The following is a 57671-nucleotide window of genomic DNA, read 5'->3' as shown; positions in this document are numbered from 1 at the left end:
AAGATGTGGCTTTGATGCGCAAAACGGTAGGACCTGAGATTGGTGTTAAGGCTTCAGGCGGTGTACGCAGTCTGGAAGACGTGCAAAAATTAGTAGAAGCTGGCGCAAGTCGGATCGGTGCAAGTTCCGGTGTGAAGATCATCGAGGGCGAGCAGTCTACATCTTCCTACTAAGTTTATTTTAAAGTCATGGAGGGATTCGCGATGAAGGATCAATTGATTCAGAAAGCGCTTGAGGCGCGTAAACAGGCATACGTTCCGTATTCGAATTTTCAGGTGGGTGCTGCGGTTCTCGGAAGCGATGGCACGATTTATCACGGATGTAATGTGGAAAATGCCTCCTACGGTTTATGCAATTGTGCAGAGCGGACAGCGATTTTCAAAATGGTATCCGAAGGCTGCCGTCAAATTGATTCGATTGCGATAGTAGCTGATACGGAAGGGCCTGTGTCTCCATGTGGAGCCTGTCGTCAGGTTATTTCCGAATTTGCTCATCAAGATACCAAAATTTATCTGACAAACCTTCATGGCAACACGGAAGAGTGGACGGTGGATCAATTACTGCCGGGTGCTTTTCGACCTGCGGATCTGGGGAAATAAAAAAAAGAATGCCTCTTTGGAGCGCATTCTTTTTACGGGGAATGTAAGCGCTTAATGTAATGAGGGGGAAATTAAATGAAATATGTAATCGCTCTGGTGGGACTGCTCGTTGTATTTGCACTTACTTACGTTGCCAGCAGTGACAAGCGTAAAATCAGGTATCGTCCGCTGATAGTTATGGTTGTTCTGCAAGCAGCGCTTGCTTTCGTATTGCTGAATACAGGAATTGGCGAATTTCTGGTCAAAGGCTTTGCAAAAGGTTTTAATAGTCTTTTGGCATATGCAACTGAAGGGATTAACTTTGTTTTTGGCGGAATTGCGAATGAAGGAGCAGCACCGTTCTTTATCGGTGTACTGCTGCCAATCGTGTTCATATCTGCGCTGATTGGTATATTGCAATATGTAAAAGTGTTACCTTTTATTATTAAATATATCGGGCTTGTCTTGAGCAAAGTAAACGGAATGGGTAAACTGGAATCCTACAACGCTGTAGCTTCGGCTATCTTGGGTCAATCCGAGGTGTTTATTTCCGTTAAGAAGCAAATTGGTCTGCTGCCAAAACATCGGTTGTATACACTGTGTGCGTCTGCGATGTCTACGGTGTCCATGTCGATTGTGGGAGCTTACATGCAAATGTTAAATCCCAAATATGTGGTCACAGCTTTGGTATTGAACCTATTCGGCGGCTTTATTATCGCTTCCATTATTAATCCGTACAAGATTGAGAAGGAAGACGATTTACTGGAGGTTCAGGAGGAAGAGAAGCAGTCCTTCTTCGAAATGCTCGGGGAATATATTATGGACGGTTTCAAGGTTGCTATTACGGTAGCTGCAATGCTGATCGGTTTTGTGGCGTTGATTGCCATGGTTAACGGGATTTTCTCTTGGTTGTTTGGAATCAGCTTTCAGGCGCTGCTTGGATATGTGTTTGCGCCTTTCGCTTTTGTCATGGGTATTCCGTGGAACGAAGCCGTTCAGGCGGGCAGCATTATGGCTACCAAACTCGTGTCCAACGAATTCGTGGCCATGCTTGATCTGACCAAGCAAACAGGCTTGTCGGAGCGCACGGTCGGGATCGTATCGGTATTCCTCGTATCCTTTGCTAACTTCTCATCCATCGGTATCATTTCCGGGGCTGTGAAGGGTTTGCATGAAAAACAAGGAAATGTGGTGGCCCGCTTTGGTCTGAAGCTGTTGTACGGGGCAACGCTGGTTAGCGTGCTGTCGGCAACGATTGCAGGGTTGTTTTTGTAAAAAAAACAGCGAGTTAGGAAAGGATTTTTATGATGTCTAAATTCAAACGAATTCACTTGGTGGTTATGGACTCGGTTGGTATCGGCGAAGCGCCGGATGCTGCCCAGTTTGATGATTACGATGTAGATACACTCGGTCATATTGCCCGCGAACGCGGTGGTCTAAAGATGCCGAATATGGGTAAGCTCGGTCTATCCAATATTCGTTCCATAGAAGGTGTGGAAGCGGCCGACAAGCCGCTTGCGTATTACACTAAGATGCAGGAAGCGTCCAATGGCAAGGATACGATGACGGGTCATTGGGAAATCATGGGCTTGAATATTGCTGTTCCTTTCCGTGTATTTCCTGATGGGTTCCCGGATGAGCTGATTCAGCGCATTGAGGAGCACACAGGCCGCAAAGTTATTGGCAATAAGCCGGCCAGTGGAACGGAAATCATGGATGAGCTGGGCGAAGAACACGTGAAAACTGGAGCGCTCATCATCTATACCTCGGCGGACTCTGTGCTGCAAATTGCGGCGCATGAGGAAGTTGTACCTTTGAAAGAGCTCTATGAGATTTGCGAGTTCTGCCGTAAAATCACGCTGGAAGATCCGTACATGCTGGGTCGCATTATTGCACGTCCGTTCGTAGGCGAGGCAGGGAACTTCTCTCGTACCTCCAACCGACATGATTATGCGCTCAAACCGTTTGGTCGCACCACCATGAACGAGCTGAAGGATGCAGGTCTAGATGTGATCGCCTTGGGTAAAATCTCCGACATTTATGACGGTGAGGGTGTGACGAAGGCGGTGCGTACGGTGTCCAATATGGACGGCATGGATAAGCTGGTGGCTACGCTCGATGAGGATTTCACCGGATTAAGTTTTCTGAATTTGGTGGACTTTGACGCTGTATACGGTCACCGTCGTGATCCGCAGGGGTATGGTCAAGCCTTGGACGATTACGATGCGCGTCTGCCAGAGGTTTTTGCCAAAATGACCGATGACGATCTGCTAATCATCACTGCGGACCATGGGAATGACCCGACGTATCGGGGAACGGATCACACCCGCGAATATGTACCTTTGCTGGCATATTCCCCGCGTTTTACAGCTGGGGGCAAGGAGCTTGCGGTTCGTAAAACCTTTGCTGATATTGGAGCGACCGTGGCGGATAACTTTGGTGTGAAACTGCCTGAACACGGAACGAGCTTTTTGGCAGACCTTCAGTAATCAAGGACCAGCAAGAGTACAAGCAAGATTACTAGTAACGATATAAATAACGATACAAGCATGGACAAATGGGACGGAGGAATAAAAAAACATGAGTGTACACATTGGAGCCAAACCCGGAGAAATTGCAGAAACGATTTTGCTGCCAGGAGACCCGTTACGGGCTAAGTTTATTGCTGAAACGTATCTGGAGGACGTGACCTGCTACAACGAGGTACGCGGAATGCTCGGATTCACGGGTACGTACCAAGGCAAACGCCTATCTGTACAGGGAACTGGGATGGGGCTGCCTTCCATCAGTATTTATGTCAACGAACTGATTAGCGAATATGGTGTGAAAAACCTGTTCCGCGTGGGTACATGCGGCGGAATGAAGGAGCATGTGCACGTTCGTGACGTCATTTTGGCACAGGCATCCTGTACGGATTCCGGCATGAACCGCCATATCTTTGGCGGCTACGATTACTCGCCGATTGCCAGCTTCAATCTATTGAAGGGCGCTTATGATCGCGGTGTTGCCAAAGGCTTGAACATGCATGTCGGCAATGTATTCAGCTCAGACAGCTTCTACCGTGATGATAAATCAGTGGTACAAAAGCTGATGGAATACGGCGTGCTGGGTGTAGAGATGGAAACTTCGGCTTTGTACACGCTGGCAGCCAAGTTTGGCGTAAACGCACTGACGATTCTGACGGTAAGCGATCATTTGCTGACGGGGGAAGAAACGACCGCAGAAGAACGGCAAACAACTTTTAAAGAAATGATGGAAGTTGCACTGGATACAGCAGTATCTCTGTAAACGATCATACGCACAGTGAGGAGAAATGACATATGAGAATGGTAGACTTGATTGAGAAAAAACGTGACGGAAAAGAACTGAGTACGGAGGAAATTAATTTTATTATCCAAGGCTACACTCAGGGTGAAATTCCTGATTATCAAGTCAGTGCATTGGCGATGTCCATTTTCTTCAAAGATATGACTGAACGCGAACGCGCTGATCTGACGATGGCGATGGTTCATTCGGGTGATACCATTGATCTGTCCGCGATTGAAGGTGTAAAGGTCGATAAGCATTCCACTGGCGGTGTGGGTGATACGACAACGCTGGTACTGGCTCCGCTCGTAGCGGCCTTGGACATTCCGGTAGCCAAAATGTCAGGCCGCGGCCTCGGACATACCGGAGGAACGATCGACAAGCTGGAAGCTATTGCAGGCTTCCACGTCGAAATCAGCAAGGACGAATTTGTGGATTTGGTGAATCGCAGCAAAATTGCGGTCATCGGGCAAAGCGGCAACCTGACACCTGCGGACAAAAAGCTGTATGCCTTGCGTGACGTTACAGCGACGGTCAACTCGATTCCGCTGATTGCCAGCTCGATTATGAGTAAGAAAATCGCTGCTGGCTCCGATGCCATCGTGCTTGATGTAAAAACAGGTGCAGGCGCATTTATGAAAACCGTAGATGATGCCAAAGCACTGGCACATGCCATGGTGAGCATCGGTAACAATGTGGGTCGAAAAACGATGGCAGTCATTTCCGATATGAGTCAACCGCTGGGTCTGGCCATCGGTAACTCTCTGGAAGTGAAAGAAGCGATTGATACGCTGCGTGGCGAAGGACCAAAAGATCTGGAAGAGCTGTGTATGGCTTTGGGCAGTCAGATGGTGTTTTTGGCAGGGAAAGCAGAATCCCTCGAAAACGCCGAAGAGAAGCTCAAAGAAGTCATTCGCAATGGCAAAGCACTTGAGAAATTCAAAGAGTTTATTGCGAATCAGGGCGGTGACGCTTCTGTAGTGGATCATCCTGAACGCTTGCCGCAAGCACAGTATCTTATTGAGGTGCCTGCGAAGCAGGACGGTGTGGTAGCTGAAATCGTGGCTGACGAAATCGGTACCGCAGCGATGTTGCTTGGAGCAGGACGTGCGACCAAAGAATCCGAGATTGATCTGGCTGTCGGCTTGATGCTGAACAAAAAGGTCGGGGATGCTGTTCAAAAAGGCGATTCACTGGTTACTATTCATGCGAACCGTGAAGATGTAGCCCAAGTGCTGGAGAAAATCTACGCGAACATCCGTATTGCGGATCACGCGGAAGCGCCAGTGCTAATCTACGGAACAGTGACAGAGTAAGCGATAAGCCATATTTATAAAGTCGTGTTGAGTGTCTTTGATCAAGTTTGAAAAATATGACAGCCGGACTCATAATAGATATGAGTTCGGCTTTTTTTATTGTAAGGCCGAGGGTTGCACAGAGGGGGAGAGACATGTTCAGATTATACAGCGATGTCCGGGGAGCAGCCTATGAAAGACTGATTGATTATGCTATGGAACGGGCAGACACGTTTATGCTGGGCATACATAAATGGGCGACAGAGGATGAGAATGGGGTGATCGACCAGGATGTCCTGTTCAAGGAATTGTTACAGCAATTGAATCCTTTTATGCTGTCCACACACTCTTATGAGGAAATTAGGGGCATCCATTCCATTGCCTACACACAAGGAACATTTTACCGATACCAGTGTGCGCCCGAGGCAGGGGGATTATTAAAGCAGGCGGCGTCTAGTTTGTTTTCCTGGGTACATCCCCAATTACCTGAGGATTTGTGCTTCCAGAATGCGGAGGGAAGGGATTGGATCATTAACATAGCTCACGAACGAATAGGTGGACTAAACATGGCTACAGAAGAAGCGGATGAATTGGAGAAGCTTATACCTGGTGTGTTTATTCACAAACCTGAATATCATCAGGATATAGATGTTTTTCTGGACGATGCTATTCGGCATCAACCGGATCGAGTAGAGCTTATGCGGTTTGGCTTGAGGGAGATACCGGAACGGATTAGAGAATTGTATTCCCTGAAGCATCTGACTATTTTCGAGCAGGATATACGAACACTACCGCACGCTTTGTTCGAATTGGAATCGTTGGAGTCACTGACGATACAAGTAGCGGATTTGGAAGAGCTACCCGCTGACATTGCCAAGCTGACCCATCTCAAAAACCTGAGGATCAGCTGTGGATGCTATGATCGTACGGCCCCAGATTTCAAAGTGATTCCCAAGGCGGAGCTGGTATTTCGGCATTTGCCTCCTGAAATCGGAGAGCTGCAACAACTGGAGTATCTGGATATCCAGTATAGCGGAATCCGTACGTTGCCTCCTGAATTACAAAACCTGAAAAATCTACGCTCCTTGGACATTGTGAATGGATTCATCGAATCGGCACCTGATTTTATATATAAAATGACCTGGCTGAATCGCTTCCTTATAGAAGATAAGCCGTTCCATCTGTGCAATCACGGTGACGACTGAAGGAAAGATAAGAAGAGGAGGAAATCAAATGGTGGAGAAATGGGTTTGGATTGGGGCTGCCGGAGCCATATTGGGTTATGTCACTTTTGCTAGTTTTCCAACGAACACGTATACTACATCATCGGCGATTGTGACGCACCAGGCAACTCCGCTGAGCAAGCAGATTGAGCAAGGAGGCGCAGCGAAGCGAATCGTACATGACCAAAGAATGCAATTTGGAGGACAAGGACAAACGAGCTTTAGATTTGAAGAGGGGCGCAAGCTGTACATCAGTATCAAGAATACAGGTAAGCAACCCGTACAATACAAGCTCAATAGTGCGAATGGATTAGACTTGCAAGGGTCAACGAGCGGGTTTTCCAGCCGAACGTTGCAGCCGGGAGAACGCCACGATCTGGTGTTTGTAAAGCCAGAGGGACAGGATGAAGCTGCAAATGACTCCTTAAAAGAGATGATTTTAAAAGTAAGTACGGACGATGGATCGCAAGGAAACGTTAAAACCTTCGCATATATTACACTGTAAGCTCCTTCCAGAAAGGGCACGACATGCGGTCATTAGTCTACTTATGTTACAATAGAACGGTTGAAGACTTAATGAACAGAATAGGTCAGAGCAGAAAGCAGAAAGGATGACCCGTTGTGCCCAAAAACCATGAATTCGGTAATCAAAAGATGTCACGGAGGCTGTCACTCACAGCCATTTTACTTACACTTACCTTTGTAGCACTTACTGGCTGTGGTCAGGATCTGAATGCTGAAACCATTGATACTGGAAGCAGTACAAGCGTGATCGAGAACGGAGCCGGTGGTAGTCGTAGCGGTTCAGCCCAAAGTGACAAAACAGCGAAAGAGAGCAAGAGTGCAGAAAACAGCGGTACTGATGCACAAAAATCAACTCCTTCGGCTCCATCTGCTTCATCGGATACATCTTCTTCTCCGGCAACCTCCAATCCATCGCAAAATCCATTTGAGGTAGCAGGTATTCAAGATCCTAAAGCGTTTTTGAACACGTTCAAAGCGCTGCAGAAGGCAGTTGCCGACAATGACAAGGAAAAAGTGGCCAATTATATTTTGTACCCTCTGCGTGTTAATGATAGTGAAAAGTCGCTAACGATTCCGAATAAGAAAGATTTTATGGCCAAGTATGATCAGATTTTTACGGACGCAATTCGCGAGGCGCTGGTGAATCAAAAGACAGATGATTTGTTTGTTAATTATCAGGGAGTCATGGTGGGATCGGGTGAACTGTGGTTGAGAAGAGCTACGGACAATCCGAAGCTTTTTGGAGTCTTTTCGATTAATCTTGAAACGGTTGCCAACTAAGTCGTACTTCGTGTGTAAATGACCTCTAAACGGTCGGAAACATATATAATGTTTCTGACTGCCCCCCCTTAAAGAAAGAAAAGTCCAGATGATACATACCAAAAAAAGGTTTGACATCACTCCTAAACTCTCGTATCATATCCATATAACTCATTAAACAGGTAGGAATTAAAGAATTAATGTATGATCTCGCCATTTTGGCGGAGAACCTCTAGGAACAGCAGGCAGACACTGTCCACGTGACAGGTTTGACCTATCAGGGCTGCATCAGGGAATTCTCCGCTCTTTTTTTGATTATGTCTGTCAATAACAGGCGTAAATGAATACAAATTACATAGAATTCGGGGTGTCTTGATGAAGAGGCAATGGAAAAGTGGACTTATTCTCGGACTATCTTTGGTTTTAACGATTATGCTAAGCGCTTGCGGGGCAAGCAAGGGAGGGACGCAGGCGGATGGTAGCTCTGCTGCCGGTTCCAAGGACGTGGAGTTACTCAATGTTTCTTATGATCCGACCCGTGAGCTGTATGAGGCATATAATAAAGCATTTGCCGCCCATTGGGAGAAGGAGAAAGGGCAGAAGGTTACGATCAAGCAATCTCACGGAGGATCTGGCAAGCAAAGTCGTTCTGTGCAGGACGGACTGGACGCGGACGTGGTAACTCTGGCCCTGGGTTATGATATTGATGCGCTACAGGAAAAAGGACTCGTTAAAGAGGGGTGGCAAAGTAAATATGAGCATAACAGCGCCCCGTACACTTCAACCATCGTGTTACTGGTACGCAAAGGGAACCCGAAAGGGATTAAGGACTGGGACGATTTAATCCGTGGCGATGTGCAAGTTATTACACCGAATCCTAAAACTTCGGGTGGAGCACGTTGGAACTATCTTGCAGCCTGGGCCTATGCGCTCAAGAAGAACAATAACGATGAAGCCAAGGCCCAGCAGTTTGTACAGGAGCTGTATAAGCATGTGCCGGTACTGGATAGCGGAGCACGTGGAGCGACAACGACTTTCGTAGAGCGTGGAATTGGCGATGTACTGATCGCTTGGGAAAATGAAGCACTGCTCTCGGTGAAGGAGCTGGGTGCGGACAAATTCGATATCGTGTATCCGTCGATCAGTATTTTGGCGGAACCACCGGTAGCGGTAGTTGATAAGGTGGTAGATAAAAAAGGTACACGCGAGGTGGCGGACGCATACCTGAAATATTTGTACAGTGAAGAAGGGCAGACCATTGCTGCCGAAAATTATTATCGCCCAACACTGGAGAGCGTGACGGCAAAGTTCAAGGATCAATTTCCTAAATTGGAGCTCGTGACCTTGAAGGATGTATTCGGGACATGGAAGGAGACGCAGCAGAAGCATTTCAGCGACAAGGGCATTTTTGACCAGATTTATGTACCCGGCAGTTCATAAAATAGGTGGACTGTGTAGGGATTGGGTCGGTAGCCGCAAGTGTCATAGTGAATGGATTCAGAGAGGGATGGACAGAACATGAGTCAAGTGCAAGCCACTCGAAAACGCGTACTTCCCGGGTTCGGGTTAACAATGGGTTATAGTGTGCTGTATCTCAGTCTGGTGGTGCTGGTGCCTTTATCGGCACTGCTTCTGAATTCAACTGGACTGACGTGGGAGAAATTTTGGGACGTGGCGACTGATGTCAGGGTGCTGGCTTCCTACAAGGTAAGCTTTTTGTGTGCTGCGGCTGCGGCGCTGATCGACCTGTTTCTCGGTTTATTGATAGCTTGGGTGCTGGTGCGTTATGACTTTCCGGGAAAACGACTTTTTGATGCGGTGATTGATCTGCCCTTTGCTTTGCCTACTGCGGTAGCAGGGGTTGCTTTGACTGCTCTGTATGCGCAGAACGGCTGGATCGGTTCATTGTTTGAACCGCTTGGATGGAGGATGGCGTACTCACAGACGGGGATTACGCTAGCATTGATGTTTATTGGCATTCCGTTCGTTGTACGGACAGTGCAGCCGGTGCTGGAGGAGCTGGACAAGGATGAGGAGGAGGTCGCTGCTACGCTGGGAGCTGGCAGATGGCGTATCTTCTGCAGCGTTATTGTGCCGGAGCTGGTGCCACCGCTGCTGACGGGTTTTGCGCTCGCCTTTGCCCGTGGCATTGGCGAGTATGGTTCTGTCGTCTTCATCTCTGGCAATATGCCGATGAAGACGGAAATTGCTCCACTGCTCATAATGTCCAAGCTGGAGCAAAATGACTATGCAGGAGCTACGGCAGTAGCGTTGATGCTGTTGGTAATTTCATTCTTGCTGTTACTCATGATTAACAGCATTCAGCGCTGGTCACGACGGCGTACTGCCTAAACGCAACTGTCTAATGTGACTATCTAATGTTAACATGCAGGGCTGCGCATGATATCCACGTTCTAAGGAGGGATAGATTATGTCACAAGCGATAACTGGGCAGGAGCTTGCTTCTGCACCAGTGCCTTCATCTGCACCGCCCAACAGGGTCACGACCGAGGCCGCTTGGGTGAAGTGGACGCTGATTGGTGCTGCTTTTTTAGCTTTGCTCTGGGTGCTGGTATTGCCGCTAATCGTCGTGCTTACCGAAGCACTCAAGCAAGGATGGGGCGTATACGTCGAAGCGTTACGGGACCCGGATGCCATGTCCGCATTGCGGTTGACGCTGCTGGTGGCAGCGATAACGGTACCGCTGAATACGGTATTTGGTGTAGCTGCCGCTTGGCTGATCACGAAATTTCAATTTCGCGGCAAAGGCTTGCTGGTCACCTTAATTGATTTACCCTTTGCCATCTCTCCTGTCGTCGGAGGGCTGATGTATGTATTAGTGTTCGGCGCACAGGGCTGGCTTGGACCGTGGTTGGACGAGCATGATATTAAAATTATATTTGCTTTGCCTGGTATTATTTTAGCGACGCTGTTCATCACCTTTCCATTTGTGGCGCGAGAACTCATTCCAATGATGGAAGATCAGGGACAGCAGGAGGAAGAAGCGGCGGTCATGCTGGGCGCGCGCGGCTGGCGCATTTTCTGGAAAGTGACGCTGCCAAACATCAAGTGGGGTCTGCTGTATGGCATCATTTTGTGTAATGCGCGAGCCATGGGTGAGTTCGGTGCAGTGTCCGTCGTTTCTGGACATATCCGTGGAGAGACGAATACACTGCCGCTGCATGTAGAAATTTTGTATAACGAATATCAGTTCTCGGCATCTTTTGCGGTGGCCTCGTTGTTGTTGTTACTTGCTCTGGCAACCTTGGTACTTAAAAGCTGGTTTGGACGCAAACGCGTGCATTAATTTATGATTTTGTATATGATCCCTCAGGACCTCTCTTTGCGTCTATCGTCTGTTAACGGCGAGAAGATGGGAAGAGAGGCCCTTGTTCTAAGGTGGCTTATATGGATAATAAAATGATCATATCAAGGCACGTTGGTGTGCCCAGGAGGAGCGAAGGGAAAAATGAAACATCCGTTTCAGTCCTACCGTCAGCTGTTTCCAGTGCTATCCTCACATATCCATGTAGGAAGCTGTTCCCAGGGGGCCGTATCGAGGCCGGTTTCCGCTGCCATTGAGGAATATCATCGAAGTTTGCTGCAACACGGTCATAACGGCGATCTATCTATGGCACGTTTGGAGGAGGCCAGAGGGCATTTTGCCAAGCTCATCGGGGCGGAGTCTGACGAAATTGCGGTCCTGTCCTCAGCCTCTGAGGCGATTGCTGGGGTGGCTACAGCCCTTCCTTATGTACCGGGAAAAGAAGGCATTGTGTATGCGGACACCGACTTTCCGACGGTGGGACACATCTGGCAGGCACAGGAGATGTTCCATGATCACATCTGCTGTATCCCCTCCATCGAGGGAGAAGTGACGATAGAGCAGTATGAGGAGCATGTTACGGAGAAAACTGCGCTCGTTATGGTGTCACAAGTGAACTATACCAACGGATTTCAGCAGGATTTAAAATCCATTGCAGATATAGCTCACCGAAATCAGGCGTTGCTGTTTGTGGATGCTTATCAGTCTGCAGGGATCGTTCCAGTGGACGTTAAGGCAATGGGCGTAGATATTTTGGTCGCGGGAGCCCGCAAATATATGCTGGGAATTCCGGGCGTGGCTTTTCTTTATGTAAGCAAGGACCGAATAGACCGCTTCAAGCCCCGTCTTACAGGCTGGCTTGGGCAGGAGCCTGCTTCCCGGTTTGATATTGCTCACCCGTTTCCGGCGGCGGGAGCCCGACGCTTTGAGACGGGATTGCCTTCTTTTATTAGCATTTTTGCCGCCAATGCGGCTTTAAAGCTGCTGCTAGAGATTGGAGTCACGAATATTCAGACCTATATGAGTGAGTTGTTGGATTTTTCCGTTGAATATGGACGGCGCAAAGGGCTACACATACGTGTACCTTACAGGGGAGGCACATTACCAAGCTTGCTCGCTGTTGAAGTAGCCGACGTGTCGGCTGTGGAGAGGAATTTGAGAAGCCAAAATATGATCGTTTCAGCACGAAAGGATGTTATCCGTGTGGCTCCTCATTTTTACAATACGGCTGAGGAAGTCCGACGGGTCATAGATGAATTGGCAGGGAGACGTTGAACGACAAAAGCCTCTTCCGAGTGAATGGGAGCATGACATGTCCCTTTTTACACAGGAGAGGCTTTTTGGGCGTTTAGAGTTCTAATTATACGATCCGTTTGCGCAGCCAGCCGGAAATCAGATCCGTCAAAATGATCAGAACCACAATGCCTAGCAAAATAACGCCTACACGGTTCCAGTTGCGCATTTGGAGTGCAAATAGTAGCGGAGTACCGATACCACCTGCACCGACCAGACCGAGCGTGGTAGCAGAACGGATATTAATTTCAAAACGGTAAAGCGAATACGAAAGAAACTGTGGAATCACCTGTGGTAGCACGGCGAAGAAGATCACCTGCCAACGATTGGCACCGCACGCGATCAAAGCTTCCTGTGGCCCGTGATCGACACTTTCGATCGTTTCCGAGAAAAGCTTCGCCAGCATGCCGATGGAGTGAATGCCGAGGGCAAGCACACCCGCAAACGAGCCGGGTCCAACGGCTTTGATAAACAAGATGGCGACGATCATTTCGGGAAATACCCGGATGACACTAAGCACAAATTTCCCGCTACCCGATAAGGGACGCAGACGGGTCATATTGCTGGACGCCCAAAAGGCGAACGGAAGGCAGACAAATGCGGATACGAAGGTTCCGAGCACTGAAATGACCAGCGTATCCAGCAACCCGCGCAGCAAATCCTCTCCCTCAGGGATGTAGACGAACGACCAGTCGGGATGAAGGAAGCCGTCCAATATAGCGACAGAGACGCTTTTAGCCGTCCCCTGTAATCCTTCAAACTGCATCCCGCGAAAAGCCCAAATATAAATGATGATTAGCAGAATAGCTATCGCCCATAGGCGCAGGCGGGAGCCAATAGGTCTGCGAAGCGTAGGATCATTCATAATAATTTCCTCCGTAGCAGGTTACTGCCGTAATCAATCGCAAGGACGATGACGAGGGTCAGTAGAATAATGATGCTTGCCCGATCATATCGGAACAGCCCCAGAGAACGGTCAAGCAACAGACCGATACCCCCAGCGCCGACCAGGCCCAGAACGGAAGCCGCGCGCACATTAACCTCAAAGGTATACAGCAAGTACGACACAAAATAAGGAAGAGCCTGCGGAACCACACCAAAGGCGATGACTTGAATGCGGCTCGCGCCAACAGCGGTCATGGCTTCCAGCGGCCCGGGATCAATGGCTTCAATCGCCTCAAAGGTCAGCTTGGCTATGATGCCAAAGGAGAAGAAGAGCAGGGCGAGCATCCCTGCAAACGGCCCGATGCCGAACACCGCCACAAAGATCGAAGCAAACAGCAAATCGGGAATCGTCCGTACTAGATTCAGGATCGTGCGCATCGGCAGCGAAATCAGCTTGCGCGGCATCACATTATAGGCACACAGCAACGCGACAGGGATCGCCAATATGGCTCCCAGTGTCGTGCCGACAATGGCGATCTGGATCGTTTCCAGCATCGGTTTCCAGATGGTAGGCAGATAGCTCCAGTCGGGTGGAAACATTTCCCCCAACAATTTGCCCATCTCCGGCAAGCCGACGATCAACTGGTACGGTGTGGCATCCGTATGAATGGAGCAGGCTACCAGCACCACGATAAAAATCATCCAGGTGGCATAACGCTTGTAACGTCCTGGCAAAGGTGGCCCTGCGGGCGTCTTGCCAGGTTGCGGCGGTCCAGCATGCGGTGACGGTTGCGTCGAAGAGAGCGGCTGGGCAGTAGAGTCGGGCTTCATGATCCCACTCCCAGCAGCTCATCATGCTTGATGGCCCGGCCGTAGATCTCCGCAAAGGCCTCATCCGTAGCCTCCTCTGGTGTGCCGTCAAAGACCACTTCCCCGGCGCGCAATCCGATGATCCGCGTTGCATATTCGCGCGCGAGATCAATGAAATGCAGATTGACGATGGTCGTAATCTGCATTTCACGGTTGATCCGCTGAAGGTCATCCATGACCTGGCGGGTGGTCAGCGGATCCAGCGATGCGACAGGCTCGTCCGCCAGAATGATTTTAGCCTCCTGCGCCAGAGCACGGGCGATGGATACGCGCTGCTGTTGGCCACCAGACAGCTCATCTGCCCGGCTGTAGGCCTTTTCGCGGATGTTCACGCGCTCCAGCGCTGTTAGTGCCAGTTCGATATCTTCCTTCGGAAAGAGGCCGAGAATGGTTCGCAGCGTTGAATGATAGCCGACGCGGCCGGAAAGTACATTGCGGAGCACCGTCGAACGCTTAACCAGATTGAAGCTTTGAAAGATCATGCCAATATCACGGCGAATGCGCCGCAGCTCGCTGCTTCCAGCAGACGTGACGGACCTGCCACCCACGACAATGTCGCCGGACGTAATGTCATGCAGTCGGTTAATGGAACGCAGCAGGGTAGACTTACCTGCACCGGATAAGCCGACGATGACGACCATTTCTCCCTCCTGAATCGTCAAATTAATATTGTTTAACCCTTTGGTGCCGTTCGGGTATGTTTTCGATACGTTACGAAATTCGATCATATGCTCCCAACTTTCTCCCCCGATGGGGTGGAATGAAAACAACACCGCCATGAATACATGGACGGTGTTGCCCTGTCATTCGTAAAGCCTGTTTCGTAGCTGTTACTTCATTACAGTACCTTGTTTGTTCCGATTACTTAACCGCTTGACCAACGGCTTTGGCGTATTCACGCACGGAGTCGAAGTTTTTATCGTCGCCCTTTTCATAACCTACATGGGTGTAAATCTCTTTAATGATTTCGCCGCCTGCAGGATCTTTAGCGATGTCAATAAAGGCTTGGCTGATCTTGTCTCTCCACGCTTGATCCATATCAGAACGTACGCTGACGGTATCATTTGGAATTTTAGCTGTGTAATGAATGACGCGAGTTTTTTCAAATACATCCGGAATTTCCTTCTTCACCGTGTTACGTGCATCCTGGAAAACAGCTACCGCATCAACTTGACCGTTCAGCAACGCCAGAATAGCAGCATCGTGGCCTTTGATTGTCACACCCTGCACATCCGTATCCGGGTCCACGCCAGCTTTTTTCAGCTCTGCTGCAGGGTACACGTAGCCTGCGGAGGAGGTTACATTTTGCCAGCCAACCTTCTTGCCTTTCAGATCAGCTAGACTTTGAATCGGAGAATCCTTTTTCACCACGATCATTGCTTTATAAAAGTTTACTTTTTCAGTCGTGTCCTTGCCTGTAGCATCTTCAATTCCGTAGCGTTGAGCTTGCAACAGCAAGTCGGCTGCTTTACGGTTATCGTGGGCCAGTACATAAGCATTCGGCGGAAGGAATCCTACATCTACCTGTTTGGAAGACATGGCTTCCACAATCGTATTGTAGTCAGGAGATACAGTTACTTTCACCGGGATTCCAAGCTTGTCACCCAGTAGATTTTCGAGCGGTTTGGCTTTGGCTTCGAGCGTATCTGCATTTTGAGAAGGAACGAACTGTACCTTTAACTCCTTAGGAACATAGGCTGTGCTTTCGTTTTTAGAGCCATCTGTACCCGGAGTGGACGCGCTGTTATTATTGCTTGCATTGGAGCCACAAGCGGCTAGACCCGCTGCCAGTGTGAAGGTCATGCACAAGGTCAGTGCTTTTTTGAACAAAATAATTTCCCCCTAAACATAGTGATAACGATAATAAAAAACCTGTAAATGCTGTGACAAACCAAATCTTAACAGCTAGTCCCGTAGCTAGGGTAAAAACCACTCCTGACTTTGGTAAAAATGATGTAAAATTTATCGTATGCTTAAAACCATTTTCTGGATTTATGCAAAATGCTTGTTTTAACATTCTCTTAACAGTGCTCTGTTAGACTTGTTCAAGCTCTATGACCGAAGCTGAGGGAGAGAACAAGATTGGATATTTTGGATATTAACGAAAAGGCAGACCAGGACAATGTAAGCCTTGTGAGAGTGAAATTCCGCATTATGGTTACAACCGATTTGCATGTCAGCTTGTGGAATTACGATTATTATACGGATCAGGAGACGCTGCATTACGGTCTGGCGCAAACAGCCAGCTTGATTCAAATAGCCCGGGCGGAGGTACCCAATCACCTGCTGCTGGATAACGGAGATGTGATTCAGGGGAATCCGATGGGAGATTATGCTGTACAGCGAATCCAACAGGACCCAAGCGCGGTGCATCCCGCCTATAAAGCTATGAATCTGCTTGGGTATGAGGCAGGCAATATCGGGAATCATGAATTTAACTATGGACTGGAATACTTGCAGACTTGCCTTCGAGGAGCGCAATTTCCTTATGTGAATGCCAACATTTATATAGCGGGAGAACAAGAACGAAATTACTTTACACCTTATCTATTGCTGGATAAGACGGTAGAGGATGAAGCAGGTGGTAAGCATCTGTTGAAGGTGGGAGTCATCGGCTTTGTCCCTCCGCAAATTATGCAATGGGACAAGGCGTGGCTGGAGGGGAAAATCATCGTCAAAGATATGCTGGAAACGGCAAGACGGTTTATTCCACAAATGAAGGCGGCGGGAGCCGATCTCATCATTGCTATGCCCCATGCAGGCTTTGAGGATATTCCCGAAACGCTTGATATGGAAAATGGGGTGCTGCATCTGAGCAGGGTGGAAGGGATCGATGCCATTGTGTTTGGTCATGCACATAAAGTATTTCCCGGACCTTCGTTTATGGGGAAAACAGGTGTTGATGTAGAGCGAGGTACCATCCACGATATCCCAGCAGTGGAGCCGGGCTTTTGGGGGGATCATCTGGGTTTCATTGATCTGGAGCTGACCTTTAGTGGAGAGAAGTGGCAAGTGGCTACATCTGCTGCCGAGGTACGCCCGGTGTATGATCCGATACGCAAGGAAGCGCTGGTACAACCGGATACTGCCATTCAGCTGGCGGTAGCAGAAGAGCACGCCGGAACACTGGAGTATATTCGTGCACCTGTAGGTCAGACGACGGTGGCGGTGAACAGCTTTTTTGCTCAGGTGATGGATGATGCTTCGGTTCAGCTGGTGAATGATGCGCAAATGTGGTATGTGAAGCAGCAGATGCAAGGGAGCGAGCACGAAGGATTGCCCGTTCTGTCGGCAGCAGCTCCTTTTAAAACAGGTGGCAGATATGGCCCATCGTACTATACCCATATTCCGGCGGGGACGTTGGCGATCAAGCATATCGCCGATCTGTACAATTTTCCGAATACGTTGCATGTCGTTCGGCTGACCGGAACGGAAATTCGGGAATGGTTGGAGTGGTCTGCTGGACAATTCCAGCAAATTGATCCTTCAGCAGAACAAGAGCAAGAGCTGATTAATTCTGATTTTCCAAGCTTTAATTTCGATATCATCGACGGCATCAGGTATCAGATTGATGTAACACAGCCAGCCAGATATGATGCTGACGGGGGCCTAAAGGACCCAGATGCACACAGAATCATTCAGATGTCTTTTGATGACGAACCGATGGATATGCAGCGAAATTATCTGGTTGTTACGAATAACTATCGCGCGTTTTCCTCTCCGCTGGTCAATCCGGGTGGAGAGCGAATTATACTTGCTTCACCGGATGAGAACCGTCATGTGCTGACTGAATACGTGCGGCATATGAAGACGTTGACGCCAAAAGCTGATGGCCATTGGTCCCTCGCCCCATGGTCAGGGCGTCCGCATGTGACCTTCCTGACCTCACCGCAAGCAACGGATGCCGCTAATGCCTATTCGGAGTTGCTTTATGAAGGGTTAACGGTAGAGGGATACGCTAAGTTTGCCCTCGATTTCGGACGTTCACGGTAAAACTGCTAACTTGTTTTTGTCCTATAAGTCCACAGCATCAAAATAATAGAAAAAGACTGTCCCACAGAGGACGGTCTTTTTTCATAAAACAGTTTTAAAATCGTACAAAATTCGTGATTTTATATGTCCTGAGTCGTATTTAAAGTTATTGACCTCTCGTATAAATAGACATATACTTTGATTAAACAAATTTTGGTTTAAAAGGTAATGAAAAAGTCACCATCATTCGTTTGAGGGGGTGTCCCTTTGGAAAAAAACACCACGATCCGCGCAGAAATAGAAAAGTATATTCAAAGTGAAGGCATTTCAATGCAATGTTTTGCAGATGCTTCCAAGGTAAATCCGGGTACACTTAGCGGTATACTTAACCGGAACCCACCACGGCCGATCTCAGTCAATCAGCTGGATTTGATTACCGAGGCCATGGGATTGGAAGAAGGATCTTTGTTCGAGATGTATGTTGATGAATGTTTTATTCATTCCTTACCACACTGGAGAAGGTTGCGTCCGTTTCTCCTGCGTTGCTCAGAGTTGAACAAGCTGGAGTGTATACGCAGTGTACTTGGCTATTTGATGGACGATTTATCGAACGTTCCTGCTATTTTTGAGACCGCAGAAGCGATGTTTGAGGATGGCAGACATGAAGCTTCCATGCTTCTGTATGATTGTGTCATCGAGAGTGAAAAGTATACCCACTCTGAACGATTGGCGATCAGCTATTTCCGTATATTCCAGATTCAGATTAAGGATAACCAACGGAACTTGAAGGCTGCTGTACAATTCCATTTGTACCGTAGTCGTCTACCGGAAATTTACGCACTGGAAGGCTTACATATGCTATCTCAAGTGTTTGCTTTAAAAATGCAATGGTCCGAGATGGAAATGTATGCGGACGAGCTGAGAGAGCTGGCGCAGGCATTGTATCGCAATCGGAACCGTTTTGGAGATGAGCACCTGGAGCTGCTTAAGCCGCTCGTTTATTACTATGCTCAGGGGCATCTGCTCAAGGCCAGTTGCTATGAGTTTCAGGGTAGATATGAGGAATCCAAGCAATGGATTGAAGGTTATGCAGATTTGAGCTGGTTTGAGGGTTTAGACGAGGAAGGCTGGAAAGTGGTCAACCTACATCGTGTATATGCACAGGGCAACCGACTTTGTATTGAAATTAAAATGGGCAATACTTCTGCAATCTATGATTATATTACTTACCTGCGTGAGCATCCGGATGAGACACTGGAGGGCTTGAACACCTTGCTCGAATCAGCGAACCGGTTTGGTTATTTCGTGGATGCCGAACTGGGACTATTTAGTCAGCAACTCAAAAGCTTTTGGCAGCTTGCACCGGAACGATGGGACACTCATTATCGCAAGCACTTTAACGCATTTCGCTTTGCATCCTTTTGTAAGGTGTATGCGGAATACTATTTCCGAAAAGGCGATTACCCCGAGGGAGTGGGACAAACACTGCATTGCTTGCAACTGTCTGTCGATAATAGCTATACCGAACATATCATTGGTTGTATGGCTTTATTTGAGCAGCATCGGAATTTTGCTACACTGGAACAGCAGCAGTTGTATCAGAGTCTGTGCTTAGGCGTACGTGCAAATGAAAAGAATCATGCCTATGATCATAGTACCGGTGGGTATTTATAATTCTAAATTTCATTCGAATTCTTCATATAACACGTTATTGCGAGGATGTTCCTGTTTCAAAAGGGGATGTTCTCGTTTTTTAGCTACTGTCGTCGCCTGTGACTTTTAGCATAGAGAGGACCGTTTTGCGCGTTGACAAGTTTCGCGAGCGGGATTAGGATAAATGCAGCACAGAAAGTGAAGGAGAGCATGTACAAATGACGATTCCCAAAACATTAACGATAGCCGGCTCCGACACAAGCGGTGGAGCGGGTATTCAGGCAGACCTGAAAACCTTTCAGGAGCTTGGCGTATATGGCATGACCGTATTGACAACCGTAGTAGCGATGGGTCCTAAAACCTGGGATCATCTTGTATATCCTGTTGCGTTGGATGTGGTAGAAGCGCAGCTGCGTACTGTATTGGAAGGTATCGGTTTTGATGCGATGAAAACAGGTATGCTTGGTTCCGTTGAAATTATCGAGCTGGTAGCCAGTCATTTGAAAAAGCATGATCTGAAGCGGATCGTAATTGACCCGGTCATGGTCTGCAAAGGCACGGATGAAGTGCTCCAGCCGGAAAATACAGAGGCGATGCTGGAATTGTTGATTCCTGGCGCTGACCTGGTAACACCGAACTTGTTCGAGGCTTCGCAACTGGCGAAGAATGGACCGATCACGACACTGGAGCAGATGCAGGAAGCAGCTGCGATTATCCATGAGCGTGGAGCTAAGCATGTACTGATCAAGGACCGTGGCAAAATTCGCGCAGGTAAAGCGATGGATCTGCTATATGACGGAATCACTTTTGACTGGTTTGAAGCCGATGTTGTAAAAACAAACTTTACCCACGGTGCAGGCTGCACCACTTCGGCAGCGGTAACGGCTGGTTTGGCTCAAGGGCTGACTGTACGTGAAGCAGTGGATCAGGCCAAGAGATTCATTACACAGGCCATTGAAGGTAGCTTCAAGCTGAATGAATTCGTCGGTCCGACTTTGCATGCGGCACATCGTTTGCAAAATCAATAAAGCATAAAGGTCTGCGATCTTAGAAAGACTTATAAATCTCCATCAGGCTGAATATATATTAGATTGTTTTAGACCATGACTTTTTTGATATATAGAGTTAGATGAGGCTCAAGAGCCGCAATACATGGTATTGCGGCTCTTGAGGTTGTATTTTATTGGAATTATGGCTTCCAGTTTGGTCTAAGCGTACTGTATAATAGGCATCAGATTTATTATATTTAAGGAGGAACCGAAGCAATGACATTATTCAGCCAAATGGCTTACAGCCGACCAGAGCAACCTGAAATTGAACAGCGGTTTAAAACGCTGTTGCAGCAGTTTCGTGAAGCGGACAGCGTAGAACGTCAAAATGAAGTGATTCATGCGATTAACAAGCTGCGCAGTAACGTGGAAACGCAATTGCAATTGGTGGAAGTTCGGCACTCCATTAATACGGAGGACGCCTTTTACAAAGCGGAGCAAGAGTACGCTGATGATTTCATGCCGGTTATTCAGGAGTATGTAACCGATTACTACCGTGCATTGGTGGATTCTCCATTCCGAACCGAGTTGGAGAGTCAATGGGGCAGTCAGCTTTTCAGTATTGCCGAGGTAGCACTCAAGTCGTTCCATCCGGATATTATTGAGGATTTACAGCAGGAGAATAAGCTGACCTCGGAATATGCTCAATTGATTGCTTCAGCAAAGATCCCGTTTGAGGGAGAAGAACGCACATTGTCGCAGCTCCTGCCTTTCGAAATGGCTACCAACCGGGAGACACGCAAACAGGCCTCCGAGGCTAAATATCAATTTATGAGTGAGCATGAGGACGAGCTGGACCGGATTTATGATGAACTGGTGAAGGTGCGCACGCGCATGGCACACAAGCTGGGCTATGACAACTTCGTAGAATTGGGCTATGCTCGCTTGGGACGTACAGATTACAATGCCAAAATGGTAGCCAATTTCCGCGAGCAGGTGCTGAAGCACATCGTTCCTCTGGCAACCAGGCTGAAGGAACGCCAGCGCGAACGGATCGGAGTAGATCAGCTTCGCTATTATGACGAGGGCTTCAACTTCCTGTCAGGCAATCCTACGCCTAAAGGTGACCCGGAGTGGATCATTCGCAATGGAGCACGTATGTATGAGGAACTTTCAGCGGAAACACATGAATTTTTCAGCTTTATGATTGAACGTGGATTGATGGATTTGATCAGCAAAAAAGGCAAGCAAAGCGGAGGCTATTGTACATTTTTGAGCGAATATGGCACGCCGTTTATTTTCTCAAATTTCAATGGTACATCCGGTGATATCGACGTATTGACGCATGAAGCAGGTCATGCCTTCCAGGTCTATGAAAGCCGACATTTTGAAATTCCTGAGTACCATTGGCCAACTATGGAGGCGGCTGAGATCCACTCTATGAGCATGGAGTTTTTCGCATGGCCTTGGATGAATCTGTTCTTCGAGGAAGATACGGACAAATATCACTTTGAACATCTATCCTCATCGTTGCTGTTCGTGCCTTACGGCGTAGCCGTGGACGAATTCCAGCATGCCGTATACGAACATCCAGACTGGACCCCAGCCGAACGTAAAAGCGCATGGCGCTCCATTGAACGTAAGTATAAACCGCATCTGGATTATGAAGGCAACGAGTATCTGGAGCAGGGCGGGTTTTGGCACAAACAGGGTCATATTTTTCAATCCCCGTTCTACTATATTGACTATACACTCGCGCAACTGTGCGCGTTCCAATTCTGGAAACGCATGAGTATCGACCGGACAGCTGCGTGGGAAGATTATTTGAAGCTATGCGGTGCCGGGGGAAGTCGCTCTTTTACCGGATTGGTTGAGTTGGCTGGACTAATCTCGCCGTTCCAAGATGGCTGTATCGCCTCTGTAATCGGAGAAATCGAAGCATGGCTGAACAGTGTGGATGATAAAAAGCTGTAAGCATAACTAAAAAGGGCATTTCGCTTACCTGTCAAAGCTGAAAAGCTTGCAGATGAGATCCTTTTTAGAATGAAAATAGAACAGTTGCACGAAAAAAGCCGGGAACCTCTTACATGATGTAGAAGTCCCGGCTTTGCGTGATTTTAGAGCAAATATAACTCTATTCATGTTTGGTGTTAAGCGGTTTGAGATTGGCTTCAATAGAGGCACGGCGCGATTCCAAAAATGGCGGTAACGCCAGCGATTCACCCAGAAACTCCAGTTCTTCATCCGTATCAAAGCCGGGCCCATCGGTTGCCAATTCAAACAGAATGCCGTTCGGCTCACGGAAATACAATGAACGGAAGTAAAAGCGATCTACAAAGCCTGAGTTGGAAATTTGCAGCTGCCCAATACGGTCTACCCACTGTTTGAGCTCTTCCTCAGTTTCAACACGGAAGGCTACGTGATGCACACTGCCACGTCCTGGTCGTTCTTGTGGCAGATCGTTACGCTCTTCCAGATGCACTTCAGTTCCTGTACCGCCTTCACCCGTTTCATAGATGACCACATCCGGTTGTCCGGCAACGGGGGAAGGGTAAGAGCCTTTTTTGCGGAAGCCCATAACCTGTTCAAGAATGAGAATGGTATTCTCCGCTTTAGGAATGGTCAGATGAACCGGCCCAAGTCCTACAATGCCGTACTCGGCAGGGACAGGGCTTTTCTCCCAAGGCGTGCCGCCGCGCATTCCGTTATCATGTTCATCTGAAACGAGGAAGAAGCGTTGTCCTTCAAAATCCTCAAACGAAAGCGCCAAGCGTCCTGCTTGATCCGTAATTTCACCATGCTTTACATCCAGCTGCTCGAAGCGGTTTTTCCAGTAATCCAGTGCCTTGTCATTCGGTACCCGTAGGGAGAGCGCTGAAATGCTGTTATTCCCTGTACGAGTTTGTCCAGCATGTGGAATTTCAAAGAATGTGACTTCCGTACCCGCAGTTCCACGCTCATCTCCGTAAAAAAGGTGATACACACTAACATCGTCCTGGTTCACCGTTTTCTTGATCAACCGAAGTCCCAATACCTGAGTATAAAAATCAACATTTTTAGCCGCCGCCGCTGTAATCGCCGAAACGTGATGCAATCCTAATAGTTTCATGTCATTATCCTCCTTGGTTTTTATATGATTAGGTTTTTCTAAACAAAATAAACAGTCGAAAAACTTTTCTTTATATTTATTATCTTTATATTAAGATATATTATTTTTGATTGTTTGTCAACTTAAATTACGATCTTGCTTGGAAGACGGACAAAACTAGAAATTCGAAATAATGCAAAAGCAGATACAATAAAGCTCAATATAACCCAAAGTAGATAGAATGAATTTTATTATTAAAGGAGTGTACTCGATGTATACGGATAAGGATTTAACGATTAGGCCTGTTAGAGAAGAAGACCTACATGCCCTTTGGAAGCTAACTTACAAGGAAGAAGCACCGGAATGGAAGTAGTGGGATGCACCCTACTATGAACATAAGCCACTTTCTTTTGATGATTATTTAAAAGAGAAGGAAAAACGAATTGGACAAGATGACTTTTGGATCATTGAAGTGGAAGGCAAGGTCATTGGATCAGTGAGCTATTATTGGGAGCATCAGCCTTCGCAATGGCTTGAAATGGGAATAGCTATCTATGATTCGGGGTATTGGAGCGGTGGGTATGGTACGAGGGCGCTTCGACTGTGGATCACGCATTTGTTTAATACATTGCCTTTAGTAAGAGTAGGTTTTACAACCTGGTCAGGAAACCATCGGATGATGAAGGTGGGGGAGAAGCTGGGCATGACCCTAGAAGCCAGGCTTCGAAAGTGCAGATATTATAATGGAGAGTATTATGATTCGATCCGAATGGGGCTTTTACGGGAAGAGTGGGAACTGTAGTTGTTCATACAAAGTACCTTTCTAAGCATAAAAAGATGACCTCTGAATTGATCGAGGCCACTGAAAAACTGTTGATTTCCGAAAATACAAAGATTTTAGGGGTACAAATATGTCTCCCTCAACGCGAAACGAGCCTTAGAAGCGATTCTAGAGGCTCGTTTTTCTTTGGATATTCTCTTACTCTCAACAATGGGGGACTTTTTCAGTACCTCGATATCCCCGGGATTGTCTTTATGCTCTCTTAGGTCCAAAAATCATAAAACTGATAGCGGCTAGAACCCAGACACCAATACCGCCGTAGAGCATTATCAAGCCAAAGCCGTGCATAAGCGCCGCATGGACGACGGCTCCAGACGCATCCAGAGAGGAGAGTTCTGGCAAACTCTGCCTGAGAGATACAGTATTTCCGGCGGCTACTTTTTCGGCTACAGACCGCAATTGCACTGCACTGAGAGTCCCGGAAAGGGCACTCTTCAAATAAGACAAAATACCTGCCTGCAAGATGAATCCCATCACAGCGATATTGATGGCTAGACTGATCAATCTAGCACTCATATCTATACCGGAAGCCATGCCTGCACGGGCACTTGGAACAGAGCCAGTGGTCGTGTTGGTCACAGGCGTGTTCGTTAAGCCAAGCCCAATACCAGCCAACAAGGAGCCAGGGAGCATGGTCAACCAACTGGCGTGATCGCTGCCGCTGCCATATTTCATCAAAATGAAGCCCATACCGAGGATGAACAGACCTGATGGAATGACTATGCGCGGCTGGTAGCGGAGCGAAAAACGCTCTGCCAGAGGTGGAATTACCAAGGTGGGCAGCGCATAAGCCAAGAGAGACAGCCCGGCGGCTACGATGTCGTAACCCAGGCCACTCTGGAAATAGATCGGCAGATAGATCATGAACGGCCAGAAACTGAAGTTCATGCCGATGGAGCCAAGGAGAGCGCCGGAGAAATTACGTATCTTGAATACGGAAAAGTCAAACATCGGATGGGCGCTGAGCTTTTCCGCAAATAGAAAAATAATGAAACTTATTGCTACTGCAACAAGGATGCTGATGGATGCTCTGCTGGTAAAGCCGAGTTCCGGCCCTTGCGTGATAAAGTATGCAAGGCCAAAAACTGTCAATGAAAGCGTGACGATGCCGATAATGTCCAGCTTTTTCACCTGCGGATCTCTGGACTCCTCTATGCCACCAAAAACAAGAATCAAAGTGAGGATGGTCAACGGAACGTGGACCAGGAAAACCCAATGCCAGTTCAACACGGCCACGATTATGCCGCCGATGATAGGTCCAAAACCGAGGCCGATACCGAACACAATCCCCCATATGCCAAAGGCTTTGCTGCGTTCTTGTCCTTCCTGAAACCGATGTGAAAGAATTGCTATCTGGCAAATCTGCATCGCACCAGCACCCACCCCTTGAAGAAACCGACTGATGATCAGAACCGATGTGCTTTGCGCCAAGCCACAAATCAAGGATGTAACACCGAACAAGACGAGGCTGATAATAAAAATACGCCTCCTTCCATACCGGTCAGCCAGCGTTCCAACAGCCATCAGAACTGTGGCACATGCAATGGTATAAGCGTTCATAATCCACTGCATATCCTTAAGATCGCCATGCAATACTTTCTCCAGAATTGGCAGTATCACTGGCACACTGGAAATTTCGAGGCCGAACATCAATGCGGACAAACATATAGCAGCCAATGCAATTATATTTTTGCGGGAGAGGGAGAGGCTCACTGAGAGGTCCCTCCAGACTTTTGTTCACGGTCTGGACATCCGGCAGCGCAACTATAATATTGCGCCTCATTAAGCGTAACTCGTATACCAGCACCAACCAGCCTTTTTTCGACAATTGTACGATCAATAGCCTCTTCAATATGTACTTCTAAATCTGCTACTGTTCCTACCTTATTAAAAACGTATTTGCTCAAGGGCAGCCATCCTCTCTATCTTTTCATGTTTGGTTCACCTTATCGATATGAGTTTTATTATATAATCTAAATCATTCATTTTACATAACGCAATCAATCCATTATGATAATTATACAAAGTAATTAAATGAATTTCTCATAAAAACGTTAAATTTAAAGGAGGGAATTCAAAGTGGATCCTGTAGACAAACAAATCCTCTTTTATCTTCAAAGTCAGGCGAGAATTTCAATGACAGAGCTAGGGAAATGCGTGGGTTTATCCCAACCTGCTGTAACAGAACGAGTTAAAAGAATGGAAGAAAAAGGGATTATCAAGGGGTATCGCACTATCATCTCTCCTGAAAAAATAGGAAAGGATACGGCAGCCTATATATTGTTTCGGACTAGAGATTGCCATGCATTTCTTGATTTTGTTCATACATCTCCACATGTTGCCGAGTGCCATCGTATAAGCGGAGAACACAGTTATTTATTAAAAGTAGTGACCAGCTCGACGCGCACCCTCGAAGAGTTTAGCAACCAGTGCGATAAGTATGGAACCTACACGAGCCTGCTTGTCATGTCGTCACCGATCGATCATAGACTTCTCATTCATTCTCTGGAAGAAGCAAGTGGAGCTGCTCATTCAGAAAAAGATTAAGGATGAAAAAAAGACAACCCCGGATATCCCGAGGCCACTGAAAAAGTCCTAAACTCTAAAGCGAGACAGTTCCTCCATAACAGAGGTTACTGTCTCGCTTTTTCGGTATAATTAAAATATCCAAATAAAGGCGGGTGGTTCCGGTGCTTCCGAAACAGCAAAGCATGGTCCTAAGTCCATATATTGAACTATACAATCTGTTGATTCCCAAAGACCATCTGTTACGAAAGAATGGACGAATTGGTGGACTTTAGCTTTATTTATGAGGAACTGAACGAAACCTATTGTCACGACAAGACGAGTTCGAGTTTAACAAAGATGCGGGAATGTACGTATGCAAAGCTGGACATCTGGCGATCCGCAGAGCGCGTGAAGTCAAAAAAGTATAAAAAGCCATGAGCATTTGAAGAAGTTACGTTTCAAGAAAGCGAAAGCTTTAAAGCCAAGGCCAAAGAACGATACAAAATTGAGGCGAAGAATAGTGAACTGAAGCACAGACACGGGTACGATGTAGCGTCCTCCTCGGGTCTGATAGGTATGGAAATCCAGGGGGCTATGGCGATATTCACTGTCAATTTAAAACGAATATTGAAACTGATGGAGTAAGCAAGGGCCACATGAGGCGGAGAGCAAGAGAAAAGACGACGGTTCATTCTGTGAATTCAGAATAAACCGTCGTCTTTTTGATTCGTGTTCTTGTTTTTTTCACGAAAGGCTGGTTTTTCGGTGGCCTCGAATTGATCAGGAGTCATCTTTTATTATTCACACTGGTATTATGGACTTTCTCGGTAAATCTACTCTGATTCTCGAAGTCGTTCCACAATACTTTGTTTGTCGTTCATAGAATAGACCGCTACTGGAATAAGTATCCCAAGCAATAACAGTAAAGGTAATAAGACTAGAAGTGGCCAGATTATAAAGTGATAGCTCAAAAACCACATCATACTGCTTAGGGGTTTCACAATTGAAATAGAAAATATGATCCCTAATAAAATGGAGAATAGGGCGGTGCCGAGAACATAATATAGCCCTTCATAGATCAGCATACCCCGCAATTGCTTTTTGGTCATGCCGATACTTTGCAGCATGGCAAACTCCTGACGCCGTGTCAATATACTCGTCAGAATTGCGTTTACAAAGTTGAGGATACCAATTAGGCCGATAATCAGACTAAGCGTGCCGCCGATCATCATGATGGTGTTTTGCATACCGGAAAACTCATTCATTGAAGTAAATTTGGATGTGTAGTTCATTACTGGCTCTGTAGTTTCGGTGTAACTTTTTAAAAAAACCTCCATGGCCTCTTCCTGATCAGGGGATACATTAAAGGCATAGCTCATCACAGCAGGTTGCTCCGCAAGCGGCTTGTAAATATTCGCTGGAAGATAAAAATTATACTTATCTGAAAGGCGATCAGAATTGGTCATATATTTAATTGCAACATGACCAAGCACTGTGAATGCATGCGTAGTATACTCTTTATCCAGCGGAGCTTCTGCTGCTCCCATATAACTGTGAAGCGTGACCTTTTCACCCACCTTATAAAGAGCTTCTTCCATATGGGGGATGTTATGGTCATCTAAATCTACCCCTTCCAATATATACTTACCGGAAGCCAGCTTCTCAAAATCAAGCTCACCGTCTAGCAATTGCAAACGGTGCAATGGTAAATCTTCCAGCCCATATACTGTCGCCATGAAGTTGCCGCGAGAGTCAGTCACATCGTCCTCATGGGTGTCTTTTCCATTCTCGACAGTAAGCACTAATTTGCCGCCGTACAAGCGACCGCCCTCTTCAAAGCCGGGCTGTGTCTGTACAGCCTGAATAAAACTCTCGGAGGTCTCATTTTCAGGGCCTTTAAAAAAGGGGCTATGGAAATATTCAGCATGAGCAATGAGAAAGTCGGTGTCATTGAAATTGGATACAAACTTATCCATATCAATGCTCTTAGACAGGGTGAAGGCCGTGTTAAGAAGTACAAGGCTCAACGAAAGACTGATGACTACCAACACGGTACGCTTTGTATTGCGCCCCAAGTTGGAGCGAGCCATGTGGATCATTTTTGCGCCTTTGGTGGATTTTTTCAGCTTACGGCTGCCCTTGGTATTTCCGTCTGTGTATCTTACTGCCTCAACCGGCGAAACAGCTGCCGCAATCCTGCCTGGCTTGAAAGTGCTGATCATTACGGTAATGAGCGCGAACAAAGCCGATCCTATAAAAATCCATGGGTTGGGAGATACCGATATCTCGGTGCCAGCAAAGGTAGTGTTGTTCATAAGAAGTGGTATAAGTGCTTTACCGACAAAAAAACCTGCTATTAATCCAAACGGGATTCCTATCACTGAAAGAACTAACGCCTGTCTGCGAATGATCCGGCGGATCTGCTTGCCGCTTGTGCCGATCGTCTTTAAAAGACCATAAAAACGAATATCTCGCATCACCGATATTTGAAAAATGTTATAGATGATCAAATAGCCGGTAAATACGATCAGTATCAGGGCAGAAGTAAGTGCCATGATTGTTCCCGCATCCATACTAAAATTGGTCGAGATGTATGACCAATTTACATTATTCGCGATATAGTTCGGTGCATCTTCGTCAAGCGAATACCCGCTTTCGGTAATCACTTTACTGAGCTTTCCCCGCAAATCAAGGCTATTGTCGAACATCATATATGCACTAATGGTTCCTGTATAGAAATGATCTTTTTTATAGGTGCTTTGTAATTCCTTTGCATGAGCATCGACATAGGATCTGGAGGCGAATATTTGTCCTGTGTTAAACACAGGATCGCTTTTCCACCAGCCGGAGAGGATAAAATCACGCTGTACTTCTTTACCTCGTATGTCAAGCTTTAGTCTCAAAGGTGCTCCAACCTCCAGTGGAACACCCAATAGCTGCAACGTCTTGGAGTCTGCGATTACTTCATTTTCCGCCGCAGGCTTGTGCCCCTCTTTAAGCTCAATAAAACCAAGCTTCATCCCTACATCGTCGTAATACCAGAACTCCGTATGGCGTTTTAGAAAATTATCGTTCATAACTCGATCGCTTAATATACGGTTATAAGCTATTTCCTTGATCAACGGATGATCCTTGACATGATTAAATTCGTCATCCGTTATATATTTAAGTACGGCATGTCCATCTCCACCGACCTGGCGCATGGTCGCCCGTTGTAAGTTTTCCCCAGCGCCAATCCCCATAGTGAACAGTGTTGTAAATAGCAATGAGGTTAGTGCTATGGCAACAATAGCAAAGAGGTTACGGGCTTTGTTTACTTTGAAACTTTTATCTGCCAGCTTGCGGATTACTTTTTTGTTCTTTACCTTGATCATTTGGCATCACCGCCGACAATTTTACCGTCCTCAATACGGATGATCCGGTCTGCCATTTGCGCAATTTCCTCGTTGTGGGTAATCATCACTATCGTTTGGCGGAACTGCTGGCTGGATACTTTGATCAATCCCATCACATCCAGACTCGTTTTACTGTCCAGATTTCCGGTGGGTTCATCTGCCAAGATAATGGCGGGCTTGGCTGCCAGTGCTCTGGCAATAGCTACACGTTGCTGTTGTCCACCGGAAAGATTGTTTGGCAGGTTATTCATTTTGTGGTCAAGGCCCAAGGTATGTACAATTTTATCTATGTGGGTTTTGTCTGGCTCTTTACCGTCCAGTTCAATAGGAAGCACAATATTTTCGTAGACATTCAAGACAGGTACCAGGTTGTAATTTTGAAAAACGAACCCAATCTTTCGTCTGCGAAAAATAGTCAATTCTTCGTCCTTCAATGTAAAAATATCTTTGCCGTCAATCGTAACGTCTCCACTTGTTGGACGATCAAGTCCACCCAGCATATGCAGAAGGGTAGATTTGCCGCTCCCGGATGTACCGACAATAGCGACAAATTCTCCGCTTTCTACCTCCAGATTTACGCCGTCTAAGGCATGAACAGCAGTATCTCCATTACCGTAATGCTTCTTTAATGCCTGAGTTTTCAATAGAGCCATATACGTTCTCCTCCACAAAAAAATGTCTGGATCGTAGTCATCTACAGTATAGACATTAGCACACTAATCTTTCTACAATCTTTCTGAAATCTAACGGTATTGAAAGAATTAAGTATCCATAGGAAGAAAAATAGAGAAGGTAGAACCACGGCCGTAGTGTGACCGTACCTTGATGTAACCACCCTCCGCAGCGATGATTTCTCTAGCTAAAAACAGTCCAATCCCGACGCCCTCCTGCGAGTTAACAGTAGGGGAGCGATAGAAGCGGGTAAAGATCTTCCCTTGTTCTTCTTCTGCAATGCCTATGCCGCTATCGGTAATATCAATTCGGCAAAACAAATCGTATGCCATTACTTTTATATTCATGCTTCCGCCTGTCTCTGTATATTTTATGGCGTTATCCATAATGTTATAGACAGCTTCACTCGTCCACTTTAGGTCAAAATAAGCATGGATAACTGTGTCCTCCATAACAACTGAAATCCCTTTGGCATCTGCTTTTGGCATCATTTGCTCCAGCGCAGCACCAAGGAGCTTTTGAACAGATTCCCGCCTTGGCGATACCGTGATAATCCCCGTTTCAAGCCGCGAAGTTTTCACTAATGCATGGATCAGGAAGTTAAGCTTTTCGGCCTGTGCAGATAGAGCTTTCACACAAGTGGAGGTATCCTGTGATAGTTCGTATTCGCTAAGTAGTTGGGAATAAAGCAGGATGTTGGCCAACGGTGTTTTCGTTTGGTGTGAAATATCGGAAATCAGCTCATTTATTTTATTCTTTTCGGCAAGCAGATTTTTGGAGGACACGGAACAAATGGAAAGAAATTTCGCAAATTTAGCTTCTATTGCAGAGAGAACGGATTCATCAAAGACATCCTCTGAGAAGCTGCCATTTATCGCGGCATCCAGCATGTTCTCAATGGTTTTCATTGTTTTATGGATGCTCCTGCGATAAAGCATAATAGCACCCACAGCGGTGCATACAGCAACAACGGCAATTCCAATACATATATAGAGGAGTGTTGTCATTTCAACGCCCATGTGTAGCCCAGCCCGTAAACCGTTTTAATATATTGTGGGGAAGAAGGATGATCCTCGAGCTTGTCACGTAGCCTTTTTATCGTAACTGACAAGGCATTTTCACCTACATATTCAGCCCCGTCAGTCCAGATGCTGTCTATCAAATGATCACGCGAAACAGTATTTCCTCGATTGTTGATTAGGATGCGCAACAATTTTTGCTCCGTTTTACTTAGTTCAATAGGTGTACCATTCTTAATAAATTCCATTCTCTCGAATGAAAAAGAAAAATTGTCTAGCTGAATGGAGTCTGCAAGCGAGTATCTGGATTTCTTTAGCTGAACGCCAACTCTTGCTCTCAGTACCATAAGACTGAAAGGCTTGGTTATATAATCGTCAGCACCCAGCTCAAAACCAGTGACGACATCTGTTTCCATATCATTCGCAGTCAGAACAATGACTGGTAAAGCTTTTGTTTTACGTATATGGGTTAAAAGGTCGAGTCCACTTCCATCCGGTAAATTTACATCAAGAATCACTAGGCCAAAGGCGGTAACGTTCAATTGTTCTTTTGCAGTAGCTATGTCATACGTTTGCGTAAATACGTTGTTAGGTTCTTTAAGGGCAAGAACAATACCGTTACTCAAGGCAATATCATCCTCGACGATTAATATGCGATTCATCATTCTCCTCCTATTTTTTTGATTCATCAAGTTAATGAATCCCGAATTCCAAGAATTGCTTACAGTAAAAATGAGAAAAGGGTAATCCTAAATCTTCCATCTATATTTTACAGGATATTGCTCTTATTTGCTCATTCGCTCTTCAGACTATTCAGGTTTTGCTAACACCTTTTTTGACATGGTTTATTCATTGCAAAAAATTTGACAGATACAATATCACTGATATAATTTATCCTAGTTAATTTTGATAATGATTATCATTATTGGAGGGGAGGACAGGGCCGAAGCTTGGTACAGGTTGTTGGAGAACAGGCTCCCTTGGTTAGAACATGAAATTGCGTTATTTAATACTGGCTTTTCTGGTACTGGCCTTCGCCTCGGTTTTTATCGGTGTTCATGATGTAACTCCACTTGATGTGTTCCACTTAACCAACGATCAGGCGCAGGTACTCCTGATTAGCAGATTCCCACGATTGATCAGTATCATTATCGCAGGGGCGAGTATGAGTATCTGTGGGCTCATTATGCAGCAGCTTACCCGGAACCGATTTGTATCTCCCACCACTGCAGGGACGATGGATGCGGCACGATTGGGTGTGCTGATGGCTATTATGGTGTTTGGAGCAGCAGGATTTTGGACGAAGATGCTGACGGCTTTCGGATTTGCTCTAGGGGGAACACTGATTTTCATGAAAATACTGGATAAAATCCGTTTCAAGGACCCGGTATTTATCCCGCTTGTCGGTTTGATGTTTGGAGGCATTTTAAATTCGGTAACGACCTTTTTTGCTTACAAATACAATCTGATCCAGGGCATTTCTTCGTGGATGCAGGGAGACTTTTCTCTAATCATGAGTGGTCGCTACGAGATGCTATATCTTAGTATTCCTTTGGTTGCGTTGGCGTACATATATGCGAATCGTTTTACAATTGCAGGCATGGGTGAGGATTTTGCGGCCAACTTGGGTGTACATTACAAGCGCACCGTCAATGTCGGTTTGGTGATCGTGGCTTTGGTTTCTTCTGTTGTCATCTTAACGGTTGGAACGATTCCCTTTTTGGGGCTGGTTGTACCCAATCTGGTCAGCATGTATATGGGGGATAATCTGAAAAAAAGCCTGGCCCATACAGCGATCTTGGGCGCCGTCTTTGTGCTGTTTTGCGATATTTTGGGACGGGTGATCATTTATCCGTATGAAATTTCTGTAGGGCTTACGGTTGGTGTGATCGGGAGCGCGTTGTTTTTGTATTTGCTGCTGAGGAGAAGGGCTTATGAATCCTAAATTAAAAATCGGAATATTAGCCGCTGCCGCGCTTGTGTTGATTGCTGCTTTCGTGTTTATAGATCTTCCACATACCTGGCATTACGCGCTGCCACGACGATTGAAAAAGATCGCAGCCTTCATTCTGACAGGTGGCTCCATTGCTTTTGCAACAGTTATTTTCCAGACGGTTACGAATAATAAGATTTTGACTCCCGGTATTATTGGACTGGATTCACTGTATATGCTGATTCAGACGACGATTATTTTTGCATTTGGTTCCGTCCCTTTCATTTCGACCAGCAAAGAATTGAACTTTTTGCTGTCGGTAGGGCTGATGGTGCTGTTCGCAGGACTGCTATACAAATTAATTTTCCGCAAAGATGGACGCGGTATTTATGTACTTTTGCTGATCGGTCTGGTGTTCGGCACACTATTCAACAGTCTGTCTACCTTTATGGAGGTACTGATTGACCCGAACGAATTTGCGAAAATCCAAGACAAGAGCTTTGCCAGCTTCAGTAATGTAAACACCGAACTACTGTGGCTTTCTGTATTCATTCTTGTGCTCGTATTTGCTTATGCGTGGAGATTCATCAAGTATCTGGACGTGCTGTCGCTCGGACGAGAGCATGCGATTAATTTAGGGCTCCCTTATAGTTTTATTATCAAAAGGCTGCTAATTATCGTAGCGATTCTTATCTCCATATCTACGGCACTTGTCGGGCCGATTACGTTTCTAGGGTTAATTGTGGCCAATGTGGCTTATCAGGTGATGAAAACCTATCAGCATCGTTATATTATTCCGGCCTCTATTTGTGTCAGTGTCATTGCGTTGGCAGGATGCCAACTGCTGGCAGAAAGAGTATTCGACTTATCGACAACGGTCAGTGTCATTATTAACTTTATCGGGGGGGTGTACTTCCTGTATCTTTTGCTGCGGGAGAATAAGTCATGGTAGAAGTCAGAAACGTATCCAAACGCTACGGGAATAAAAATGTGGTGGATCAGGTATCCGTCACTGTACCTAAAGGTACCATTACCTCCTTTATTGGACCTAACGGCGCTGGAAAAAGCACCTTGTTGTCGATGATCAGTCGCCTGACTAACAGTGATGAGGGAGAAATCTTCATCGACGGGCAGGCCGTGAGCCTGACAAAAAGTGAGGAGCTAGCCCGGAAGATATCTATTTTAAAACAGACCAACGATGTCAATATTCGCTTAACCGTGAAGGAGCTGGTTAGCTTCGGCCGTTTTCCGTATTCCAAGGGCAGATTGAACAGCGAGGATCGCAAAATGGTGGAGCAGTCTATGGCCTACATGGGACTGGAGGACATGAAAGATAAGCATATTGATTTGCTCAGTGGGGGACAGCGGCAGCGGGCTTTTATTGCCATGATTTTGGCTCAGGACACAGAATACATCCTGCTGGATGAGCCGCTGAACAATCTGGATATGAAGCATTCGGTTCAGATTATGAAGACGTTGCGCGGTTTGGTGGATGATCTCGGCAAAACGATTCTGGTCGTGTTGCATGACATTAATTTCGCCTCCTGCTATTCAGATTATATTGTAGGGATGAAGGATGGCAGGTTGCTAAAACAAGGAACGGCTGACGAGATGATTGATAGTCAGGTATTAAAGGATTTGTACGATATGGATATTCCAATTCAACAGATCGGTGACCATAAAATTTGCGTTTATTTCACTTAGGGGGAATGTTAAATGAAGAAAAATATGATGTTTTTAACGCTAATGCTTGCAATGGTACTGATTGTGTCGGCCTGTGGCAAAGCAGCTCCGGCAACACCGGAAGCGACTGGAAACGGCTCCTCTGCTGCAACAACGGAATCCAAAACCATCTCGGTCAAACACGCACTGGATGAAAACCCTGTCCAAGTCAAAGTTAATCCCAAAAATGTCGTTGTCTTTGATTTTGGTTCATTGGATACGTTGGATAAGCTGGGAGTTGACGTTGCGGCAGTAGCGCAGCAGGATCTTCCTACGTATTTGAGCAAATATAAAGATTCCAAATATGCAAGCGCGGGCACGCTGTTTGAACCGGATTACGAGAAAATCAGTGATCTGTCTCCTGAACTCATCATCATCGGCGGCAGACAAGCTGATGCATATAAAGAGTTGAGTAAAATTGCACCGACCATTTCGATGGCTGTAGACACCAAGGATTATATCAATTCCTTTAAGAAAAACGTTGAAACATTGGGTCAAATCTTCGACAAAGAGGATGTTGCCAAGCAGGAACTGGCTGCGATTGATAGCTCCATCAAGGCCGTACATGACAAGGCTGTAGCGAGCAAAGCTAAAGGACTGATCGTGCTGACGAATGAAGGAAGCCTGAGCGCATATGGCTCACAATCCCGTTTCGGTATCATTCATGATGCTTTTGGCGTAACCCCTGTAGATCCTGGTATTAAAGTATCCACGCATGGACAAAAGGTTTCTTTTGAATATGTACAGCAAAAAAATCCGGATTATATTTTTGTTGTTGACCGTGGGGCTGTGGTGGTCGAGGAAGGCAAGGAACAGGTTACAGGTAAACAAACCATTGAGAATGAACTGGTGAAGAAAACCAATGCATTTAAAAACGGTCATATTGTATACCTTGATCCTAACTACTGGTACCTGTCAGGTAATGGTCTGGAATCCGTATCTGAAATGATCAAGGAAATGGATGCTGCACTGTAATGAATACATTCACATCATGGGGGACTGTGTAGGATGAAAGGTCATGTAGATGAAATTCCATTAGATGGGTACCTTGTGCACGTCTATACACCTCCCGTCTCCGTGAGTCATAATGAGCTGTATCCTGTGCTGTATGTGCAGGATGGCAGCTCTTTATTTCTAAGCGGGTTGGATGAGCTGGAAAGAGGTTTTTCTACGGGAGAGTTGCCCCGTGTCGTGCTGGTAGGTATTCAGCCCGTAAATCGGCTGGATGATTATACGCCTTGGAAGGCAGCTGCTTTAGTAGAAGGAAGACCTGCTTTTGGCGGTGGCGGAGATGCCTATCTGGTGTTTGTGGTTACAAAAGTAATGCCGTACGTCGAGGCAAGATATCCAGTGCGCACTGGATCGGAGCATACGGGGATCATTGGCGCCTCATTGGGCGGATTAATTTCCATGTATGCCGTATTCAAGTATAAGGATGTATTCGGACGCGTCGGTTCCATCTCAGGTTCGTATTGGTATCCGGGTATGATTGATTATATGCAATCTGCATCTTGTGCAACTGTGAGGGATGGGACACATCGCTTGTATATATCTGTCGGGACCCGTGAAGGTGAAGGGAAGACGAATGTACAAAAAGATATGGTTCCGCTGACTCTTCAGGCACACGAGGTGCTGCGGACACAGGGACTGGATGCAAAAGATGTGCTCCTTGAGTTGGATCAGGATGCGGTGCATCGTGTGGATTGTTTTCAGCGTCAATTTCCTAAGGCCGTCCGATGGCTGTTCGGATAGCATGAATGGAATACGAATTTCATACAACAACCTCAAAGGATTGGAGAGCGTGGAGTCTCTATGCCTTTGGGATTGTTTTTTTTGTATATTTTTTTTCGTATAATAGAATCAATTTCATAATACCTTCAGTAGCTTTAATAAAGAGTACATATAGATCAAAATGGTTTAATTTGTCTATATGAGGTATACATTTCGTTAGTTTAATCATTTATGAAATTGATTCAATAGAGGAATATTAAAAATTTAAAGTTATACGTTGTTGGAAGTGAGGGGAGCATAAATGAAAAAAAACCGCCTGGGATCATCGGATTTGCTGGTAGGTGAGATTGGCTTGGGATGTATGTCGGTCGGTACGGATGAGCAGCAAGGTGTTTACTTGATTCATGAAGCGCTAGACAGGGGCGTAAACCTGTTGGATACGGCCGATTTGTACCAGCATGGGCGCAATGAAGAAATTGTGGGGGCAGCAATCCGTGGACGACGGCAGGAGGTCATCCTGGCGACCAAGGTTGGCAATCGGCGTCTACCGGGGCAGGAGGGCTGGGGATGGGACCCATCCAAGAAATATATTCTGTCTGCTGTTAAAGAGAGCCTACGCCGCCTTGGAACGGACTACATCGACCTGTATCAGTTGCACGGAGGGACGATTGACGATCCGATGGACGAAACCATTGAGGCTTTTGAGCAATTGCAGCGGGAGGGAGTCATCCGTTATTATGGTATTTCCTCAATTCGCCCTCATGTCATCCGTGAATATGTCAAACGCTCGAATATCGTTAGTGTTATGAATCAGTATAGTTTGCTGGATCGGCGTGCAGAGGAAGAGGTACTGTCTTTGCTTCAGGAACGGGGAATTAGCGTGATTGCACGTGGGCCAGTGGCCAGTGGTGTATTGGCTGACCAAGGGGAAGGGAAGATAGCCAAGGGATATCTGGACTACAATGAAGCAGAGCTGCTGGACGTGCGTAAGCAATTAAAGGCATTTGCAGGTGCGGACCGGAGTATGGGTCAGACAGCGATCCGTTATAGCCTGTCTCATCCGACTGTCGCTGCTGTTATTCCGGGTGCAAGCTCTTTGGGACAATTGGAGCATAATATTTCTGCTGCGGATATTGCACCGCTAACCAGGCAAGAGCGGCAGACGCTACAGCAAATCAGCCGAGCCAATCGGTATGATGCGCAATACCGCTAATCCGAGCAAGTATAGGACAAGTGTCAAACATGTACCCGTCCCAGTTGCAATTTATAAAAGAATCATTACAATATAGGAATAAGCCTCGGTTTATAATTCATATGTGAATATGGAGACGTTATAAATACACTCTAGGAGGGACCAACGAATGGAACGCATCGAATCTCAGCAGCAATATCAGGATTTAATTAATGGTGACGGTCTGACTGTCGTGAAATTTGATACAACCTGGTGTCCGGATTGCAAGACACTGGATAAATTTATGGACGGCATTATTGAGGAAAACGCAGATAAGCGTTTCTTTGCGCTTGATGCGGAGAAATTCCAGCCGATTGCAGAAGAAAATCAAGTGCGCGGCATTCCGAGTCTGCTCGTGTTCCGTAATGGCGAAAAAATTGCTCATTTGCACAGCAAATACGCTAAAACGCCAGCTCAAATCTCGGAATATTTGACTACGCTGGAATCCAAACAATAATCAGAACGCATGATAGGGATAGTTCCAGACTATCTTTCCTTTCAGCAAAATAGTAAAAGGGATATCCAAGGCTGATCATTCAGATCCTATGGATATCCCTTTTACTATTTATTGGTACCAAACGATGGCTTATAAAATAATGAAAAAGAACACAGCCGCCAGCACGAAGCGGTAAATGGCGAACGTAGTCAGGCTCAAGCGTTTGAGCAGACCGAGGAATGTTTTGATCGCCAGCATCCCGACGATAAAGGCAGTAATAAAGCCGGCCGCGAACACTGGGAAATCACTCATAGACAGATGATCCATACTTTTGATCATATCAATACCCGATGCACCCAGCATGACCGGAACAGATACGAGGAATGTAAATTCCGCGGCTGCCGTATGGCTTACACGTGCGAATAGGCCCCCAGACATGGTTGAGCCTGAACGGGAGAATCCTGGCCATAGGGCTAGGACTTGGAACAAACCGATCGTAAAAGCTTGTTTGTACGTGATCTCATCCAGCGTATGTGATCTAATAGGCGGATGAAATTTTTCAGCCGCGATCATGAGCAGGCCCCCGATCACCAAACTGTATAAAACCGTTTCAGGACCAAACAGGTATTGCTTAATTACATCACGGAACAGTACGCCAATTAGCCCCGCTGGGATCATGGCTAAAATAATATGTAACAGGTTTAGACGTGGCTGACTCGAGATTTTGCGTCTGAAATCAAACAGGCTCAGGAATCTGCGCCAGTATAATACGACGACTGCCAGCACAGCACCTAATTGTACGATAACCTCAAACGTTTTGACCGTATCATTCTCTGTGTTTAATCCTAGAAGATTAGCCGTAAGGATCATGTGACCCGTCGAAGAGACCGGCAAAAACTCTGTCAGTCCTTCAATAATTCCCATAATAATAGAAGATAAAATATCCACTTTACTAGCTCCTCCTTACACGCGTGCAGGGCAAACGACCTAAGCCGTTTGCCCTGGGAATATGTCATTTCAGTAGGAGTGAACACAAGTGTCAAGTGCAAAGATAAACGCTCAGGTCACACGGTTCACTCCCGGGAAGAAGTGTCCGATTCTGCTTCCAATTCAGATGCGGGGGATGTGTGGTGTAAAATAATCTCCACCCGACGAATACGATTTTTACCCATTTCACGAATGATAAATTTCACATTCTCTTCTATGAATTCCTTGCCCTGTCTAGGTTCCGGAACCCGGCTATACACCCACCCTCCGACAGTATCCACGTCTTCATCGTCCAATGTCAAGCCCGTCAGATCACTCAGATCGGAAAGCATCACTTTACCATCCATCAAATAACTGTTCTCCGTCAGTTTCTCGATTTCCTTCCGTTCATCCTTATCAAATTCGTCCCGAATTTCGCCAACAATCTCCTCCAAAATGTCCTCAATGGTAATGAGGCCGGAGGTTCCACCGTATTCATCGACCAGGAGAGCGATATGAACCTGCTCCTTCTGCATACGTTTCAGCAGTGTGTTGACGGGGATAACTTCCGGAACGGTCAAGATCGGTTGAATCAGACTGTCGAAAACAAGCTCTGGATTGCGATCATACTCAAGGAATAGCTGTTTGGTATTAATCATACCAATGATCTGATCCTTGCTGTCTGTCGCCACCGGAAAACGGGTATACTGCTCTTCGTGAATAGTCAGCATGTTTTCTTGTAGCGAGCGATTCGTAAACAAGCATACCATATCTGTACGTGGTACCATAATTTCTTTGGCAACGGTCTCGTCAAAAGCAAAGATACGATTTACGTAGCCATATTCGGTGTTATTGATCTTACCACTTTCCACGCTTTCGGACAAAATGATCTGAATTTCTTCCTGAGAGTGCGCTTCTTCATGCTCACTAGCCGGTTGAAGACCAAACAGACGAACCAGACGATTGGCCGAGCCGTTAAGGAGCCAAATAAACGGATACATAATCCGATTAAACCACACGATGACTGGGGAGGTTAACAGACTGACAGCTTCCGCTTTGCGGATCGCCAATGTTTTGGGAGCCAGTTCGCCGATCACCACGTGCAGGTAAGTTACAATGACGAATGAAATAATAAAGGCCAGGATATGTGAAAAATCCCCATTGATGTTGAGCTGTTGAAAGAGAGGCTCCAGCAATTTGACTACGGTCGGTTCACCGAGCCAGCCGAGTCCCAACGCTGTAATCGTAATACCAAGCTGACAGGCGGACAGGTAGCCGTCCAGATTATTGACGACTTTTTGTAGCGCCAGTGCGTTTTTACGGTTCTCCACGACCAGCTGATCGACCCGGCTGGAACGGATTTTAATAATCGCAAACTCGGTAGCCACGAAAAAAGCACTAAATAAAATCAACACCGCAAACAAAAATAGACTGACACCTATACCCATATAATTTTCACTCATCCCTTTTTCGTTCAATTTTTTAAGGAACTCCATTTTAAGTTCACTTGAACTTATTTTAAGAACTTAAAAGGAAATATACAAGGTTCATATGGAATCATAGCAGGTCACCTACCTCCAATTTACACGGAAAATAAGGCATAATAGAACCCGCACGGCTCATTGCTTCACTTTACAAGCCTAGTTTGAGGGCGTATGATGAGTTCAAATGAACTTGAAATGTAATAAAGGGAGGAAAGCAGATGGAGTCTTTTACCCTTACTCGTCGTGATATGGCCCATTTGCTGCTGGCCATGGAAGGTCGCCGCGAATTGCAGCCTTTGGCCGTTCTACAGGACGCCTGGAGGCGCACTCATAGCCATCTCGCCCGTTCCGGGAGCACGATGCCGACATTTTTATACACCGACGTGACACCTGTGCTAGATAAAATCATCAAGGGTAAGCACAGCGCAGCCTTTTCGCTGCAGGAGATCGTTTCCCTGGGTCAACTGGTCGAATACAGTCATGTCTCACTGGCATCTATGCAAAATTGGGTCAAACGCGACTTCAAGGAATTTCTCGGCGCTCCGAAGATCGGCAAAAAATACTCGGTCAACCAGGCAGCTATATTGCTCATTGTGGAAGATTTAAAATCATGTCTTGATTTTGAATCCATTCGTCAGCTATTTCATATCCTGTTCCAACAACCCGAAGATGATACGGACGATCTGATTCAGCCGGTCGATTTGTACGCCGCCTATTCAACTTTGTTTGAGGAGCTGGATGCGAACGGAGACCAACTGCTCGATGTTGCTGGAGCAGGCTATGCAAAGGACAACGGAAATTCCGTTACAGGACAGCAGCGCCAGGAAGCTGCGACAGAGGAGCTGCTGGTTCAGGCGGCCGATCAATACATCAGCCGTTTACAGCATTTGACCCCTAACCAGTGTGAAGCAGTGCGTAATACTTTGCTGGTGGCAGCGGTAGCGGTGCAAAATAGTTATTTTTTGTCCATGGCACGTCGGTATGTGAATGCGACGTTGTTTCTGGACTTCCAGGGGTAAATCAGGATTGGCACTAGAAGCCAATCCTATTTTTTTGCTCTTTTTAGAGGATTGTCTACCCTTTTGGAGACTGAAAAAGTATACAAAAGAGGTATATACACTAAAACGCTGTCAAAGATACAATAAACATATATAATCCAGCAATTGGAAAAACTTAGAATATCTCTTCCAAAGCATCTGGATACACACACAGGAGGTAATGGCATGTCCGATGTCTCCATCATCATTTGTACCCGCAACCGGATCGAAGACCTGACACGCTGTATACAATCTATTGCAGTACAGCAGCAATTGGAGCATACGGCTGTAGAACTGCTGATTGTTGATGACGGCGATATTTCCGACCAACAGATCGAGCAGTACCGTCACATGGTATCCGGATTGCCTCAAAGCGTTTTGAAATATTATAAAAAAAGTCGTCCCGGCGTTTGGTTATCCCGCTATGAGGCCTTGTCCCTTGTGCGGTATGATATTGTGCTGTATTTTGACGATGATGCAGAACTGGACGATAAACTCTATATCCGGCGCTTGCTCGATACCTATGATCAGGATGAAACGATTGTGGGTGTTGGAGGGATTGCAAAGGGATTACATTCGAGCCGGGCAGGAAAGCTGCTGGGCGTTTTGACATTTCAGATGTCTTCATCCCTCGGCAAGCTCTCGCCTAGTAGTCTGGCAGGTTCTTTGCTGCGTTGGGGCGAAGCGACTGAGGTTTTCGATACAGAATTTTTCCATGGTTGCAATATGTCATTTCGGAGGGATGCGCTTCGGGACATGAAGCCGTATCCGTGGATGACCAGTTATGCCGTGGCTGACGATTTGTACATGTGCCAGTTGGCGAGCCGTTACGGCAAATTGGTTATCAATCCTGACTTAACCATCATTCATCATGAATCTCCAAGCTCGCGCGATAAGGCGGGCAAAGTAGCCAAGGCTACAGCAATTAACCACTATTATTTTCTTGCCTTGAAAAAGGCTGGAGTGATTCAGTATGGAGCCCTTTTATGGACCTTATCCTACTTGATGCTCAAAGAAACGCTGCGTCGCAATTTTAATGCCGCAGATGGATACAAGCAGGGGGTGTTGTTCATTCTGAACCCGCGCAAGCAAAAATATAACGAATATTTAGGCCCGGCGGTTCAGTAAACTGTTTTTTTAACACACTGACAGGATAAAGGGGGAGTATGATGTTAAGCTTGTCCATTGCTCTGTGCACCCGAAATCGGGTTGATGATCTGACCCGATGCATTAATTCAATTGCCATTGGGGGAGCACCGGAGGCATGTGAAACCGAGCTATGGATTATTGACGACGGAGAACTGCCGAAGCATGTGCTGGAACGTTATGAGCGTCAGTTGGGCAGAGCGGGAATTACCTACCGATATCATCGCAAGGAGCAGCCGGGATTATGGTTATCTCGTGTAAAGACAGCTGAACTTGCGCAGGGTGACATCATTTTGTTCCTTGACGATGACGTTGAGCTGCCGAGCAACTATTTGAATGAGTTGATGCGTACCTATGAGGCTTATCCGCAGGCCGCTGGTGTTGGCGGTATTGCACAGGGAATGAGTAACAGCTTCATGGGAACGATTCGATGCTTGCTGTCATTCCAGCAGTCTTTGTCCAAAGGGAGGTTGTCCCTCAGCGGTCAGTCCGGCTCGATGTATAACTGGCATAAGGCCAAGAAGACGTTTAGAACCCAGTTTTTCCATGGCTGCAATATGTCATTTCGCCGTGAGGCGATTCGTAGTCTGGAGCCGGTACCTTGGTTGCAAAGCTATAGCGTAGGCGAGGATTTATTACTTTCACGCATCGCAATGAAAAGTGGTCCGTTATACATTAACCCGGCGCTTACGCTGCTTCATCACGAATCGCCGTCCTCGCGCGACAATATGGAGCAGGTTACTTATATGCGGGTGATGAATCATATTCATTTGCTGCGTGACGAGGGATCTGGGCCGATTGGTTATGCAGCACTATACTGGACGACGTTGTATCAGATTTTGAGAGAAAAGCCCAAGAAAAATCATACTGCCATTCAAGGCTATAGAAGAGCGTTGAAAGCGATCTTTTCAAGTCCAAAGGAGCCTGTTGGCGGGGGACAGTTGCCTGAACGCAATTCCAAAAAAACGGTAGGCTGATGGAGGTGCGTCAAAAGACGCAATGTGAGCATAGAGACGAGAGGCTTAATAAGGAACAGGAGTTGGACGTAACATGAGCACATGGACAGCAGCAAGGAAAGTATTCACGGGTGACAGTCTCGCCAAAACGATCATGCGCACGAGCTTTAACAATTTTTTTGTGCTAATCGTCACGACCCTGACTTCCATCCTGACCGCACGTATGCTCGGAGTAGAGGGGAAAGGAGAACTGGCGGCAGTTCTGTTCTGGCCTACGTTGATCGGCAGTGTGTTGAGCTTCGGATTACCAACGTCGTTAATTTATAACATCAAGAAGAAAACAGGCACGACGGAAGAACTGCTGGCGTTGTCGCTCTGGATTCAGTTGCCTGCCAGCTTGTTGGCGGGAGCGGTGGCCTGGATATGCATGCCGCTGTGGCTGAATGGTTATGGTGCGGATATCATCCAGCTGTCCCAGCTTTATTGTGCGGCAGCCATACCGCTGGCAGTGCTTACAGCGCTGACGACAGCATTGTCGCAAGGGCTGGATCGATTTAGCGTATATAACGGTCTGTTGTTTTACTACCCGTTACTGAATTTCATCGGTCTGGTGACACTGTGGCTGATGGGCCTGCTCAATGTGCAGCTGGCAGGAGCAGTGAATTTTGCCGCGAGTTTCCTTGCGCTAGTATGGGCGTTCCTCCGTTTGCGCAAGTATATGAATGTGCGTGCTTTCCGCCCATTTACCAGCCGCCAAGTGCTTCGTCCTTATTATAGCTATGGAGCGAGGGTTTACGGGATGGAGCTGATGGGGACGCTGTCCACACAAACGGACAAAATCGTTATTGTGGCGCTGCTATCACCCAAAGCGTTCGGTCTGTACTCTGTCGTCTACGCCTTGTCTCGTGTGTTCAATGTGGTGCAAAATGCCGTCACTAACGTTACTTTTCCTAAGGTGACGGGGATGGAGCACAGCAAGATTGTCGAAACAGTAGGTCGTGCTTTTCGCATCTCTATGGCTGCGATGCTAATCGTCATTGTGCCTGCTCTCTTCATTGGACGATACATGCTGGGTTTGCTGTACGGCCCCGCTTTTCTGGAAGCATCGCTAACGTTCTACCTGCTGTCACTGGAATGTATCATTGGTGGCGGCTCATGGATTCTGGCTTCGGCCTTTAACGCGCTGGGACGTCCGGGACTGGTATTGTTCCGGCAAATTGTAGCCTATGCGATCACCGTCGGTCTATTTTTTATTTGTACACCGATCTTTGGTCTGGACGGCATTGCTATTGCTTTGCTTGTAGGCGCTTGTGTACGGTTGGCATTCTCACTGTTCTCGTTCCCCATGTTTTTCAATGTTCCGCTATCACGGATCATTTTTGATAAAAGTGATATTACATTTGTCATTCAGACTATACAAAAGAAGCGCAGGAAGGGAGAACTGAAAGATGCCGAATTTGCATCCCATGGCTAAACTGAAAAATAAGCTGAGCGTCATTCTCGACGTAGTCCCCCATGGTTCGAATATCATTTATGTCGATTATCCCGTCTATAATAACGGTGGGGATGTACTCATCATGAAAGGCACCGAAGCGTTCTTCAAGGATAATGGCATCCGTGTCCGTGCCCGTTATAGCGCTATGGATATTCCCGATCGGCTTCAAATTCCGGGTGACTGGATTATCGTGTGCCACGGCGGCGGCAACTTCGGCGATCTCTATTCAAATCACCAAAATTTGCGAGAACGCATCGTTCGCGATTTCCCTAACCACCGAATTGTAATTATGCCGCAGACGATCCACTTTCAATCTGAACAGAAGGCTAATGAAGTCGCTGCCTTGTTCAATGCTCATCCGGATCTACATATGTTTGTGCGGGATACACGCTCTTATCAGTGGGCTAAGGACAAGCTGAACCAGTGCAGTATCACACTATGCCCTGATATGGCGCACCAGCTCTGGCCATTGAAGCCGACTACGGAAACAGTGAAGGATGTATTGTATTTCCTGCGGACTGATATTGAAACGGTGGGTGGACAAAAGAAGTTCGATGACGAGGCAGATGCCGCTCACCGGCTGGACTGGGATACTTTGTTCACTCCGCTGGAAGTGAAGGGAATTGTCTATTTCCAGAAGTTTTATCGACTGGATAAGAAAATCGGTGGACCGTTGCCTACACGTACGTTCTGGTACAAGTACACAGACCATCTCATGAACAAAGCGGTTACGCTGTTCAGCTCTTACCGCGAGGTTCGCACTTCACGGCTGCACGGTCACATTCTGGCCTGTCTGCTTGATATGCCGCACGTTGTCATTGACAATTCCTACGGCAAGAACTCGCAATATTATAATACCTGGACACAGCCGAATCCAAAGGCGCAGCTGTTTAGTGAAGCTCCAAGTGCGTTGGAGCAGCCATCTTAATAGTAAGAAAAGATACGTATGATTAATTTCAAAGGTATGATAACGGCAAAAAATCTCCTGACCATTTCATTGGTATAGGAGATTTTTGCTTGTGTTAAATTAATAAGGATAGTTAAGAGTTAAGCTTGTGAACTATTAAGGCTATTCATATTTAATGGGATGATCGCTCGTTCTTTCTTGGCTTCTATTGATTATTGACAGTTACCTCATATTTTGATGCGTTCCAGTTTACCTTTGCACCCAAGGTTTGAGAAATGAATCTGATCGGTACCAAAATACTCCCGTTTATATATTTTGGAGGAGCAGCGAGACTTACTTTTTTTCCATTAACCAATGCGAATTTTTGGTTTACAACTAGTTCTATAGTCAGTTTACCTTTTGTGATGGTGACCTGATCCCTTTGGCTACTATTCCAAATGACTTTAGCTCCTGATTTTTCAAATATTCCTCTGAAAGGAACATAGACTGAGCCGTTCAGTAATTTGGGAGTGGTAGTCAGATCCATGATAGAGCCATCTACGGTCAATTGAATAGGCTTCACTACAATAGTCGGTTGCTTTACATTTTTCAATGTCGAGTCAATTCCAAGTTGACCGTTAACGTTGCTCCCCCAACTCCATAATTTATTGTTTTCCGTTCTTACGATTGTAAAGTCGTTTCCAGAGTTTACTTCCGATATATTAGCAAGCCCCTTTACTTTCTCTGGATTGGAATTACCAGCAGAAATCCAGACATCGCCAGTAGTTGTTACAAATGAAACAGTGTGGTCGAATTGAGCAGAGATATCTTTTAACTTCTGTGGAATTTTAAACTGTTTAGTTTTGCTCTCTAGCGGATTATATGTCCACCCGTTGCCATTCATATCAATTGCACTTATAGCAAAATCTCCACTTTTAATCATTTTAATTTTTTTAAGTTGTTTAAGCAGCTGTGGTTCTTTAATATTCGCATCTTCATTGTCGCCGCCCCAATAGAGCAATGTTCCATCCTTGGAAAGTGCAAAGGAACCCTGATTCGTAGCTGCTATACCCACAATATTCATGGGTAGATCTTTTATTAAAGTTGGTTCATTGATGAAAGATGACTTAAAGTTGGCTAATTGTCCCCGAGAATTATCACCCCAGCCCCAAACCTGCCCGCTTTGATCTAATGCTAAAAAGTGATCTCCTCCGGCGGCAATTTTTACAACATTTTTTAGGCTTGAGAAGGTTTTAGGGGCAACACTACGACCTTGATTTTTTTTACTTTGCCAACTAACAACGGTACCATCTGTTTTTATGGCTAGAGAACCAAAGCGACCCGTGGTGACCTGTTTAAAAGTATCAGATGACATAGAAACCACAGGAGAGGGTACGGAACGATTTATGCCGTCTTCTGAGCCTAATTCCCCATCTTCATTACGCCCCCATGCAAGTAGCTTTCCTTGATTGTCAATAGCGTAAGTATGTTCACCACTGCTTGAAAATTGAACTATATCTGGAGATGGTTTTACATATTCGTTTGAATATGCTTCTTTTGAAACTAAGCAAGAGGAGAAAATTAATAAAATAACTGATAAAGCTATGAAACATTGCTTTAAATTTTGATTTTTCAAGATATGCTCTCTCCTTTTTTGAAATAACTTCTAATATCATATAACCATAAACAAGAAAGAAATTGCAAATAAATCCAGCTAATATGTATTTGTTTCCATAAAAAATGTAGACAAATGAATAATGAAATACTATTATATGTTTTGGGTGAAAATTTTTACAATATTAGGGAAGGGGAATAGCAAAAATTTTTCTCAAAAATTAGGATGAGGTGAGAGTGAATGAAAAAGGTAAAGTTCTCAATAATTATCTTTCTGTTATTCTCTTCAATTGGTGTTACTGCTTCGGCTAATAACGAAGATATTACGGAAAAAGTTAGCGATTCAGTAACGCAATCAACTTATGGATTAGAACATTCTAAAAATGTTACAGTAAAAAATGATGCTGAGGTTAGCCAGGAAAAGATAAACAACTTTATTATTCAAGCCAAAAAAGTTGTTAGAGAAGAAAAAGCAAATAGTCAATCATTGAATGCATCTATTGAATCTTCTACATATGAAACTGTTGACTACTGTTATTTGGACGATACTAACCTCTTTTTTTATGAGGATTCTTCAATTAAAGATCCAGAGTTGATTATTTTACCAGTTGAAAATGGTAGAGAGGAAACACACTTTATTAAACCACAAGCAATACAAGGAGGATTTGGAGGAAGGGTATTGGTCAATAGTACGACAGGTAACTACATTGAGACTAGGGCCATTACTACATCAAGTAACTCTACTTTGCTGGCTACAAATGGAACCCCGTATATGTATACAGGGTTTACAGCAAGGGGATTGGAAGTTGATGCAGGATTGGCTTATAGTAAAGGAGATGCTCCGGGAGTTTGGCAGCCTTATCTTAAAATAGGTGGGGACGATCCACTGTCAACTTCATATCTACTTGATGGTTATAATCAGGTACAATATAAAAATGGGTATATTACTGGACAGCCAGTTCAGATGGACTTATGGAGGAACTATACTAGTGGTGTTGAACATAACGCTGTAAGATTAAAACTTGCGGGAACTGCTATATGTGCGGATCTTGGATGTTCAAGACATGGTGATACTAAGCTGACCACTATCTTTTCTAAATCAAATATTGGAGTGAACAGTGTAGTTAATTATAAGTTGTTAGCAACTATTGCTGGTTCCGGAGCAAGCGGGCAGATGAATTCTACTCTAAGTGAAATATCAATTGACGGGATAGCCAAAACACCAGTTAAAGATGAAGTAGCCAATACTCAAGTCACAATTAGTGGAAATAGTACATCTTTTAAGCTTTCAAAATAGTATATTAATATAGTTTATAAAACCGTTCTAAGGAGCGGTTTTATTTTTTTATTAAAAGCCATGTTGTTTGCTTACACTCCACTACCGCTTCATTTTGACAATTCATTTCATGAATAGATATAATTTATGGGATAAAACTTGTAGGAATATTGGGAACTCCCCTAACTTTTGCAGAATAACATGAAAGTATATTTATTTTAATGAATCGAGGCTGACGAATGAGTAATCAATCGATGGACATGCTTCTCACGAAGGATATCGTGCGTGAAGGGGAGTCTATTTTGCGTACGAAGGTGGATCCGGTATGCTTGCCACTGTCTGAAGAGGATCTTCAACAGATGCAATGGATGCTGGATTATCTGAAAAATAGCCAAAATGAAGAGCTGGCTACCCGCTATGAACTGCGCCCGGGTGTGGGATTATCTGCGAACCAGGTAGGTTTGAACAAAAGAATGTGCGCTATTTATTATGAAGATGGGGACAAAACGGTAGAGTATGCGTTGTTTAATCCGAAGCTGGTCAGCCACTCCACGTCCATGATTTATTTGGAACAAGGTGAGGGGTGCTTGTCTGTAGATCGGTACGTAGCCGGATATGTACCTCGTTATGAAAAAATTCGTATTAAGGCCAATTTGCCAGACGGAACACAGGAGCTATTGACTTTCAAAGGTTATGCAGCGATTGTAGTACAGCATGAAATGGACCATTTGGACGGTATTATGTTCTATGACCGTATCAATCCGGAAGATCCGCACAAGCTGCCGCAGGGAGTGCATATCGAACCTTTTGTACGTAAATAGCTCATGATCCGTAAAGTGTGGTGACTCCGTTCGCCACATTTTTTTAATTTTGCAAAAAAATATGGATATAGAGGTTACGAAGCTTTAAACTGGAAACATGTAGCTCGTGATAGAGGATGTGAAAATACACAAAAATGTAAGCGCTTATCTTATGGGAGGGATGACATGAATCGTGGAGTACGGCTTCTGATGAATAATATGCGTATGCGGAATAAGCTGCTGTTCTCCTATGTACTGATTGTCATGATCCCGGTGCTGGTGGTAGGCGGCTGCGTTACTTTTTATTTGCGAGAGCAGGCATTGAATAGTGCAATTGCCCAGACAGTAAACAATGTGGAAAAGATCAAGAGCCAGACGGCAAATTTACTGCGTGTGCCAACGGATATTTCAAATGGGCTCATGTTCGATAAGAGGTTGAGGGAGATGGCGAACAGACGGTATCCGGGTATGGTGGAGCTGATGAATGCGTATCATCAATACAAGGATTTTAATGAGTATACTCAGCAATATAGAGAGATTGCTACCATCCGGTTCTATTCGTACAATCCGACGCTTGTCAATAATCTGGAGTTTATTCCAGTGGACTCTAAAATTGAGCGGCAGCAGTGGTTCCAAACGGCTTTGAAGGGGACGGCGATTAACTGGTTTTACATTCAGGATAAGGAAGATAACCCGGTTAATCGCCTGAGCCTGGTACGGCAAATTCCATTTCCCGAATACAATACCAAGGGAGTTCTGATGATATCGCTGAGTCAGACCGAGTTGAATCATATGCTGAGCAAGGAGCCCTTTGAAACATTGATTGCAGATCGTAATGGTATTGTGGTCGCAGCTACTCGTCCGCAGTCGGTGGGTCAGACGTTGGGAGATTTACATTTGGGCTTTGATGTTCAGCGTGCGGGTAAGGGAATATATGAAGCGAAAATCAACGGAAAGTCCTCCAACATCATCGTGGATGAGCTGCTGCCCGCCTCCAGTGTGAGCGGATTTACGATTATTTCAGTGTTTTCGACGGAGCATATTGTACAGGGAGCCAACCGAATTAGCTTGATTGGTGCTCTATGTGTTCTTGCGGTGCTGGTTATGGCACTGATTCTGATCACCATCATTTCCTGGCTGATTACCAAACGCCTACAGCGGTTGAGCTATGAACTGGGTAAGGTAGCCGCGGGCGATTTTCATGTGGTATCGAGTGTGGAGGGAAGGGACGAGATCGGGGATTTATCCCGCCGTTTCAACTATATGGTGAACAGTATTCGCCAACTCATGGCGCAGGTCTATGAGACGAGTGAGCATAACAACAGACTGGAATTGGCACAAAAGGATATCAAGCTAAAAATGATGGCTAGCCAAATTAATCCGCATTTTCTGTTTAATGCGTTAGAATCCATTCGAATGAAAGCACATCTGAATGGGGAAGCGGAAATTGCAACGACGGTGCGTTTGCTTGGCAGGCTGATGCGCCGGAATCTGGAGATTGGCAGTGGTAAAACGACGGTACTACAGGAGCTGGATATGGTGCGGTCCTATTTGCAAATTCAGCAGTTCAGATTTGGAAATCGTTTGATCTATGAAGTGAATTTGGAAGAAAGCGCGACGGGCCTGTCGATTCCTCCCTTAATCATACAACCGCTGGTGGAAAATGCAGTCATTCATGGCCTGGAAAATAAGGAAGAGCCAGTTACCGTGAAGGTAGATATTGCAATAGAACGAAGAGAGCTGAAAATCAAAGTGGAAGATGATGGAATCGGCATGGAAGCTGGGCAACTGACCCGTCTGCTAGCTCGGATCAGGGGGACGGATGAGCCAGAAGGGAGCAGTATTGGCCTGCGTAATGTACATCAACGTCTAACATTGATGTACGGCGAACGTTATGGACTGCATATTGAAAGCGCATTACAAGAAGGAACAACCGTATACTTTTCCATACCAAGGGAGGAAGAGTCGAATGTACAAAGCAATGATTGTAGATGATGAGCCTGCGATTCGTGAAGGATTGTCCTCCATTATTGACTGGGGGAATTGTGGCTTCCGTATTGTCGACACGGCAGGGAACGGGCGCGAGGCACTGGATAAGTTCGGAGAGCATCGGCCGGAGCTGGTCATTGTAGATATTCGTATGCCCGGGATGAGTGGGCTGGAGGTCATACGAAGCATACGTGAAAAGAACGGAGAGCCGTTTCATTTTCTCATATTAAGCGGATATGCAGACTTTGATTATGCACGGCAAGCCATGGGCTTCGGGGTGGATGGCTATCTACTGAAGCCAGTTGATGAGGAAGAAATGACGACAGAGTTGAAACGGGTATGGCAAAACATTGAGGACGAGAAAGAAGACGGCAAATGGGGAAGTCCGCCTTCCCATGAGCGTAATTGGATCGAAGCACTATTGTTTCCGGATCATCGAGAGCATGCTCGTAATGCTGTGGAAAGCAGTGATTCTCTTCACAGAGCATCCAAGCAAGCTGAACATCAAAGCGGTAACGGAAAACATGGACAACAGCCCGTGTTACCAGCGTTGGACTGGAGTAGCTATCAGGTTATTCTGCTGGATTTACGTATACCTGACTGGGATCGGCAAGCCCGGCAGTCGGCAGCAAAGCAGCGGCTAACAGAATTGTGCCATGAGCAGGGCAGAGGTATCGTGTTTGAGGCTGGAATATATATGGGTCTTTTGCTTCCCGCCACGTTAAAAACGGAGAAAGATGCTGTTCAGTTACTGGCTGCTTGGCGACAGGAGCTAAAGCCGTGGGCTACGGAAATTTATGTGGCTGCCGGTGATTCTGTAGCCATTCTTAACGACATTCCCAGATCTTTTGAGCAGGCACTACGATTATTGGAGCGTACGTTTTTGTTCCGGGCAGAAAGAGTCATGCTTTCCGGAGACCTACACGAATTGGAGACAGTCGAGACTGAAAGGAGTGGAGCGTCTGATAGTGCCACAGATGATCCCATACGTTATGCAGAAAAGCTGTACTATGCGCTAGATATGGCTAATAGTGAAGCTGCAACCCGTGTCATTAAGGATATGGAAGGCCAATTTCCACGGATTTATCGCACAGAATCTGCAATCAAGGCGGCGTTCGCCCAAACATTCACACTGGCGTTGAACAAGTATGCAGCTGGACAGGATCACAGCCGAACCGTGCTGGAGGAGCACTCCAGCTTTATAACCGATGTATATGCTTATTCCACATTGGGCGAGCTGGTGGATCACTCGCTGGAGCATGTGTTGCAATGGATTGGCCAGACTGAATCTGGTGGCAAGGGCATCATCATGAAACAAATGATTGACTTTATACATAGTCATTATGATGAAAATTTGCGACTGGAGTTACTGGCAGATATGTTCAATTACAATAGTGGCTATTTGGGCAAACTGTTCAAAAGTCATACTGGCGAGGCCTTTAATGCCTACCTGGATAAGGTGAGGATTGAGCGAGCAAGAGAATTGCTTGCTCAAGGAATTAAGGTGCACCAGGTGGCGGAACGCGTAGGATATGCGAATGCAGATTATTTTCATAGTAAATTTAAAAAGTATGTTGGAATGTCACCTTCCTCCTACCGTAATCGGGTTCAAAAGAACGGAGGAACAGATGGCTGTTGATAGAATCCCTAGGTTTAACGCTATGAAGTCTCTCTTACAGATGTCGGAGGTACGACCTCCGAACGAAGAGAGGCTCTTTTTTTATGGCGGATAAATGGATAGATCAATCGAAAATGTCACATTTATTATGTAGTTTAGGCCGTTTTCATCAAATCGCCATCGTTATGACACAGATTTGACACGATGTTCACATTTTCGATTCTATTTCATTTAAATTTATTCTATATAATGGGGATAATCTGAAGCCGGATCATGACAACCATGGTGAAGGTAGTTGAGTGAGTCATTTTCTAAAAAGTGACCGCTGCATATGTAAGAATGTGAATACTATCACAAATGTAGAAGACTTCAGATTACAGACACTATAAATCAATGTTAAGAGAAGTGCAGGGGGAGGAGCAACATCATGGACGTATTGGATTTGGCACGGTTGCAGTTTGCAACTACAACGATTCTTCACTTTGTTTATGTGCCGATCTCCATTGGATTGTCGTTATTGGTGGCAATTATGGAGACTATGTATGTTATCAAAAAAAATGACTTGTACAAAAAAATGGCTCAATTCTGGGGAACGTTTCTGCTGATTAACTTTGCATTGGGCGTAGTCACCGGGATTTTGCAAGAATTCCAGTTCGGGATGAATTGGTCGGACTTTTCCCGTTTTGTCGGTGATGTATTCGGTACGCCGCTGGCGATTGAAGCGCTGCTTGCATTTTTCCTGGAATCGACCTTTATCGGATTATGGGTATTCGGTTGGGAAAGATTGTCCAAAACGGTCCATTTAATTTGTATGTGGTTGGTATCTATCGGTACGATGCTATCGGCATTGTGGATTCTAGCTGCTAATTCATTCATGCAGCGTCCAGTAGGATATGAGATTCAAAATGGACGTGCAGAAATGAAAGATTTTGCTGCTCTGTTAACGAATGAACAACTGTTATGGGAATTTCCGCATACGTTGTTTGCTGCTTTTGCAACGGGGGCATTTCTTATCGCGGGTATCAGTGCATGGAAGCTGATGCACAAAAAGAATATGGACTTTTTTAAACCTTCTTTTAAATTGAGCATTATTGTTGCCTTAATCAGTGCCATTGCTATTCCTTTGTTTGGTCATGGTCAGGCTCAATATTTAGTGAAAACACAACCGATGAAGATGGCTGCCAGTGAGGGCTTATGGGAGAACAGCGGTGACCCCGCTCCTTGGACAGTTATCGCGGGTATTGATCCTGAAAAGAAGGAAAATACCTTTGAAATTAAAGTTCCTTTTGCTCTGAGTTTTCTATCTTATAGTAAATTTTCCGGCTCTGTGCCTGGTATGAATGAGCTTCAAGCAGAATATGAAAAAACCTATGGTCCGGGTGATTATATCCCGCCAGTACGTACCACGTTCTGGAGTTTCCGTATTATGATTGCGGCGGGATGTGGCATGATTGCACTCGCTTTATACGGTGCTTACCTGACGTTCCGTAAAAAGCTGGAAGGTTCACATCGCTGGTTCTTCCGTCTTATGATATGGGGGATATCCCTTCCATTCATTGGGAATACTGCTGGTTGGATCATGACCGAAATAGGTCGCCAACCGTGGACTGTATTTGGTTTGCTTCAAACAAAAGATTCTGTTTCGCCTACGGTTGTGGCAGGAGAAGTGCTGTTCTCGTTCATCTCATTTACCACATTGTATTTAATTTTAACAGGTGTGCTGGCATTTCTGTTTTACCGTACGGCTCGCAAAGGTCCAGATATCGAGCCACATCAGCAAACGGTAATTCATGATCCATTTGCCCAAGGGGGTGACAATAATGACGCTAAATGATTTATGGTTCTTATTGATCGCAGTGTTGTTTACCGGTTTCTTTTTTCTGGAGGGCTTTGATTTTGGCGTGGGGATGGCCACGGGATTGGTACCGCGCAATGACCAACAAAAACGTTTGATGATCAATACGATTGGTCCATTTTGGGATGCCAACGAAGTGTGGCTGATTACAGCAGCAGGTGCGATGTTTGCCGCTTTCCCGCATTTTTATGCAACTATGTTCAGCGGATATTATCTGGTATTTGTCTTTATTTTGCTAGGTTTGATCTTGCGTGGAGTTTCTTTTGAGTTCCGCGGCAAGGCTGAAGGGAAATGGTGGACAGGAACGTGGGATGCCTGCATTCTGATTGGTAGCTTTCTACCGCCGATGCTGTTCGGTATGGCTTTTGCGGCTTTGGTGAAAGGTGTACCTATTCAGCAAAACATGGATTTGAAAGCTGGATTTTCCGATGTGTTCAATGGATACACCGTATGGATTGGACTGACAGTGGTCGGAATGTGCCTAATGCATGGGCTGACGTTCATTTCCCTGCGGACGATTGGAGAAGTACGGGATCGTGCTCGCGTGATTGCGTCCAAATTTCTTCCGGTATTGGGCATTTTACTCGCTGGCATGGTGGTATGGACTTATTTTGCAACGGATTTATTTGCACGTCGCGGTCCCTTTATGTATGCTGCGGTAGCAGTGGGAATTGTCGCCTATGTGCTGACGTGGTACTTCCTGAAGCAGAGCCGCGAAGGATGGGCCTTCGGGATGACAGGTGCATTGATTTTGCTGACCTTCGTTTCGTTATTCGTTGGTTTGTTCCCAAGATTTATGGTGAGCTCGATTAACAGTGCTTTTGATTTGACGATTTATAATGCAAGCTCCAGTCATTACACACTGAAAGCCATGACGATTGTTGCAGCAACGCTTTTACCCTTTGTGCTGGCTTATCAGGCGTGGAGCTATTTTGTTTTCCATAAGCGTCTCAGTGAGAAGGATCATTTGGAATACTAATGGATAAGGCATGGTTAGAATTAAAGGGCATTCGGCCAGTAATGCTGCTACTGGCTGCCCTTTCCCTGCTCCAGGGGGCTGCTGTGATTGCACAAGCAGTCTTCTTGGCAAAGGCTGTTACGATTTTGTTTGATAAAAATCCGCTGGTGATGGCTTGGCCGTCGCTGGCGTTGTTTTTCGCAGCTTTTGCAATGAGGCATACGATGATCTGGCTGCAACGTCGGACAGCCGGCCGTTTTGCCGAAGCTTCAGGCGCTTCCTTACGGGAGCGTCTGCTTGCACGTTTGTTCGAACGGGGGCCGGGTTTTGCAGCGCAGGAAG

At 45.9% G+C, this 57671-nt stretch carries 51 protein-coding genes and 2 pseudogenes (2 of these 53 cut by a window edge); 39 read left to right on the top strand and 14 right to left on the bottom strand.

All coding sequences use genetic code 11. The annotated features are described in order from the left end of the window. From deoC to NSQ58_RS00720, 13 genes are all read left to right on the top strand, one after another. Window positions 1–173, top strand: the final stretch of a protein-coding gene (gene deoC, locus NSQ58_RS00780; RefSeq protein ID WP_023990385.1) for a deoxyribose-phosphate aldolase. The gene continues 490 nt to the left of window position 1, outside the view; the window shows 173 of its 663 coding nt (coding positions 491–663); its start codon lies off the left edge, out of view; its stop codon occupies window positions 171–173. Between the two features lie 30 nt (window positions 174–203). Next, window positions 204–599: a cytidine deaminase gene (locus NSQ58_RS00775; protein WP_023990384.1), complete on the top strand. Its 396-nt coding sequence runs from the start codon at window positions 204–206 to the stop codon at window positions 597–599. A gap of 75 nt (window positions 600–674) precedes the next feature. Next, window positions 675–1853 carry a NupC/NupG family nucleoside CNT transporter gene (locus NSQ58_RS00770; protein WP_023990383.1) on the top strand — a complete coding sequence of 393 codons (1179 nt, stop codon included), beginning with the start codon at window positions 675–677 and terminating at the stop codon, window positions 1851–1853. 29 nt (window positions 1854–1882) lie between these two features. Next, window positions 1883–3067, top strand: a complete 1185-nt coding sequence (deoB, locus tag NSQ58_RS00765; protein ID WP_023990382.1) for a phosphopentomutase — start codon at window positions 1883–1885, stop codon at window positions 3065–3067. Between the two features lie 91 nt (window positions 3068–3158). Beyond that, a complete protein-coding gene (gene deoD / locus NSQ58_RS00760) occupies window positions 3159–3866 on the top strand; it encodes a purine-nucleoside phosphorylase (protein ID WP_023990381.1) in 708 nt (235 codons plus the stop codon). 32 nt (window positions 3867–3898) lie between these two features. After that, the gene (locus NSQ58_RS00755) at window positions 3899–5200 is read left to right on the top strand and encodes a pyrimidine-nucleoside phosphorylase (RefSeq protein ID WP_025722513.1); all 1302 of its coding nucleotides are present in this window, start codon (window positions 3899–3901) and stop codon (window positions 5198–5200) included. 134 nt (window positions 5201–5334) lie between these two features. Then, the gene (locus NSQ58_RS00750; protein WP_316244238.1) at window positions 5335–6384 is read left to right on the top strand and encodes a leucine-rich repeat domain-containing protein; all 1050 of its coding nucleotides are present in this window, start codon (window positions 5335–5337) and stop codon (window positions 6382–6384) included. 28 nt (window positions 6385–6412) lie between these two features. Then, window positions 6413–6907: a hypothetical protein gene (locus NSQ58_RS00745; RefSeq protein WP_316244237.1), complete on the top strand. Its 495-nt coding sequence runs from the start codon at window positions 6413–6415 to the stop codon at window positions 6905–6907. Window positions 6908–7023: 116 nt separating this feature from the next. Beyond that, window positions 7024–7707 (top strand): hypothetical protein, encoded by a 684-nt coding sequence (locus NSQ58_RS00740; protein ID WP_316244236.1) that lies wholly within the window; start codon window positions 7024–7026, stop codon window positions 7705–7707. Window positions 7708–8061: 354 nt separating this feature from the next. Next, window positions 8062–9126, top strand: coding sequence for a sulfate ABC transporter substrate-binding protein (locus tag NSQ58_RS00735; RefSeq protein ID WP_023990376.1), 1065 nt, complete (start codon window positions 8062–8064; stop codon window positions 9124–9126). Window positions 9127–9204: 78 nt separating this feature from the next. Continuing rightward, complete coding sequence (gene cysT, locus NSQ58_RS00730) at window positions 9205–10038, top strand: sulfate ABC transporter permease subunit CysT (RefSeq protein WP_341056730.1); 834 nt, start codon at window positions 9205–9207, stop codon at window positions 10036–10038. A gap of 79 nt (window positions 10039–10117) precedes the next feature. Next, window positions 10118–10993 carry a sulfate ABC transporter permease subunit CysW gene (gene cysW, locus NSQ58_RS00725; RefSeq protein ID WP_013312030.1) on the top strand — a complete coding sequence of 292 codons (876 nt, stop codon included), beginning with the start codon at window positions 10118–10120 and terminating at the stop codon, window positions 10991–10993. Between the two features lie 162 nt (window positions 10994–11155). Then, window positions 11156–12286, top strand: coding sequence for an aminotransferase class V-fold PLP-dependent enzyme (locus tag NSQ58_RS00720; protein WP_316244234.1), 1131 nt, complete (start codon window positions 11156–11158; stop codon window positions 12284–12286). An 85-nt stretch (window positions 12287–12371) separates the two neighbouring features. On the opposite strand, the gene phnE (NSQ58_RS00715) is transcribed toward NSQ58_RS00720, so the two are convergent. The 4 genes from phnE (NSQ58_RS00715) to NSQ58_RS00700 form a co-directional block, all read right to left on the bottom strand. After that, window positions 12372–13169: a phosphonate ABC transporter, permease protein PhnE gene (gene phnE / locus NSQ58_RS00715; RefSeq protein WP_013312028.1), complete on the bottom strand. Its 798-nt coding sequence runs from the start codon at window positions 13167–13169 to the stop codon at window positions 12372–12374. Next, window positions 13166–14020 carry a phosphonate ABC transporter, permease protein PhnE gene (phnE, locus tag NSQ58_RS00710; RefSeq protein ID WP_034095097.1) on the bottom strand — a complete coding sequence of 285 codons (855 nt, stop codon included), beginning with the start codon at window positions 14018–14020 and terminating at the stop codon, window positions 13166–13168. The genes phnE (NSQ58_RS00715) and phnE (NSQ58_RS00710) overlap by 4 nt, the downstream gene beginning before the upstream one ends. Then, window positions 14017–14787 (bottom strand): phosphonate ABC transporter ATP-binding protein, encoded by a 771-nt coding sequence (phnC, locus tag NSQ58_RS00705; protein WP_023990372.1) that lies wholly within the window; start codon window positions 14785–14787, stop codon window positions 14017–14019. The genes phnE (NSQ58_RS00710) and phnC overlap by 4 nt, the downstream gene beginning before the upstream one ends. A gap of 133 nt (window positions 14788–14920) precedes the next feature. After that, entirely contained in the window at window positions 14921–15889 is a 969-nt protein-coding gene (locus NSQ58_RS00700) for a phosphate/phosphite/phosphonate ABC transporter substrate-binding protein (RefSeq protein ID WP_023990371.1), read from the bottom strand. 252 nt (window positions 15890–16141) lie between these two features. Here NSQ58_RS00700 and NSQ58_RS00695 point away from each other — a divergent pair, with 252 nt between their 5' ends. From NSQ58_RS00695 to NSQ58_RS00680, 4 genes are all read left to right on the top strand, one after another. After that, complete coding sequence (locus NSQ58_RS00695) at window positions 16142–18052, top strand: bifunctional 2',3'-cyclic-nucleotide 2'-phosphodiesterase/3'-nucleotidase (RefSeq protein ID WP_341056729.1); 1911 nt, start codon at window positions 16142–16144, stop codon at window positions 18050–18052. Window positions 18053–18298: 246 nt separating this feature from the next. Beyond that, window positions 18299–19705, top strand: coding sequence for a hypothetical protein (locus NSQ58_RS00690; RefSeq protein ID WP_023990369.1), 1407 nt, complete (start codon window positions 18299–18301; stop codon window positions 19703–19705). A 197-nt stretch (window positions 19706–19902) separates the two neighbouring features. Continuing rightward, window positions 19903–20712: a bifunctional hydroxymethylpyrimidine kinase/phosphomethylpyrimidine kinase gene (thiD, locus tag NSQ58_RS00685; RefSeq protein ID WP_013312022.1), complete on the top strand. Its 810-nt coding sequence runs from the start codon at window positions 19903–19905 to the stop codon at window positions 20710–20712. Between the two features lie 237 nt (window positions 20713–20949). Next, window positions 20950–22647, top strand: a complete 1698-nt coding sequence (locus NSQ58_RS00680; protein ID WP_341056727.1) for a M3 family oligoendopeptidase — start codon at window positions 20950–20952, stop codon at window positions 22645–22647. A gap of 160 nt (window positions 22648–22807) precedes the next feature. Here NSQ58_RS00680 and NSQ58_RS00675 read toward each other — a convergent pair whose 3' ends face one another. Further along, the gene (locus NSQ58_RS00675; protein ID WP_160789144.1) at window positions 22808–23782 is read right to left on the bottom strand and encodes a ring-cleaving dioxygenase; all 975 of its coding nucleotides are present in this window, start codon (window positions 23780–23782) and stop codon (window positions 22808–22810) included. Window positions 23783–24032: 250 nt separating this feature from the next. Here NSQ58_RS00675 and NSQ58_RS00670 point away from each other — a divergent pair. Next, a pseudogene (locus tag NSQ58_RS00670) lies at window positions 24033–24563 on the top strand (GNAT family N-acetyltransferase). A gap of 231 nt (window positions 24564–24794) precedes the next feature. Here the strand turns inward: NSQ58_RS00670 and NSQ58_RS00665 are convergent. Continuing rightward, window positions 24795–26315 carry an MFS transporter gene (locus tag NSQ58_RS00665; RefSeq protein ID WP_341056726.1) on the bottom strand — a complete coding sequence of 507 codons (1521 nt, stop codon included), beginning with the start codon at window positions 26313–26315 and terminating at the stop codon, window positions 24795–24797. Next, window positions 26312–26509, bottom strand: a complete 198-nt coding sequence (locus tag NSQ58_RS00660; protein ID WP_023990363.1) for a hypothetical protein — start codon at window positions 26507–26509, stop codon at window positions 26312–26314. The genes NSQ58_RS00665 and NSQ58_RS00660 overlap by 4 nt, the downstream gene beginning before the upstream one ends. Window positions 26510–26681: 172 nt before the next feature. On the opposite strand from NSQ58_RS00660, the gene NSQ58_RS00655 reads away from it, so the two are divergent. Both NSQ58_RS00655 and NSQ58_RS00650 read left to right on the top strand, forming a co-directional pair. Beyond that, window positions 26682–27149 carry an Lrp/AsnC family transcriptional regulator gene (locus NSQ58_RS00655; RefSeq protein WP_341056725.1) on the top strand — a complete coding sequence of 156 codons (468 nt, stop codon included), beginning with the start codon at window positions 26682–26684 and terminating at the stop codon, window positions 27147–27149. Window positions 27150–27439: 290 nt separating this feature from the next. After that, window positions 27440–27755 (top strand): annotated as a pseudogene (locus NSQ58_RS00650) (transposase); the annotation flags it as partial. Window positions 27756–27943: 188 nt separating this feature from the next. On the opposite strand, the gene NSQ58_RS00645 reads toward NSQ58_RS00650, so the two are convergent. The 4 genes from NSQ58_RS00645 to NSQ58_RS00630 all read right to left on the bottom strand — a co-directional run bounded on the left by NSQ58_RS00645 (window position 27944) and on the right by NSQ58_RS00630 (window position 32858). Beyond that, complete coding sequence (locus tag NSQ58_RS00645; protein WP_075154768.1) at window positions 27944–30484, bottom strand: ABC transporter permease; 2541 nt, start codon at window positions 30482–30484, stop codon at window positions 27944–27946. Continuing rightward, window positions 30481–31158: an ABC transporter ATP-binding protein gene (locus tag NSQ58_RS00640; RefSeq protein WP_075154767.1), complete on the bottom strand. Its 678-nt coding sequence runs from the start codon at window positions 31156–31158 to the stop codon at window positions 30481–30483. The genes NSQ58_RS00645 and NSQ58_RS00640 overlap by 4 nt, the downstream gene beginning before the upstream one ends. Window positions 31159–31266: 108 nt before the next feature. Continuing rightward, a complete protein-coding gene (locus NSQ58_RS00635; RefSeq protein WP_075155086.1) occupies window positions 31267–32184 on the bottom strand; it encodes a sensor histidine kinase in 918 nt (305 codons plus the stop codon). After that, a complete protein-coding gene (locus tag NSQ58_RS00630) occupies window positions 32181–32858 on the bottom strand; it encodes a response regulator transcription factor (protein ID WP_341056723.1) in 678 nt (225 codons plus the stop codon). Before NSQ58_RS00630 ends, NSQ58_RS00635 begins: the two co-directional genes overlap by 4 nt. Window positions 32859–33187: 329 nt before the next feature. On the opposite strand from NSQ58_RS00630, the gene NSQ58_RS00625 reads away from it, so the two are divergent. The 7 genes from NSQ58_RS00625 (at window position 33188) to NSQ58_RS00595 (ending at window position 39270) form a co-directional block, all read left to right on the top strand. Beyond that, a complete protein-coding gene (locus NSQ58_RS00625) occupies window positions 33188–34141 on the top strand; it encodes an ABC transporter permease (RefSeq protein ID WP_023990357.1) in 954 nt (317 codons plus the stop codon). Continuing rightward, the gene (locus tag NSQ58_RS00620) at window positions 34131–35081 is read left to right on the top strand and encodes an iron chelate uptake ABC transporter family permease subunit (protein ID WP_028541803.1); all 951 of its coding nucleotides are present in this window, start codon (window positions 34131–34133) and stop codon (window positions 35079–35081) included. Before NSQ58_RS00625 ends, NSQ58_RS00620 begins: the two co-directional genes overlap by 11 nt. Then, window positions 35075–35833: an iron ABC transporter ATP-binding protein gene (locus NSQ58_RS00615; protein WP_053326121.1), complete on the top strand. Its 759-nt coding sequence runs from the start codon at window positions 35075–35077 to the stop codon at window positions 35831–35833. Before NSQ58_RS00620 ends, NSQ58_RS00615 begins: the two co-directional genes overlap by 7 nt. Window positions 35834–35845: 12 nt before the next feature. Then, window positions 35846–36826: a siderophore ABC transporter substrate-binding protein gene (locus NSQ58_RS00610; protein ID WP_023990354.1), complete on the top strand. Its 981-nt coding sequence runs from the start codon at window positions 35846–35848 to the stop codon at window positions 36824–36826. A gap of 33 nt (window positions 36827–36859) precedes the next feature. Further along, window positions 36860–37603, top strand: coding sequence for an alpha/beta hydrolase (locus tag NSQ58_RS00605; RefSeq protein WP_341056720.1), 744 nt, complete (start codon window positions 36860–36862; stop codon window positions 37601–37603). Window positions 37604–37883: 280 nt separating this feature from the next. Beyond that, the gene (locus NSQ58_RS00600; RefSeq protein WP_341056719.1) at window positions 37884–38795 is read left to right on the top strand and encodes an aldo/keto reductase; all 912 of its coding nucleotides are present in this window, start codon (window positions 37884–37886) and stop codon (window positions 38793–38795) included. Window positions 38796–38943: 148 nt separating this feature from the next. Then, on the top strand, window positions 38944–39270 hold the full coding sequence (locus NSQ58_RS00595) for a thioredoxin family protein (RefSeq protein WP_013312008.1): 327 nt from the start codon (window positions 38944–38946) through the stop codon (window positions 39268–39270). 129 nt (window positions 39271–39399) lie between these two features. Here NSQ58_RS00595 and bacA read toward each other — a convergent pair whose 3' ends face one another. Next, window positions 39400–40197 carry an undecaprenyl-diphosphate phosphatase gene (gene bacA / locus NSQ58_RS00590; protein ID WP_075154762.1) on the bottom strand — a complete coding sequence of 266 codons (798 nt, stop codon included), beginning with the start codon at window positions 40195–40197 and terminating at the stop codon, window positions 39400–39402. 125 nt (window positions 40198–40322) lie between these two features. Beyond that, window positions 40323–41693: a hemolysin family protein gene (locus NSQ58_RS00585; protein ID WP_028541809.1), complete on the bottom strand. Its 1371-nt coding sequence runs from the start codon at window positions 41691–41693 to the stop codon at window positions 40323–40325. Between the two features lie 224 nt (window positions 41694–41917). Here NSQ58_RS00585 and NSQ58_RS00580 point away from each other — a divergent pair, with 224 nt between their 5' ends. The 5 genes from NSQ58_RS00580 (at window position 41918) to NSQ58_RS00560 (ending at window position 47261) form a co-directional block, all read left to right on the top strand. Further along, entirely contained in the window at window positions 41918–42718 is an 801-nt protein-coding gene (locus tag NSQ58_RS00580) for a DUF1836 domain-containing protein (protein ID WP_028541810.1), read from the top strand. 204 nt (window positions 42719–42922) lie between these two features. Further along, on the top strand, window positions 42923–43864 hold the full coding sequence (locus tag NSQ58_RS00575; RefSeq protein ID WP_023990348.1) for a glycosyltransferase family 2 protein: 942 nt from the start codon (window positions 42923–42925) through the stop codon (window positions 43862–43864). A 41-nt stretch (window positions 43865–43905) separates the two neighbouring features. Next, on the top strand, window positions 43906–44859 hold the full coding sequence (locus NSQ58_RS00570; RefSeq protein WP_053326118.1) for a glycosyltransferase family 2 protein: 954 nt from the start codon (window positions 43906–43908) through the stop codon (window positions 44857–44859). A 73-nt stretch (window positions 44860–44932) separates the two neighbouring features. Beyond that, complete coding sequence (locus NSQ58_RS00565; RefSeq protein ID WP_023990346.1) at window positions 44933–46312, top strand: lipopolysaccharide biosynthesis protein; 1380 nt, start codon at window positions 44933–44935, stop codon at window positions 46310–46312. Beyond that, window positions 46287–47261 (top strand): polysaccharide pyruvyl transferase family protein, encoded by a 975-nt coding sequence (locus NSQ58_RS00560; protein ID WP_341056717.1) that lies wholly within the window; start codon window positions 46287–46289, stop codon window positions 47259–47261. The genes NSQ58_RS00565 and NSQ58_RS00560 overlap by 26 nt, the downstream gene beginning before the upstream one ends. Before the next feature lie 184 nt (window positions 47262–47445). Here the strand turns inward: NSQ58_RS00560 and NSQ58_RS00555 are convergent, their stop codons facing one another. Continuing rightward, window positions 47446–48855 (bottom strand): RCC1 domain-containing protein, encoded by a 1410-nt coding sequence (locus NSQ58_RS00555; RefSeq protein ID WP_341056716.1) that lies wholly within the window; start codon window positions 48853–48855, stop codon window positions 47446–47448. Between the two features lie 219 nt (window positions 48856–49074). Here NSQ58_RS00555 and NSQ58_RS00550 point away from each other — a divergent pair, with 219 nt between their 5' ends. The 7 genes from NSQ58_RS00550 to cydD all read left to right on the top strand — a co-directional run. After that, the gene (locus NSQ58_RS00550; protein ID WP_339200935.1) at window positions 49075–50130 is read left to right on the top strand and encodes a YrpD family protein; all 1056 of its coding nucleotides are present in this window, start codon (window positions 49075–49077) and stop codon (window positions 50128–50130) included. Window positions 50131–50348: 218 nt separating this feature from the next. After that, window positions 50349–50930 carry a peptide deformylase gene (gene def / locus NSQ58_RS00545; RefSeq protein WP_028541815.1) on the top strand — a complete coding sequence of 194 codons (582 nt, stop codon included), beginning with the start codon at window positions 50349–50351 and terminating at the stop codon, window positions 50928–50930. A gap of 165 nt (window positions 50931–51095) precedes the next feature. Further along, window positions 51096–52904: a cache domain-containing sensor histidine kinase gene (locus NSQ58_RS00540; RefSeq protein ID WP_341056715.1), complete on the top strand. Its 1809-nt coding sequence runs from the start codon at window positions 51096–51098 to the stop codon at window positions 52902–52904. Then, the gene (locus NSQ58_RS00535) at window positions 52879–54537 is read left to right on the top strand and encodes a response regulator transcription factor (protein ID WP_076295648.1); all 1659 of its coding nucleotides are present in this window, start codon (window positions 52879–52881) and stop codon (window positions 54535–54537) included. The genes NSQ58_RS00540 and NSQ58_RS00535 overlap by 26 nt, the downstream gene beginning before the upstream one ends. Window positions 54538–54943: 406 nt before the next feature. After that, window positions 54944–56350 carry a cytochrome ubiquinol oxidase subunit I gene (locus tag NSQ58_RS00530; protein WP_068938261.1) on the top strand — a complete coding sequence of 469 codons (1407 nt, stop codon included), beginning with the start codon at window positions 54944–54946 and terminating at the stop codon, window positions 56348–56350. Then, window positions 56337–57350: a cytochrome d ubiquinol oxidase subunit II gene (cydB, locus tag NSQ58_RS00525; protein WP_023990338.1), complete on the top strand. Its 1014-nt coding sequence runs from the start codon at window positions 56337–56339 to the stop codon at window positions 57348–57350. Before NSQ58_RS00530 ends, cydB begins: the two co-directional genes overlap by 14 nt. Then, window positions 57350–57671, top strand: the start of a protein-coding gene (cydD, locus tag NSQ58_RS00520) for a thiol reductant ABC exporter subunit CydD (protein ID WP_340959846.1). The gene runs 1439 nt beyond the window's last position; 322 of the gene's 1761 nt are visible here — the first part of the coding sequence; its start codon is at window positions 57350–57352; the stop codon falls past the right edge of the window. Before cydB ends, cydD begins: the two co-directional genes overlap by 1 nt.

The organism is Paenibacillus sp. FSL M7-0134, from assembly GCF_038007865.1.
Taxonomy (GTDB): Bacteria; Bacillota; Bacilli; order Paenibacillales; family Paenibacillaceae; genus Paenibacillus; species Paenibacillus polymyxa_B.
The sequence above is the reverse complement of the archived record's forward strand: the minus strand, read 5'-3'. Positions and strand labels throughout refer to the sequence as shown.

Excerpts from the sequence above, each read along its gene's own strand:
- NSQ58_RS00775 (WP_023990384.1), top strand. The coding sequence starts at position 204 with ATGAAGGATCAATTGATTCAGAAAGCGCTTGAGGCGCGTAAACAGGCA.
- NSQ58_RS00770 (WP_023990383.1), top strand. The coding sequence starts at position 675 with ATGAAATATGTAATCGCTCTGGTGGGACTGCTCGTTGTATTTGCACTT.
- deoB (WP_023990382.1), top strand. The coding sequence starts at position 1,883 with ATGATGTCTAAATTCAAACGAATTCACTTGGTGGTTATGGACTCGGTT.
- deoD (WP_023990381.1), top strand. The coding sequence starts at position 3,159 with ATGAGTGTACACATTGGAGCCAAACCCGGAGAAATTGCAGAAACGATT.
- NSQ58_RS00755 (WP_025722513.1), top strand. The coding sequence starts at position 3,899 with ATGAGAATGGTAGACTTGATTGAGAAAAAACGTGACGGAAAAGAACTG.
- NSQ58_RS00750 (WP_316244238.1), top strand. The coding sequence starts at position 5,335 with ATGTTCAGATTATACAGCGATGTCCGGGGAGCAGCCTATGAAAGACTG.
- NSQ58_RS00745 (WP_316244237.1), top strand. The coding sequence starts at position 6,413 with ATGGTGGAGAAATGGGTTTGGATTGGGGCTGCCGGAGCCATATTGGGT.
- NSQ58_RS00735 (WP_023990376.1), top strand. The coding sequence starts at position 8,062 with ATGAAGAGGCAATGGAAAAGTGGACTTATTCTCGGACTATCTTTGGTT.
- cysT (WP_341056730.1), top strand. The coding sequence starts at position 9,205 with ATGAGTCAAGTGCAAGCCACTCGAAAACGCGTACTTCCCGGGTTCGGG.
- cysW (WP_013312030.1), top strand. The coding sequence starts at position 10,118 with ATGTCACAAGCGATAACTGGGCAGGAGCTTGCTTCTGCACCAGTGCCT.
- NSQ58_RS00720 (WP_316244234.1), top strand. The coding sequence starts at position 11,156 with ATGAAACATCCGTTTCAGTCCTACCGTCAGCTGTTTCCAGTGCTATCC.
- phnE (WP_013312028.1), bottom strand. The coding sequence starts at position 13,169 with ATGAATGATCCTACGCTTCGCAGACCTATTGGCTCCCGCCTGCGCCTA.
- phnE (WP_034095097.1), bottom strand. The coding sequence starts at position 14,020 with ATGAAGCCCGACTCTACTGCCCAGCCGCTCTCTTCGACGCAACCGTCA.
- phnC (WP_023990372.1), bottom strand. The coding sequence starts at position 14,787 with ATGATCGAATTTCGTAACGTATCGAAAACATACCCGAACGGCACCAAA.
- thiD (WP_013312022.1), top strand. The coding sequence starts at position 19,903 with ATGACGATTCCCAAAACATTAACGATAGCCGGCTCCGACACAAGCGGT.
- NSQ58_RS00680 (WP_341056727.1), top strand. The coding sequence starts at position 20,950 with ATGACATTATTCAGCCAAATGGCTTACAGCCGACCAGAGCAACCTGAA.
- NSQ58_RS00675 (WP_160789144.1), bottom strand. The coding sequence starts at position 23,782 with ATGAAACTATTAGGATTGCATCACGTTTCGGCGATTACAGCGGCGGCG.
- NSQ58_RS00645 (WP_075154768.1), bottom strand. The coding sequence starts at position 30,484 with ATGATCAAGGTAAAGAACAAAAAAGTAATCCGCAAGCTGGCAGATAAA.
- NSQ58_RS00640 (WP_075154767.1), bottom strand. The coding sequence starts at position 31,158 with ATGGCTCTATTGAAAACTCAGGCATTAAAGAAGCATTACGGTAATGGA.
- NSQ58_RS00635 (WP_075155086.1), bottom strand. The coding sequence starts at position 32,184 with ATGACAACACTCCTCTATATATGTATTGGAATTGCCGTTGTTGCTGTA.
- NSQ58_RS00630 (WP_341056723.1), bottom strand. The coding sequence starts at position 32,858 with ATGAATCGCATATTAATCGTCGAGGATGATATTGCCTTGAGTAACGGT.
- NSQ58_RS00625 (WP_023990357.1), top strand. The coding sequence starts at position 33,188 with ATGAAATTGCGTTATTTAATACTGGCTTTTCTGGTACTGGCCTTCGCC.
- NSQ58_RS00620 (WP_028541803.1), top strand. The coding sequence starts at position 34,131 with ATGAATCCTAAATTAAAAATCGGAATATTAGCCGCTGCCGCGCTTGTG.
- NSQ58_RS00615 (WP_053326121.1), top strand. The coding sequence starts at position 35,075 with ATGGTAGAAGTCAGAAACGTATCCAAACGCTACGGGAATAAAAATGTG.
- NSQ58_RS00610 (WP_023990354.1), top strand. The coding sequence starts at position 35,846 with ATGAAGAAAAATATGATGTTTTTAACGCTAATGCTTGCAATGGTACTG.
- NSQ58_RS00605 (WP_341056720.1), top strand. The coding sequence starts at position 36,860 with ATGAAAGGTCATGTAGATGAAATTCCATTAGATGGGTACCTTGTGCAC.
- NSQ58_RS00600 (WP_341056719.1), top strand. The coding sequence starts at position 37,884 with ATGAAAAAAAACCGCCTGGGATCATCGGATTTGCTGGTAGGTGAGATT.
- NSQ58_RS00595 (WP_013312008.1), top strand. The coding sequence starts at position 38,944 with ATGGAACGCATCGAATCTCAGCAGCAATATCAGGATTTAATTAATGGT.
- NSQ58_RS00580 (WP_028541810.1), top strand. The coding sequence starts at position 41,918 with ATGGAGTCTTTTACCCTTACTCGTCGTGATATGGCCCATTTGCTGCTG.
- NSQ58_RS00575 (WP_023990348.1), top strand. The coding sequence starts at position 42,923 with ATGTCCGATGTCTCCATCATCATTTGTACCCGCAACCGGATCGAAGAC.
- NSQ58_RS00570 (WP_053326118.1), top strand. The coding sequence starts at position 43,906 with ATGTTAAGCTTGTCCATTGCTCTGTGCACCCGAAATCGGGTTGATGAT.
- NSQ58_RS00565 (WP_023990346.1), top strand. The coding sequence starts at position 44,933 with ATGAGCACATGGACAGCAGCAAGGAAAGTATTCACGGGTGACAGTCTC.
- NSQ58_RS00560 (WP_341056717.1), top strand. The coding sequence starts at position 46,287 with ATGCCGAATTTGCATCCCATGGCTAAACTGAAAAATAAGCTGAGCGTC.
- NSQ58_RS00550 (WP_339200935.1), top strand. The coding sequence starts at position 49,075 with ATGAAAAAGGTAAAGTTCTCAATAATTATCTTTCTGTTATTCTCTTCA.
- def (WP_028541815.1), top strand. The coding sequence starts at position 50,349 with ATGAGTAATCAATCGATGGACATGCTTCTCACGAAGGATATCGTGCGT.
- NSQ58_RS00540 (WP_341056715.1), top strand. The coding sequence starts at position 51,096 with ATGAATCGTGGAGTACGGCTTCTGATGAATAATATGCGTATGCGGAAT.
- NSQ58_RS00535 (WP_076295648.1), top strand. The coding sequence starts at position 52,879 with ATGTACAAAGCAATGATTGTAGATGATGAGCCTGCGATTCGTGAAGGA.
- NSQ58_RS00530 (WP_068938261.1), top strand. The coding sequence starts at position 54,944 with ATGGACGTATTGGATTTGGCACGGTTGCAGTTTGCAACTACAACGATT.
- cydB (WP_023990338.1), top strand. The coding sequence starts at position 56,337 with ATGACGCTAAATGATTTATGGTTCTTATTGATCGCAGTGTTGTTTACC.